Annotated in this window: 75 protein-coding genes, 1 tRNA gene and 1 pseudogene (2 of these 77 cut by a window edge); 51 read left to right on the forward strand and 26 right to left on the reverse strand. The window is 60.8% G+C overall.

All coding sequences use genetic code 11. The features are described 5' to 3' along the window. From M5G11_RS02195 to M5G11_RS02225, 7 genes and pseudogenes are all read left to right on the forward strand, one after another. On the forward strand, window positions 1-719 hold the 3' portion of the coding sequence (locus tag M5G11_RS02195; protein WP_273911364.1) for a class I SAM-dependent methyltransferase. It extends 64 nt beyond the left edge of the window; the window shows 719 of its 783 coding nt (coding positions 65-783); the start codon falls outside the window, past its left edge; its stop codon occupies window positions 717-719. Between the two features lie 9 nt (window positions 720-728). Continuing rightward, window positions 729-1,175 (forward strand): ribonuclease HI, encoded by a 447-nt coding sequence (gene rnhA, locus M5G11_RS02200; RefSeq protein WP_273911365.1) that lies wholly within the window; start codon window positions 729-731, stop codon window positions 1,173-1,175. A 99-nt stretch (window positions 1,176-1,274) separates the two neighbouring features. After that, window positions 1,275-2,018, forward strand: coding sequence for a DNA polymerase III subunit epsilon (gene dnaQ / locus M5G11_RS02205; RefSeq protein WP_273911441.1), 744 nt, complete (start codon window positions 1,275-1,277; stop codon window positions 2,016-2,018). 85 nt (window positions 2,019-2,103) lie between these two features. Continuing rightward, window positions 2,104-4,347 carry an Orn/Lys/Arg family decarboxylase gene (locus M5G11_RS02210; protein ID WP_273911366.1) on the forward strand — a complete coding sequence of 748 codons (2,244 nt, stop codon included), beginning with the start codon at window positions 2,104-2,106 and terminating at the stop codon, window positions 4,345-4,347. A gap of 179 nt (window positions 4,348-4,526) precedes the next feature. Continuing rightward, complete coding sequence (locus tag M5G11_RS02215) at window positions 4,527-5,099, forward strand: SPOR domain-containing protein (RefSeq protein WP_273911367.1); 573 nt, start codon at window positions 4,527-4,529, stop codon at window positions 5,097-5,099. A gap of 56 nt (window positions 5,100-5,155) precedes the next feature. Beyond that, window positions 5,156-5,435, forward strand: a pseudogene (locus tag M5G11_RS02220) (hypothetical protein). A gap of 13 nt (window positions 5,436-5,448) precedes the next feature. Next, window positions 5,449-5,874: a GTP pyrophosphokinase gene (locus tag M5G11_RS02225; RefSeq protein ID WP_273911368.1), complete on the forward strand. Its 426-nt coding sequence runs from the start codon at window positions 5,449-5,451 to the stop codon at window positions 5,872-5,874. Between the two features lie 3 nt (window positions 5,875-5,877). Here M5G11_RS02225 and M5G11_RS02230 read toward each other — a convergent pair whose 3' ends face one another. From M5G11_RS02230 to M5G11_RS02240, 3 genes are all read right to left on the reverse strand, one after another. Continuing rightward, the gene (locus M5G11_RS02230) at window positions 5,878-6,573 is read right to left on the reverse strand and encodes an endonuclease I family protein (protein ID WP_273911369.1); all 696 of its coding nucleotides are present in this window, start codon (window positions 6,571-6,573) and stop codon (window positions 5,878-5,880) included. A gap of 5 nt (window positions 6,574-6,578) precedes the next feature. Continuing rightward, window positions 6,579-6,824 (reverse strand): DUF1654 domain-containing protein, encoded by a 246-nt coding sequence (locus tag M5G11_RS02235; RefSeq protein WP_273911370.1) that lies wholly within the window; start codon window positions 6,822-6,824, stop codon window positions 6,579-6,581. 191 nt (window positions 6,825-7,015) lie between these two features. Next, window positions 7,016-8,104 carry an asparaginase gene (locus M5G11_RS02240; RefSeq protein WP_273911371.1) on the reverse strand — a complete coding sequence of 363 codons (1,089 nt, stop codon included), beginning with the start codon at window positions 8,102-8,104 and terminating at the stop codon, window positions 7,016-7,018. Between the two features lie 332 nt (window positions 8,105-8,436). Here M5G11_RS02240 and M5G11_RS02245 point away from each other — a divergent pair, with 332 nt between their 5' ends. The 7 genes from M5G11_RS02245 to M5G11_RS02275 are packed head-to-tail and all read left to right on the forward strand — an operon-like array spanning window position 8,437 to window position 15,399. Continuing rightward, entirely contained in the window at window positions 8,437-9,393 is a 957-nt protein-coding gene (locus tag M5G11_RS02245; protein WP_273911372.1) for a sugar ABC transporter substrate-binding protein, read from the forward strand. Between the two features lie 50 nt (window positions 9,394-9,443). Continuing rightward, window positions 9,444-10,994: a sugar ABC transporter ATP-binding protein gene (locus tag M5G11_RS02250; RefSeq protein ID WP_273911373.1), complete on the forward strand. Its 1,551-nt coding sequence runs from the start codon at window positions 9,444-9,446 to the stop codon at window positions 10,992-10,994. Further along, complete coding sequence (locus M5G11_RS02255; RefSeq protein WP_273911374.1) at window positions 10,991-11,983, forward strand: ABC transporter permease; 993 nt, start codon at window positions 10,991-10,993, stop codon at window positions 11,981-11,983. Before M5G11_RS02250 ends, M5G11_RS02255 begins: the two co-directional genes overlap by 4 nt. A gap of 2 nt (window positions 11,984-11,985) precedes the next feature. Beyond that, window positions 11,986-13,008: a LacI family DNA-binding transcriptional regulator gene (locus tag M5G11_RS02260; protein ID WP_273911375.1), complete on the forward strand. Its 1,023-nt coding sequence runs from the start codon at window positions 11,986-11,988 to the stop codon at window positions 13,006-13,008. Between the two features lie 12 nt (window positions 13,009-13,020). Further along, complete coding sequence (gene rbsK, locus M5G11_RS02265; protein WP_273911376.1) at window positions 13,021-13,941, forward strand: ribokinase; 921 nt, start codon at window positions 13,021-13,023, stop codon at window positions 13,939-13,941. After that, complete coding sequence (gene rbsD, locus M5G11_RS02270; RefSeq protein ID WP_273911377.1) at window positions 13,938-14,342, forward strand: D-ribose pyranase; 405 nt, start codon at window positions 13,938-13,940, stop codon at window positions 14,340-14,342. The genes rbsK and rbsD overlap by 4 nt, the downstream gene beginning before the upstream one ends. A gap of 31 nt (window positions 14,343-14,373) precedes the next feature. Beyond that, window positions 14,374-15,399, forward strand: a complete 1,026-nt coding sequence (locus M5G11_RS02275; RefSeq protein ID WP_273911378.1) for a nucleoside hydrolase — start codon at window positions 14,374-14,376, stop codon at window positions 15,397-15,399. A gap of 6 nt (window positions 15,400-15,405) precedes the next feature. Here M5G11_RS02275 and M5G11_RS02280 read toward each other — a convergent pair whose 3' ends face one another. After that, window positions 15,406-15,603, reverse strand: a complete 198-nt coding sequence (locus M5G11_RS02280) for a hypothetical protein (protein WP_273911379.1) — start codon at window positions 15,601-15,603, stop codon at window positions 15,406-15,408. A 137-nt stretch (window positions 15,604-15,740) separates the two neighbouring features. Here M5G11_RS02280 and M5G11_RS02285 point away from each other — a divergent pair, with 137 nt between their 5' ends. Both M5G11_RS02285 and M5G11_RS02290 read left to right on the forward strand, forming a co-directional pair. Next, window positions 15,741-16,043, forward strand: a complete 303-nt coding sequence (locus M5G11_RS02285) for a hypothetical protein (protein ID WP_273911380.1) — start codon at window positions 15,741-15,743, stop codon at window positions 16,041-16,043. Between the two features lie 130 nt (window positions 16,044-16,173). Beyond that, a complete protein-coding gene (locus M5G11_RS02290) occupies window positions 16,174-16,494 on the forward strand; it encodes an I78 family peptidase inhibitor (RefSeq protein WP_273911381.1) in 321 nt (106 codons plus the stop codon). A gap of 164 nt (window positions 16,495-16,658) precedes the next feature. On the opposite strand, the gene M5G11_RS02295 is transcribed toward M5G11_RS02290, so the two are convergent. After that, window positions 16,659-16,871: a cold-shock protein gene (locus M5G11_RS02295; protein ID WP_003179963.1), complete on the reverse strand. Its 213-nt coding sequence runs from the start codon at window positions 16,869-16,871 to the stop codon at window positions 16,659-16,661. Window positions 16,872-17,021: 150 nt separating this feature from the next. Beyond that, on the reverse strand, window positions 17,022-17,333 hold the full coding sequence (locus tag M5G11_RS02300) for a hypothetical protein (protein WP_273911382.1): 312 nt from the start codon (window positions 17,331-17,333) through the stop codon (window positions 17,022-17,024). Between the two features lie 367 nt (window positions 17,334-17,700). Here M5G11_RS02300 and thrS point away from each other — a divergent pair, with 367 nt between their 5' ends. From thrS to M5G11_RS02345, 9 genes are all read left to right on the forward strand, one after another. After that, window positions 17,701-19,623 carry a threonine--tRNA ligase gene (gene thrS / locus M5G11_RS02305; RefSeq protein ID WP_273911383.1) on the forward strand — a complete coding sequence of 641 codons (1,923 nt, stop codon included), beginning with the start codon at window positions 17,701-17,703 and terminating at the stop codon, window positions 19,621-19,623. After that, entirely contained in the window at window positions 19,623-20,174 is a 552-nt protein-coding gene (gene infC / locus M5G11_RS02310) for a translation initiation factor IF-3 (RefSeq protein WP_273911442.1), read from the forward strand. The genes thrS and infC overlap by 1 nt, the downstream gene beginning before the upstream one ends. A gap of 60 nt (window positions 20,175-20,234) precedes the next feature. Further along, complete coding sequence (gene rpmI / locus M5G11_RS02315; RefSeq protein ID WP_002553160.1) at window positions 20,235-20,429, forward strand: 50S ribosomal protein L35; 195 nt, start codon at window positions 20,235-20,237, stop codon at window positions 20,427-20,429. A 29-nt stretch (window positions 20,430-20,458) separates the two neighbouring features. After that, a complete protein-coding gene (gene rplT / locus M5G11_RS02320) occupies window positions 20,459-20,815 on the forward strand; it encodes a 50S ribosomal protein L20 (RefSeq protein ID WP_095159233.1) in 357 nt (118 codons plus the stop codon). A gap of 107 nt (window positions 20,816-20,922) precedes the next feature. After that, window positions 20,923-21,939 (forward strand): phenylalanine--tRNA ligase subunit alpha, encoded by a 1,017-nt coding sequence (pheS, locus tag M5G11_RS02325; protein ID WP_273911384.1) that lies wholly within the window; start codon window positions 20,923-20,925, stop codon window positions 21,937-21,939. Window positions 21,940-21,975: 36 nt separating this feature from the next. Continuing rightward, window positions 21,976-24,351: a phenylalanine--tRNA ligase subunit beta gene (pheT, locus tag M5G11_RS02330; RefSeq protein ID WP_273911385.1), complete on the forward strand. Its 2,376-nt coding sequence runs from the start codon at window positions 21,976-21,978 to the stop codon at window positions 24,349-24,351. A 3-nt stretch (window positions 24,352-24,354) separates the two neighbouring features. Continuing rightward, window positions 24,355-24,657 (forward strand): integration host factor subunit alpha, encoded by a 303-nt coding sequence (gene ihfA, locus M5G11_RS02335; protein WP_002553164.1) that lies wholly within the window; start codon window positions 24,355-24,357, stop codon window positions 24,655-24,657. Further along, a complete protein-coding gene (locus M5G11_RS02340) occupies window positions 24,638-24,994 on the forward strand; it encodes a MerR family transcriptional regulator (protein ID WP_009394050.1) in 357 nt (118 codons plus the stop codon). The genes ihfA and M5G11_RS02340 overlap by 20 nt, the downstream gene beginning before the upstream one ends. A gap of 105 nt (window positions 24,995-25,099) precedes the next feature. After that, window positions 25,100-25,176, forward strand: a tRNA-Pro gene (locus M5G11_RS02345). Between the two features lie 89 nt (window positions 25,177-25,265). On the opposite strand, the gene M5G11_RS02350 is transcribed toward M5G11_RS02345, so the two are convergent. The 10 genes from M5G11_RS02350 to M5G11_RS02395 all read right to left on the reverse strand — a co-directional run bounded on the left by M5G11_RS02350 (window position 25,266) and on the right by M5G11_RS02395 (window position 31,673). Further along, the gene (locus M5G11_RS02350) at window positions 25,266-26,372 is read right to left on the reverse strand and encodes a phage integrase Arm DNA-binding domain-containing protein (protein WP_273911386.1); all 1,107 of its coding nucleotides are present in this window, start codon (window positions 26,370-26,372) and stop codon (window positions 25,266-25,268) included. Then, window positions 26,372-26,584: a hypothetical protein gene (locus M5G11_RS02355; RefSeq protein ID WP_273911387.1), complete on the reverse strand. Its 213-nt coding sequence runs from the start codon at window positions 26,582-26,584 to the stop codon at window positions 26,372-26,374. Before M5G11_RS02355 ends, M5G11_RS02350 begins: the two co-directional genes overlap by 1 nt. 42 nt (window positions 26,585-26,626) lie before the next feature. Continuing rightward, window positions 26,627-27,121, reverse strand: coding sequence for a hypothetical protein (locus tag M5G11_RS02360; protein ID WP_273911388.1), 495 nt, complete (start codon window positions 27,119-27,121; stop codon window positions 26,627-26,629). 52 nt (window positions 27,122-27,173) lie between these two features. Further along, window positions 27,174-27,422: a hypothetical protein gene (locus tag M5G11_RS02365; protein WP_273911389.1), complete on the reverse strand. Its 249-nt coding sequence runs from the start codon at window positions 27,420-27,422 to the stop codon at window positions 27,174-27,176. A 61-nt stretch (window positions 27,423-27,483) separates the two neighbouring features. Further along, complete coding sequence (locus M5G11_RS02370) at window positions 27,484-27,819, reverse strand: hypothetical protein (RefSeq protein WP_273911390.1); 336 nt, start codon at window positions 27,817-27,819, stop codon at window positions 27,484-27,486. Further along, window positions 27,816-28,088, reverse strand: a complete 273-nt coding sequence (locus M5G11_RS02375; protein ID WP_273911391.1) for a hypothetical protein — start codon at window positions 28,086-28,088, stop codon at window positions 27,816-27,818. The genes M5G11_RS02370 and M5G11_RS02375 overlap by 4 nt, the downstream gene beginning before the upstream one ends. Then, complete coding sequence (locus tag M5G11_RS02380; protein ID WP_273911392.1) at window positions 28,085-28,672, reverse strand: hypothetical protein; 588 nt, start codon at window positions 28,670-28,672, stop codon at window positions 28,085-28,087. The genes M5G11_RS02375 and M5G11_RS02380 overlap by 4 nt, the downstream gene beginning before the upstream one ends. Window positions 28,673-28,735: 63 nt before the next feature. Then, window positions 28,736-28,942, reverse strand: coding sequence for a hypothetical protein (locus tag M5G11_RS02385; protein ID WP_273911393.1), 207 nt, complete (start codon window positions 28,940-28,942; stop codon window positions 28,736-28,738). Window positions 28,943-29,096: 154 nt separating this feature from the next. After that, on the reverse strand, window positions 29,097-31,040 hold the full coding sequence (locus M5G11_RS02390; RefSeq protein ID WP_273911394.1) for a DNA cytosine methyltransferase: 1,944 nt from the start codon (window positions 31,038-31,040) through the stop codon (window positions 29,097-29,099). Window positions 31,041-31,109: 69 nt separating this feature from the next. After that, window positions 31,110-31,673 carry a hypothetical protein gene (locus M5G11_RS02395; RefSeq protein WP_273911395.1) on the reverse strand — a complete coding sequence of 188 codons (564 nt, stop codon included), beginning with the start codon at window positions 31,671-31,673 and terminating at the stop codon, window positions 31,110-31,112. A gap of 91 nt (window positions 31,674-31,764) precedes the next feature. Between M5G11_RS02395 and M5G11_RS02400 the strand changes: the two genes are divergently transcribed. Beyond that, the gene (locus M5G11_RS02400; protein WP_273911396.1) at window positions 31,765-32,334 is read left to right on the forward strand and encodes a hypothetical protein; all 570 of its coding nucleotides are present in this window, start codon (window positions 31,765-31,767) and stop codon (window positions 32,332-32,334) included. Between the two features lie 72 nt (window positions 32,335-32,406). On the opposite strand, the gene M5G11_RS02405 is transcribed toward M5G11_RS02400, so the two are convergent. From M5G11_RS02405 to M5G11_RS02450, 10 genes are all read right to left on the reverse strand, one after another. Further along, a complete protein-coding gene (locus tag M5G11_RS02405; protein ID WP_273911397.1) occupies window positions 32,407-32,955 on the reverse strand; it encodes a hypothetical protein in 549 nt (182 codons plus the stop codon). After that, complete coding sequence (locus M5G11_RS02410; RefSeq protein WP_273911398.1) at window positions 32,952-33,212, reverse strand: hypothetical protein; 261 nt, start codon at window positions 33,210-33,212, stop codon at window positions 32,952-32,954. The genes M5G11_RS02405 and M5G11_RS02410 overlap by 4 nt, the downstream gene beginning before the upstream one ends. 17 nt (window positions 33,213-33,229) lie before the next feature. Then, window positions 33,230-33,613, reverse strand: a complete 384-nt coding sequence (locus tag M5G11_RS02415; protein WP_273911399.1) for a response regulator transcription factor — start codon at window positions 33,611-33,613, stop codon at window positions 33,230-33,232. Window positions 33,614-33,800: 187 nt separating this feature from the next. Then, window positions 33,801-33,986 carry a carbon storage regulator CsrA gene (gene csrA / locus M5G11_RS02420; RefSeq protein ID WP_273911400.1) on the reverse strand — a complete coding sequence of 62 codons (186 nt, stop codon included), beginning with the start codon at window positions 33,984-33,986 and terminating at the stop codon, window positions 33,801-33,803. A gap of 59 nt (window positions 33,987-34,045) precedes the next feature. Beyond that, window positions 34,046-34,267 (reverse strand): hypothetical protein, encoded by a 222-nt coding sequence (locus M5G11_RS02425; RefSeq protein ID WP_273911401.1) that lies wholly within the window; start codon window positions 34,265-34,267, stop codon window positions 34,046-34,048. After that, window positions 34,264-34,542 carry a TerB family tellurite resistance protein gene (locus M5G11_RS02430; protein ID WP_273911402.1) on the reverse strand — a complete coding sequence of 93 codons (279 nt, stop codon included), beginning with the start codon at window positions 34,540-34,542 and terminating at the stop codon, window positions 34,264-34,266. The genes M5G11_RS02425 and M5G11_RS02430 overlap by 4 nt, the downstream gene beginning before the upstream one ends. Window positions 34,543-35,227: 685 nt before the next feature. Next, window positions 35,228-35,479, reverse strand: coding sequence for a DUF1654 domain-containing protein (locus tag M5G11_RS02435; protein WP_273911403.1), 252 nt, complete (start codon window positions 35,477-35,479; stop codon window positions 35,228-35,230). Between the two features lie 146 nt (window positions 35,480-35,625). Then, entirely contained in the window at window positions 35,626-35,868 is a 243-nt protein-coding gene (locus tag M5G11_RS02440; protein WP_273911404.1) for a hypothetical protein, read from the reverse strand. Window positions 35,869-35,870: 2 nt separating this feature from the next. Then, the gene (locus tag M5G11_RS02445) at window positions 35,871-36,371 is read right to left on the reverse strand and encodes a BRCT domain-containing protein (RefSeq protein WP_273911405.1); all 501 of its coding nucleotides are present in this window, start codon (window positions 36,369-36,371) and stop codon (window positions 35,871-35,873) included. Between the two features lie 64 nt (window positions 36,372-36,435). Continuing rightward, window positions 36,436-37,086, reverse strand: a complete 651-nt coding sequence (locus M5G11_RS02450) for a helix-turn-helix domain-containing protein (protein ID WP_273911443.1) — start codon at window positions 37,084-37,086, stop codon at window positions 36,436-36,438. 90 nt (window positions 37,087-37,176) lie between these two features. Here M5G11_RS02450 and M5G11_RS02455 point away from each other — a divergent pair, with 90 nt between their 5' ends. From M5G11_RS02455 to M5G11_RS02575, 25 genes are all read left to right on the forward strand, one after another. Then, window positions 37,177-37,389 (forward strand): transcriptional regulator, encoded by a 213-nt coding sequence (locus M5G11_RS02455; RefSeq protein ID WP_273911406.1) that lies wholly within the window; start codon window positions 37,177-37,179, stop codon window positions 37,387-37,389. A 225-nt stretch (window positions 37,390-37,614) separates the two neighbouring features. Continuing rightward, complete coding sequence (locus M5G11_RS02460) at window positions 37,615-38,277, forward strand: Rha family transcriptional regulator (RefSeq protein ID WP_273911444.1); 663 nt, start codon at window positions 37,615-37,617, stop codon at window positions 38,275-38,277. Further along, window positions 38,277-39,029, forward strand: coding sequence for a DnaT-like ssDNA-binding domain-containing protein (locus M5G11_RS02465; RefSeq protein WP_273911407.1), 753 nt, complete (start codon window positions 38,277-38,279; stop codon window positions 39,027-39,029). The genes M5G11_RS02460 and M5G11_RS02465 overlap by 1 nt, the downstream gene beginning before the upstream one ends. Next, window positions 39,026-39,712: a replication protein P gene (locus M5G11_RS02470; protein WP_273911408.1), complete on the forward strand. Its 687-nt coding sequence runs from the start codon at window positions 39,026-39,028 to the stop codon at window positions 39,710-39,712. Before M5G11_RS02465 ends, M5G11_RS02470 begins: the two co-directional genes overlap by 4 nt. Continuing rightward, on the forward strand, window positions 39,709-39,912 hold the full coding sequence (locus tag M5G11_RS02475; protein WP_273911409.1) for a hypothetical protein: 204 nt from the start codon (window positions 39,709-39,711) through the stop codon (window positions 39,910-39,912). Before M5G11_RS02470 ends, M5G11_RS02475 begins: the two co-directional genes overlap by 4 nt. Further along, a complete protein-coding gene (locus M5G11_RS02480) occupies window positions 39,909-40,205 on the forward strand; it encodes a DUF1364 domain-containing protein (RefSeq protein ID WP_273911410.1) in 297 nt (98 codons plus the stop codon). The genes M5G11_RS02475 and M5G11_RS02480 overlap by 4 nt, the downstream gene beginning before the upstream one ends. After that, on the forward strand, window positions 40,202-40,369 hold the full coding sequence (locus tag M5G11_RS02485; protein ID WP_273911411.1) for a hypothetical protein: 168 nt from the start codon (window positions 40,202-40,204) through the stop codon (window positions 40,367-40,369). The genes M5G11_RS02480 and M5G11_RS02485 overlap by 4 nt, the downstream gene beginning before the upstream one ends. Then, complete coding sequence (locus M5G11_RS02490; RefSeq protein ID WP_273911412.1) at window positions 40,366-40,797, forward strand: VRR-NUC domain-containing protein; 432 nt, start codon at window positions 40,366-40,368, stop codon at window positions 40,795-40,797. Before M5G11_RS02485 ends, M5G11_RS02490 begins: the two co-directional genes overlap by 4 nt. After that, window positions 40,794-42,092, forward strand: coding sequence for a tyrosine-type recombinase/integrase (locus M5G11_RS02495; RefSeq protein WP_273911413.1), 1,299 nt, complete (start codon window positions 40,794-40,796; stop codon window positions 42,090-42,092). The genes M5G11_RS02490 and M5G11_RS02495 overlap by 4 nt, the downstream gene beginning before the upstream one ends. Next, window positions 42,089-42,370: a phiTE_015 family protein gene (locus M5G11_RS02500; RefSeq protein WP_273911414.1), complete on the forward strand. Its 282-nt coding sequence runs from the start codon at window positions 42,089-42,091 to the stop codon at window positions 42,368-42,370. The genes M5G11_RS02495 and M5G11_RS02500 overlap by 4 nt, the downstream gene beginning before the upstream one ends. Further along, window positions 42,367-42,684: a hypothetical protein gene (locus M5G11_RS02505; protein WP_273911445.1), complete on the forward strand. Its 318-nt coding sequence runs from the start codon at window positions 42,367-42,369 to the stop codon at window positions 42,682-42,684. Before M5G11_RS02500 ends, M5G11_RS02505 begins: the two co-directional genes overlap by 4 nt. Window positions 42,685-42,694: 10 nt before the next feature. Continuing rightward, window positions 42,695-43,036 (forward strand): antiterminator Q family protein, encoded by a 342-nt coding sequence (locus tag M5G11_RS02510; protein WP_273911415.1) that lies wholly within the window; start codon window positions 42,695-42,697, stop codon window positions 43,034-43,036. Window positions 43,037-43,166: 130 nt separating this feature from the next. Beyond that, complete coding sequence (locus M5G11_RS02515) at window positions 43,167-43,541, forward strand: putative holin (RefSeq protein ID WP_273911416.1); 375 nt, start codon at window positions 43,167-43,169, stop codon at window positions 43,539-43,541. After that, window positions 43,542-43,823 (forward strand): phage holin family protein, encoded by a 282-nt coding sequence (locus M5G11_RS02520; protein WP_098090904.1) that lies wholly within the window; start codon window positions 43,542-43,544, stop codon window positions 43,821-43,823. Then, window positions 43,823-44,068 (forward strand): hypothetical protein, encoded by a 246-nt coding sequence (locus M5G11_RS02525; RefSeq protein ID WP_273911417.1) that lies wholly within the window; start codon window positions 43,823-43,825, stop codon window positions 44,066-44,068. The genes M5G11_RS02520 and M5G11_RS02525 overlap by 1 nt, the downstream gene beginning before the upstream one ends. A 131-nt stretch (window positions 44,069-44,199) precedes the next feature. Beyond that, window positions 44,200-44,412: a hypothetical protein gene (locus M5G11_RS02530; RefSeq protein ID WP_273911418.1), complete on the forward strand. Its 213-nt coding sequence runs from the start codon at window positions 44,200-44,202 to the stop codon at window positions 44,410-44,412. Further along, complete coding sequence (locus M5G11_RS02535; protein ID WP_273911419.1) at window positions 44,409-44,597, forward strand: hypothetical protein; 189 nt, start codon at window positions 44,409-44,411, stop codon at window positions 44,595-44,597. The genes M5G11_RS02530 and M5G11_RS02535 overlap by 4 nt, the downstream gene beginning before the upstream one ends. Further along, window positions 44,597-44,935: an HNH endonuclease gene (locus tag M5G11_RS02540; RefSeq protein WP_273911420.1), complete on the forward strand. Its 339-nt coding sequence runs from the start codon at window positions 44,597-44,599 to the stop codon at window positions 44,933-44,935. Before M5G11_RS02535 ends, M5G11_RS02540 begins: the two co-directional genes overlap by 1 nt. Window positions 44,936-45,084: 149 nt before the next feature. Next, window positions 45,085-45,558 (forward strand): terminase small subunit, encoded by a 474-nt coding sequence (locus M5G11_RS02545; RefSeq protein ID WP_273911421.1) that lies wholly within the window; start codon window positions 45,085-45,087, stop codon window positions 45,556-45,558. Beyond that, complete coding sequence (locus tag M5G11_RS02550) at window positions 45,555-47,252, forward strand: terminase large subunit (RefSeq protein ID WP_273911422.1); 1,698 nt, start codon at window positions 45,555-45,557, stop codon at window positions 47,250-47,252. The genes M5G11_RS02545 and M5G11_RS02550 overlap by 4 nt, the downstream gene beginning before the upstream one ends. After that, a complete protein-coding gene (locus M5G11_RS02555; RefSeq protein WP_273911423.1) occupies window positions 47,252-48,649 on the forward strand; it encodes a phage portal protein in 1,398 nt (465 codons plus the stop codon). The genes M5G11_RS02550 and M5G11_RS02555 overlap by 1 nt, the downstream gene beginning before the upstream one ends. Window positions 48,650-48,662: 13 nt before the next feature. Next, window positions 48,663-49,538, forward strand: a complete 876-nt coding sequence (locus M5G11_RS02560; RefSeq protein ID WP_273911424.1) for a head maturation protease, ClpP-related — start codon at window positions 48,663-48,665, stop codon at window positions 49,536-49,538. A gap of 15 nt (window positions 49,539-49,553) precedes the next feature. Continuing rightward, the gene (locus tag M5G11_RS02565; RefSeq protein ID WP_273911425.1) at window positions 49,554-50,768 is read left to right on the forward strand and encodes a phage major capsid protein; all 1,215 of its coding nucleotides are present in this window, start codon (window positions 49,554-49,556) and stop codon (window positions 50,766-50,768) included. A gap of 43 nt (window positions 50,769-50,811) precedes the next feature. Further along, a complete protein-coding gene (locus M5G11_RS02570) occupies window positions 50,812-51,075 on the forward strand; it encodes a DUF7210 family protein (RefSeq protein ID WP_273911426.1) in 264 nt (87 codons plus the stop codon). Between the two features lie 3 nt (window positions 51,076-51,078). Further along, window positions 51,079-51,481, forward strand: the 5' portion of a protein-coding gene (locus M5G11_RS02575; protein ID WP_273911427.1) for a phage gp6-like head-tail connector protein. It continues 56 nt past the right edge of the window; the window shows 403 of its 459 coding nt (coding positions 1-403); it begins with the start codon at window positions 51,079-51,081; the stop codon falls past the right edge of the window.

A 51,481-nucleotide genomic window follows, 5' to 3' on the forward strand; every position in this document is an offset into this window, starting at 1 on the left:
ACTGGTTCGCCGGGCCCTTGGGCCAATTGCTGCTCAAGGAAGAACAGCGTCTGCTGGAAGAAGAGTTGGGCCGTTATTTTGGTGGCTACCTGGTGCATTACGGCCCGTGCGCCGAAGCACCGCCCACTGCCCCGCAGGTACAGCGCAACGTGCGCCTGGGGGCACCGTTGCCGGGGGTCGAGATCGTCTGTGAAGAACAGGCCTGGCCATTGAGCGAGCATGCCGCCGACGTGGTGGTGTTGCAGCATGGCCTGGACTTCAGCCTGTCGCCCCATGGCCTGCTGCGCGAAGCCGCCAGTAGCGTGCGGCCGGGCGGGCACCTGTTGATTGTCGGCATCAACCCCTGGAGCAGTTGGGGCGTGCGCCGCCTGTTCAGCCCCGGCGCCTTGCGCAAGGCCCGCTGCATCTCGCCGTCGCGGGTCGGTGACTGGCTCAACCTGCTGGGCTTCGCGCTGGAGAAACGCCGCTTCGGGTGCTATCGTCCGCCGCTCGCTTCCCCGGCCTGGCAGTCTCGCCTGGAAGGTTGGGAGCGACTCGCCGGTCGCTGGCAGGGCGCCGGTGGTGGGGTCTATCTGCTGGTGGCGCGCAAAATGGTGGTGGGCCTGCGGCCCTTGCGCCTGGCGCGCCGCGAACCGATGGGCAAACTCCTGCCGCTGCCGATGGCCAAGGTCAACCGGCGCGACCCTCACCCCGAGGGCAGTACCTTCACTGAAGAATAAAGGCTGTACATGAGCGATAGCGTCGAGCTTTACACCGATGGCGCCTGCAAGGGCAACCCTGGCCTGGGCGGCTGGGGTGCCCTGCTGGTTTGCAAGGGCGTGGAAAAGGAACTGTGGGGCGGCGAACGCGACACCACCAACAACCGCATGGAACTGATGGCCGCGATCAAGGGCCTCGAAGCGCTCAAGCGTGAATGTGAGGTACTGCTGGTCACTGACTCGCAGTACGTCATGAAAGGCATCACCGAGTGGATGGTCAACTGGAAGAAGCGCGGTTGGAAAACCGCCGCCAAGGAGCCGGTGAAAAACGCCGACCTGTGGCAGCAACTCGACGAGCAGGTCAACCGCCACAAGGTGTCCTGGAAGTGGGTGCGCGGGCACATCGGCCACCCTGGCAACGAGCGTGCCGACCAGTTGGCCAACCGCGGCGTCGACGACCTGCGCAAGCAGCGCTGAAGCCCTTGCGGCGAATTCGCCCCATCCCCGGCGGGTTGAGGTAAAATTCGCCGCTTTCAATGTTCAAGCTGTACGCGGCAGGAGATCACCGGCGTGGAGATGCAAAACAACCGAACGGTGGTGCTGGATACCGAGACCACCGGTATGCCGGTCACCGACGGCCACCGGATTGTCGAGATCGGCTGTGTCGAGCTGATGGGTCGGCGCTTTACCGGGCGTAACTTTCACGTCTACCTGCAACCGGACCGCGAGAGTGACGAGGGCGCCATCGGCGTTCACGGCATCACCAACCAGTTCCTGGTCGACAAGCCGCGCTTTGCCGAAGTGGCCGATGAATTCTTCGAGTTCATCCAAGGCGCGCGGCTGATCATCCACAACGCGGCGTTCGACGTTGGCTTCATCAACAACGAATTCGCCCTGATCGGCCAGGGCGACCGCTCTGACATCTCCCAGCACTGCGAGATTCTTGACACCCTGTTGATGGCCCGTGAGCGTCACCCTGGCCAGCGCAACAGCCTCGATGCCTTGTGCAAACGCTACGGTGTCGACAACTCCGGCCGTGAACTGCACGGCGCCTTGCTCGACTCCGAGTTGCTGGCGGATGTCTTCCTGGCCATGACCGGTGGCCAGACCAGCCTGTCGCTGGCCGGGCACGGCGAAGGCGACGGTGATGGCAAGTCTGGCAACGGCAGCGAGATCCGTCGTTTGCCCGCCAGTCGTCAGCCGGGGCGGATCATCATGGCCAATGCCCTGGAGCTGGAAGCCCATGTCTCGCGCCTGGAAGCCATCGCCAAATCTGCCGGTGGCCCGTCCTTGTGGCAAACCCTTGGCGAGGCCAACTGAGGCAATTCGCCCTGCGTAGTGGCAGCAACCTTCTACCCTGAACACAAAGGCCCCAGAGCCTGACGTTCGCAAGGTGCTGCCACTTATGTACAAGGACCTCAAGTTTCCCATCCTCATCGTTCACCGCGATATCAAGGCCGATAGCGTGGCGGGCGAGCGCGTGCGCGGGATTGCCCAGGAGCTGACGCAGGACGGCTTCACCATCCTGCCTGCCGTGGACTATGCCGAAGGCCGCCTGGTCGCCGCGACCCACCATGGGCTGGCGTGCATGCTGATCGCCGCCGAGGGGGCTGGTGAAAACACCCACCTGTTGCAGAACATGGTCGAGCTGATCCGCCTGGCGCGGGTGCGTGCCCCGCATTTGCCGATCTTTGCCCTGGGCGAGCAGGTGACCCTGGAGAACGCCCCGGCCGATGCCATGAGCGAGCTGAACCAGCTGCGCGGCATCCTTTACCTGTTTGAAGACACCGTGCCGTTTCTGGCCCGGCAGGTGGCGCGGGCGGCGCACAACTACCTTGACGGGCTGCTGCCACCGTTCTTCAAGGCGCTGGTGCAGCACACGGCGCAATCCAATTACTCCTGGCACACTCCGGGCCATGGCGGTGGCGTGGCTTACCGCAAGAGCCCTGTGGGGCAGGCCTTTCACCAGTTTTTTGGCGAGAACACCTTGCGTTCGGACCTCTCGGTCTCGGTGCCGGAACTCGGCTCGCTGCTTGACCATACCGGCCCGCTGGCCGCTGCCGAGGCGCGCGCAGCCAAAAACTTCGGGGCGGACCATACCTTCTTCGTGATCAACGGCACGTCCACGGCGAACAAGATCGTCTGGCACTCGATGGTCGGGCGCGATGACCTGGTGCTGGTCGACCGCAACTGCCACAAGTCGGTGTTGCACGCGATCATCATGACCGGCGCCATCCCCATCTACCTGTGCCCTGAGCGCAACGAGCTGGGCATCATCGGGCCGATTCCGCTGAGCGAGTTCAGCCGCGAATCAATCCAGGCCAAGCTGCAAGCCAACCCCTTGGCGAAAGGCCGTGAGCCGAAAGTGAAGATGGCCGTGGTCACCAACTCCACCTATGACGGGCTGTGCTACAACGCCGAGCTGATCAAGCAAATGCTCGGCAACAGCGTCGAAGTGCTGCACTTCGACGAGGCCTGGTACGCCTATGCAGCCTTCCATGAGTTCTTTGCCGGGCGCTATGCCATGGGCACCTCGCGCAGTGATGACAGCCCGCTGGTGTTCAGCACCCATTCCACGCACAAGTTGCTGGCGGCGTTCAGCCAGGCATCGATGATCCATGTGCAGGATGGTGGTGCGCGCCAGCTGGACCGTGACCGCTTCAACGAAGCGTTCATGATGCATATCTCCACCTCGCCGCAGTACAGCATCCTGGCCTCGCTGGATGTGTCCTCGGCAATGATGGAGGGGCCGGCTGGGCGTTCGCTGTTGCAGGAGATGTTCGACGAAGCGTTGAGCTTTCGCCGTGCCTTGGCGAACCTGCGCGAGCATATTGCTGCGCATGACTGGTGGTTCAGCATCTGGCAGCCGCCGCTGGTCGAGGGGACTCACCGGATCGCTACCGAGGACTGGCTGTTGCAGCCCTCGGCGGACTGGCATGGCTTTGGTGACCTGGCCGACGACTATGTGTTGCTTGACCCGATCAAGGTCACGCTGGTGATGCCGGGGCTGACGGCAACCGGCAGCCTGGACGAGCATGGCATCCCGGCGGCGGTGGTTAGCAAGTTCCTCTGGGAACGCGGGTTGGTGGTGGAGAAGACCGGGTTGTATTCGTTTCTGGTGTTGTTCTCCATGGGCATCACCAAGGGCAAGTGGAGCACCTTGCTCACCGAGTTGCTGGAGTTCAAGCGCAGTTATGACGCCAACACCGGGCTGGCGCAGTGCCTGCCGTGCGTGGCGCAGGTTGACCCGCTGCGCTACCAGGGGCTGGGCTTGCGTGACCTGTGCGACCAGTTGCATGCCTGCTACCGCAGCAATGCCACGGCCAAGCAGCTCAAGCGTTTGTACACGCGTCTGCCAGAGGTGGTGATGAAGCCGGGGGATGCCTACGACAAGCTGGTGCGTGGCGAGGTCGAGGCGGTGCCGATCGAGCAGTTGCTGGGCCGGGTCGCGGCGGTGATGCTGGTGCCTTACCCACCGGGTATTCCGTTGATCATGCCGGGTGAGCGCTTTACCGAAGCAACGCGCTCGATCATCGACTACCTGGCCTTTGCCCGGGCGTTTGACCAAGGCTTCCCGGGGTTTGTCGCCGATGTGCATGGGTTGCAGGAGGAGGGTGGGGTGTACACGGTGGATTGTGTGGTGGAGTAGGGCCCCATCGCCGGCAAGGCCGGCTCCCACAGAAGTTGTGGCAACACAGGGACATTGTGGGAGCCGGCCTTGCCGGCGATGGCGCCTGAAAGCTCGCCACTTCGTTACAACATGTTTGAAATGAACCAGCACCCTGCACTGATGCTAAAATCCGCCGCTTGAATTCAGGAGATAGGCGCGTGCGCAGAATTGCGGTAATGATGGCGGTGTTGGCCCTGGCGGGCTGCGAGAACGATGTCGAGCGGGCCCACAAGCAGGTCGCCGAGCATCTGCAGAACCCCAAGACAGCCAAGTTCGCCAACGTGCGAATCAGTGAGCAAGGCACCATCTGCGGCCAATTCCGTGGCAAGGATGACACCGGCACCTTCGTCGCCTACCGCAGCTACGTCGCCGTCAAAAAAGGCACCGACTACGACATCATCATCGACCAGCAGCCGGGCGACCTGCTGCGCATCCGTGAAATCTGCGGTGGCGCCGACCTGCAGCGACGTGCTGACGCCCTTGCCGATCAACCCGCTCCAGAAGGCTGGGATGTCGAGATCGTTCAGGGCGCCAACATGGGCGCCGTCAGCGACACCACCGCCCGCCTGATCGAAAAGCAGATCCCTTCCAGCGTGATCAAGCGTGACGGCAAGCCGGTGGTGCTGCTCGGCCCGTTCCCGGACAAAGCCGCTGCCGATGCGCAGAAGGCCGACGTTATGTCGCGCCTGGGCATGGACTCGATCGTCATCCAGCACGACGCGCCTCGCTAGTCAGCCTCGCTTGCCGCCCCTTACACTCACGGCTCAACCCTCAAGGAAGAGCCGGCATGAGTGACTCAAATCACGCGATTACCCTCCAGCGTTGTACCGATGCGCATGTGGGCGGGCTGACTGCCTTGTACAACCATCCTGGAGTCGCCCGTCAGGTACTGCAGATGCCGTGGCAGCCGACTGTTGCTCACCGTTTACGCCGACAACCCGTCAGCGCTGGCGCTCTATCACAAGCACGGCTTCGCGGTGGAAGGTCATTTGCGCGACTATGCTTTACGTGACGGCGTTCTCATGGATGCGGTCAGCATGGCGCGTCTGCGACGACGCGAGCGTTGAGGGGAGGTGATCTATGTCCACGCTGGAGCGCGCCATTGCGGTGGCCGCCAAAGCCCACGAGGGCCAACAGGACAAAGGCGGCAGCGCCTATATCCTGCACCCTTTGCGGGTAATGATGCGGGTCTGCACACCTGAACAACGGATTGTCGCGGTGCTGCATGACGTACTTGAAGATTCCAACACCAGCCTCGCCGACCTGGTTCGCGCAGGCTTCAACCTGAAAGTCCTGGCGGCGGTGCAAACGCTCAGCCGGCGCGGCGACGAAACCTACGAGGCCTTCGTCTTCCGCATCGGCAGCGACCCGCTCGCACGGGTGGTGAAACTGGCCGACCTGGCCGACAACAGCGACCTTACGCGGATCGCCCTGCCAGGGCCGGAAGACATGGCGCGACTGCGACGCTACCAACAGGCCAGCGCCTACTTGCAGGCGCTGGCCTGAACCTCAGCCACAGGCGCTGAGGTTCACCGGGCCGACGAACTCGTTGCCGTGACCCATCACGCAGGCGACACGTTGGTTGCGTTGACGCTCCCAGGGTTGCGGCGGGTAGGTCTTGTTCCAGGCTTCGTAGAGTTGGCGGTCCTGCTTGGACAGGCGCAGGTCGTAGCGTTTGCTCATATAGAAGTAGGTGCGCGCGATCATCCCGCGGATCGACGGGCGCGGCATGACCTTCTTCGCCTTGAAGTCTACCTGGGTCAGGCATGAGCCGTATTGCCCGCGCTGCTCGGGCAGCCAGCCGAAGCTGAAGTTGCTGCGGTCCCCATTCACCTCGCCGATGCTCGGCACCAGGTTGTGCAGGTCGGCTTCGGCGCGCTGGTAGGCCTTGTCGTTGCGTGAGCAATTCTTGCGCCCGCCACTCTGCCAGCACTGGCGCTGGTGGCCGATCTGCCAGGCCGGGACGATGTGCTCCCACTCGATGCGCGCGGCACGGTTGGCGTTCTTGCGCGGCTTGTAGCCACAAGCCTGCAGGTCGATGCGGTTACCGTTGTACTTGCAGCCACAATAGAACTCGGTGGACTGCGGCGCATACAGGCCCCAGGCGACCTTCTTGGCTTCGCTGAACGTGCGCGGGGCATCGGCCTGGGCGGTAACGGTGACACTGAACAACAGGCAGGTAACTGCCAATACAGTAAATCTCATCCGGCTCAATCTTCCTTCGGCACTACCCAGAAAATCTGTACGCCACCGTCATCGCGGTAGGCGAGGGTGACGTTGTCGTTTTCAGCGATCTCTTCAAGCAGGGTTTCCCAGTCGCTTGGGGACTCATGCTCGAGGCGGAAGATCAGCGCGGCACGGGCTTTTTGTGCGGTCGGGCTGTTGATGATCTTCTGGATGCGGATGCCCAACTGCTCATAGCGGCTGGCAGGCGTCGAAGCGGCGGCGTTGGTCACGACTGTGTTTCCTTGTTTTGCTGTATGCGCATACAGTATTTTACCGTAGGACTTTTCGCAACAGCTCGTCGGTGAAAGAACGCATGTGACCGCTCAGCGCAGGCTTTGCTGCACTGATGGGAAAATAAATTTGCTGGGATTTTAAGAGGTTAGGTCACCCTCAAGAGGTGAGGGCGACCTGGAGGGCGGGATCAGTATTCCCAGAAGATACGCTGAAGCTCCTTGCTGTCCTGGGTCTTGGTCAGGGCGACCATGGCCAGGATGCGGGCTTTTTGCGGGTTCAGGTCGTGGGCCACGACCCAGTCGTTCTTGTCGTCAGGCTGCTCGGCGTTGCGCAGTACGAAGCCGCCGGCGTTGACGTGGGAGGAACGAATGATCTGCACGCCGTTCTTGCGCAGTTCCTGCAGGGCAGGCACTACACGCGAAGACACCGAGCCATTGCCGGTGCCGGCGTGGATGATGGCTTTGGCGCCCGCTTGGCCGAGGGCCTTGTAGGCGGTGTCGCTGACGTTGCCATAGCCGTAGGCGATATCCACCGCTGGCAGGCTGCTGATTTTCTTGATGTCGAATTCCGAATCCATGGTGTGGCGCTTGGCGGGCAGGCGGAACCAGTAGGACTTGCCTTCCACGACCATGCCCATTGGGCCCCAGGCGCTCTTGAAGGCTTCGGTCTTGATGTTCACCGACTTGCTCACGTCACGACCGGACTGGATCTCGTCGTTCATGGTGACCAGCACGCCTTTGCCGCGCGACTGCTTGTCGCTGGCTACGGCCACGGCGTTGTACAGGTTGAGCATGCCGTCGGCGGACATCGCGGTGCCTGGGCGCATCGAGCCGACCACGACGATTGGCTTGCCGGTTTTCTCGACCAGGTTGAGGAAGTAGGCGGTCTCTTCCAGGGTGTCGGTGCCGTGGGTGATCACGATGCCATCGACGTTCTTGTCATCAGCCAGTTCCGCGACGCGCTTGCCCAGTTGCAGCAGGTTGTCGTTGGTGATGCTCTCGGAGGCGATCTGCATGACCTGTTCGCCACGCACGTTGGCCAGGCTGGCCAGTTCCGGAACACCGGCGATCAGTTTGTCGATGCCAAGCTTGGCGGCTTGGTAAGTGGCGCTGTTGGCAGCGCTGGCGCCGGCGCCGGCAATGGTGCCGCCGGTGGCGAGGATGACTACGTTGGCCAGTTTCTGTTGGGTTTCGACTTCCTTGGCGTTGACGCTGGCCGGCAGGAGCATGAACAGGGCGAGGGCGCCGGGTACAAAGGAGTGAAGCGCAGCTTTCATCGTTATTTTTCCCTAATGAGTGAAATCGCTGTGGTGCCCAGGGAGTTCAGCACGATGCATACCACTTCGGCAGATGGTTACATTTATGCTGCAAATTACTGATTTCATTAGACTTAATGGGTGTTTGCGATGACCCGCTGCAATGCGCATGATTCGGAATTCCGAATATTTCGTAACTTCTTGTTCGGTTTTCCGATGGTTTTGAGGATAATTCCCACTCACGCCGTTGACGATGTCCTATTGCTGATTTGACAAACCCATGCGTCGTTTCCATAGTGGTGTAACGCAAACGTTTGCGACCCGACAAAAATCATAAGATTCGGAGTAAACCCATGACGCTGCCCTTCGCTGGACGCCTGCTGGCTGTTGCCATGCTCGCCTCGCTGTCTACCGCCTTGTCGTTCTCCCTTGCCCATGCCGACACCGAAAAGCCCAAAGTGGGCCTGGTGATGAAGTCCCTGGCCAATGAGTTCTTCCTGACCATGGAAGATGGCGCCAAGGCCTATCAGAAAGCACACGCTGCCGATTTCGACCTGGTTTCCAACGGCATCAAGAACGAGTCCGATACCAGCGCACAGATCCAGATCGTCGAGCAGATGCTGGTGTCCGGGGTCAAGGCGCTGGTCATTGCCCCGGCAGACTCCAAGGCCTTGGTCCCGGTGATCAAGAAGGCCATGGACGCGGGTGTCACGGTGATCAACATCGACAACCGCCTCGATCCCGCCGTGCTCAAGAGCAAAAACCTCAGCGTACCGTTTGTAGGCCCGGACAACCGCAAGGGCGCTCGCCTGGTGGGTGAGTACCTGGCTGGCAAGCTGAGCGCAGGCGATCAGGTCGGCATCATCGAAGGGGTTTCGACCACCACCAACGCCCAGCAGCGCACGGCAGGCTTCAAGGATGCGATGGACGCTGCGCAGATGAAAATCGTCTCGGTGCAGTCGGGCAACTGGGAAATCGACAAGGGCAACGCAGTGGCCTCGGCGATGCTCAATGCGCACCCGGACCTCAAGGCCCTGCTTGCCGGCAACGACAGCATGGCGCTTGGCGCAGTGTCGGCGGTACGTGCGGCAGGCAAGACCGGCAAGGTCCAGGTAGTGGGCTACGACAACATCAATGCGATCAAGCCGATGCTCAAGGACGGTCGCGTGCTCGCCACCGCCGACCAGTACGCCGCCAAGCAGGCGGTGTTCGGCATCGAGGCGGCGTTGAAGATGCTCAAGGGCGAGAAGCCTGAAGTGGATGCCGACAACGTCATCCAGACCCCGGTCGAACTGGTCACCCAACCGTAGTCAGTCGTCGGTTGCCTGCCCCTTGCGGGCAGGCGCCAGGAGAATGCGTTATGTCAGCGACTGCAGAGGTCGTGCTGTCGGTCAGCGGGATTGGCAAGACCTACGCCCAGCCCGTGCTCGGCGACATCGACCTGACCTTGTTGCGCGGTGAAGTGCTGGCACTTACCGGCGAGAACGGCGCCGGCAAGAGCACCTTGTCGAAGATCATTGGCGGCCTGGAAGTGCCGACCACTGGCCAGATGCATTTCCATGGGCAGGCCTACCAGCCCGGCAGCCGCACCGGCGCCGAACGTCTCGGTGTGCGCATGGTGATGCAGGAGCTGAACCTGCTGCCCACCCTGACCGTGGCCGAGAACCTGTTTTTCGACAACCTGCCCAGCCGTGGCGGCTGGATCAGCCGCAAGCGTCTGCGCCAACTGGCCGAAGCAGCCATGGCGCAAGTTGGGCTGGAAGCCATCGACCCGGACACCCCGGTAGGGGAGTTGGGTATCGGTCATCAGCAGATGGTCGAGATTGCCCGCAACCTGATCGGCGACTGCCATGTGCTGATCCTCGACGAGCCCACCGCGATGCTCACGGCGCGTGAGGTCGAGTTGCTGTTCACCCAGATCGAGCGCTTGCAACAGCGTGGCGTGTCGATCGTGTACATCTCCCATCGCCTGGAAGAGCTCAAGCGCATCGCCCAGCGCATTGCCGTGCTGCGCGACGGCAAGCTGGTGTGCGTGGAGCCGATGGCGCGCTACAGCAGCGATCAGTTGGTCAACCTGATGGTCGGGCGCGAGCTGGGCGAGCATATCGACCTGGGTCGTCGGGTGATCGGTGAGCCGATTCTCAAGGTCACCGGCCTGGGCCGCTCGGACAAAGTCTGCGATGTGTCCTTTGCGGTACGCAGTGGTGAGATTTTCGGCATTTCCGGGCTGATCGGCGCCGGCCGGACCGAGCTGCTGCGGTTGATCTACGGGGCCGACCAGGCGGACACCGGCACCATTGAACTGGGCAACCCCCTGCGCGTAATCAAGGTGTCTTCGCCGGTCGCGGCCGTGGGCCACGGTATCGCCCTGATTACCGAAGACCGCAAGGGCGAGGGCCTGCTGCTGACGCAGTCGATCAGCGCCAATATTGCCCTGGGCAACATGCCGGCGGTCAGCCGCGCCGGCGTGGTCGATGCGGGTGCCGAGCGCGCCCTGGCCAACCGGCAGATCGAGGCGATGCGTATCCGCAGTTCCAGCCCCGAGCAATTGGTGGGCGAGCTCTCCGGCGGCAACCAGCAGAAAGTGGTGATCGGCCGCTGGCTGGAGCGTGATTGCGAGGTGCTGCTGTTCGATGAGCCAACCCGCGGCATCGACGTCGGTGCCAAGTTCGACATCTATGGGCTGCTCGCCGAGCTGGCTCGCCAGGGCAAGGCGCTGGTGGTGGTGTCCAGCGACCTGCGCGAACTCATGCTGATCTGCGATCGGATTGGCGTGCTGTCGGCCGGGCGCCTGATCGACACCTTCGAGCGTGAGCACTGGACCCAGGACCAACTCTTGGCCGCAGCATTTGCCGGCTACCAGAAACGTGACGCGCTGCTGCACGAAGCGGCGCCCAGGAACCCTGCATGAAGACTTCCCCAATGGACACCCCGGCACCTGCCGGCAAGCGCAGCGGTACTTACCTCGGCCTGGGCACCTACCTTGGCCTGGCTGGCGCGTTGCTGGCGATGGTGGTGTTGTTCTCGCTGCTCAGCGACCACTTCCTGTCGTATGCGACCTTCAGCACCCTGGCCAACCAGATCCCCGACCTGATGGTGCTGGCGGTGGGCATGACCTTCGTGCTGATCATCGGCGGTATCGATCTGTCGGTCGGCTCGGTGCTGGCCTTGGCGGCCTCGGCAGTCAGCGTGGCGATCCTCGGCTGGGGCTGGAGCGTGTTGCCGGCCGCCTTGCTCGGCATGGGCTGTGCTGCGCTGGCCGGGACCATCACCGGTTCGATCACCGTGGCCTGGCGGATCCCCTCGTTCATCGTTTCCCTCGGTGTGCTGGAGATGGCCCGAGGCGTGGCCTACCAGATGACCGATTCGCGCACCGCGTACATCGGTGACGCCTTTGCCTGGCTGTCCAACCCATTGGCGTTCGGGGTGTCGCCGTCGTTCATCATCGCCCTGCTGGTGATCATCGTCGCGCAACTGGTGCTGACCCGCAGCGTGTTCGGCCGCTACCTGATCGGCATCGGCACCAACGAAGAGGCCGTGCGCCTGGCCGGCATCGACCCGCGCCCGTACAAGATTCTGGTGTTCTCGCTGATGGGCCTGCTCGCCGGGCTGGCGGCACTGTTCCAGATTTCTCGCCTGGAGGCCGCCGACCCGAATGCCGGCTCCGGGCTCGAGCTGCAGGTCATCGCCGCCGTGGTGATTGGCGGCACCAGCCTGATGGGCGGGCGCGGCTCGGTCATCAGCACGTTCTTTGGCGTACTGATCATTTCGGTCCTGGCTGCAGGGTTGGCGCAAATCGGCGCCTCCGAGCCGACCAAACGCATTATCACCGGGGCGGTCATCGTGATTGCCGTGGTTCTTGACACTTATCGTAGCCGGCGCGCCCGTCGGCGGAATTAACTATGGCAACCATCAAAGATGTCGCGGCGCTGGCGGGTATTTCCTATACCACCGTGTCGCATGTGTTGAACAAGACCCGGCCGGTGAGCGAGCCGGTGCGGCTGAAGGTCGAGGCCGCGATTGCCCAGCTGGACTATGTACCCAGCGCCGTCGCCCGTTCGTTGAAGGCGCGCAGCACCGCTACCATCGGCCTGCTGGTGCCCAACAGCGTCAACCCGTACTTCGCCGAGCTGGCGCGGGGGATCGAGGACAGCTGCGAGCGTAATGGCTACTGCGTGATCCTGTGCAACTCCGACGACAACCCGCAAAAGCAGCGCAGCTACCTGCGCGTGCTGCTGGAAAAACGCATCGACGGCCTGATCGTGGCCTCGGTGGGGGAGGATGGCGACCTGCTCGACAGTTTGGCCACCGTGCGCACGCCCATGGTCATTGTCGATCGGGCGCTGGAAGGGGTCGAGGCGGACCTGGTGCGTATCGATCACGAACAAGGTGCTTACCTGGCAACCCGGCATCTGCTGGAGTTGGGCCATCAGGACATCGCCTGCATCAACGGCCCGGCGCAAACCAGCGTGGCGAAGATGCGCCTGGCCGGTTTCCAGCGCGCCCTGGCCGAGGCGGGCGTGAGCTTGCGCGAAGGGCGTGTGGTCGATAGCGACTTCACCAGCCTGGGTGGCTACGGCGCGGCGGCGCAGTTGCTGGAGCACGAGCGGCCGACGGCAATCTTTGCCGCCAACGACATGATCGGCATCGGCGTGCTGCGTGCGGCGGCCGAGCGCAATATCTGCGTGCCGGGCGAGCTGTCGGTGATCGGCTTTGACGATATCCAGATCAGCCAGTACGTCTTCCCGGCGCTGACGACGGTCGGCCAGTCGATTCGCGACCTGGGCGAACGTGCCGCCGAGTTGTTGTTGCGGCGTATCGCCGAGCCGCTGCGCAGCGCGGCGGAACACTGCATCGTTGCGCCGAGCATCGTATTGCGCGAGTCCACCGGGCCACGCCCGGACCTCTTCAATGATTACCGCTGAGACGGGGCAAGCATGCAAGCGAACGTAGTGGTGGTAGGCAGCCTGAACATGGACCTGGTGACCCGGGCGCAGCGCCTGCCCCAGGCTGGGGAAACGCTGGCCGGCGAGTCGTTCTTCACCGTGCCGGGTGGCAAGGGCGCCAACCAGGCGGTGGCGGCGGCGCGGCTGGGCGCGCAGGTGGCGATGGTCGGTTGCGTGGGGGCCGATGCCTATGGCCAGCAACTGCGCGACGCGCTGCTGGGTGAGGGCATCGATTGCCAGGCGGTGGCGATTGCCGAGGGCGTGTCCAGCGGTGTCGCACTGATCGTGGTGGACGCCAGCAGCCAGAACGCCATCGTGATAGTCGCGGGTGGCAACGGGCAGTTGTCGCCGGCTTCGGTGATGCGCTTCGATGCCTTGCTGCAGAGCGCCGAAGTGATCATCTGCCAGTTGGAAGTGCCCGCAGAAACGGTTGAATACACCCTGGCGCGCGGCCACGCGCTGGGCAAGACGGTCATCCTCAACCCGGCACCGGCGACCGGGCCTTTGCCTGCGCACTGGTTTGGCCATATCGATTACCTGATCCCCAACGAAAGCGAGGCGGCCGCGCTGACCGGGCTGCCGGTCAATGACCTGGCGTCTGCCAAGGTGGCGGCGACCCACCTCCTGGCCCTGGGTGTTGGCAAGGTCATCGTCACCCTGGGTGCCCAGGGCGCGGTGTTTGCCGATGGCACAGGTTTCGAACATTTCGCCGCACCCGTGGTGCAGCCGCTGGATACCACGGCGGCGGGGGATACCTTCGTCGGCGGGTTTGCCGCGATGCTGGCACGTGGCGAAGGGGTGCGCGAGGCGATTGCCTTTGGTCAGCAAGCTGCTGCCATTTCGGTCACCCGCGCAGGTGCCCAGCCATCGATTCCGTATTTGCTTGAAGTCCAGACTGTGGTGACCGCATGAAGAAAACCCCCTTGCTCAATATCGCCTTGTCGCGGCTGATTGCCTCGCTGGGGCACGGCGATATCCTGCTGATCGGTGATGCCGGGCTCCCGGTGCCTACCGGCGTTGAGTTGATCGATCTGGCGTTGACGCCGGGTATTCCAGATTTCGCCAGCACCCTGCAAACGGTGCTCGCCGAGATGCAGGTCGAAAGCCATGTGCTGGCCGACGAAACGCTGCTGCACCAACCGCCTGCACTGCCACTGATCGAGCAGTTGAATGCCCAGGGTGAACTGGGTGCGCGACGGCTGATGAGTCACGAGGAGTTCAAGCAACTCAGCCGCTGGGCCAAGGCGATCGTCCGCACGGGTGAATGCCAGCCGTACAGCAATATTGCCCTGGTTGCCGGGGTCACTTTCTGAAATCCTTCTCTGCTTGCACAAGGAGTGCCTGATGTCTGTTGTTGCCAAAAAAGCCAAACGTTTGCTACGAGGTGTTTTGTTGATGTCCGCCCTGACTGCTGCTGTTGCCCAGGCTGCGCCGCGTGACCTGATCATCGACACCGACCCGGGTGCGGATGATGTGGTGGCCTTGCTGTTCGCCCTGGCGTCGCCGGAAGAACTGAAGGTTCGCGCGATTACCACGGTCGCCGGCAACGTGCGTCTCGACAAGACCTCGCGCAATGCCCGCCTGGCCCGTGAGTGGGCCGGGCGCGAAGACGTGCCGGTGTACGCCGGTGCGCCGAAGCCGCTGCTGCGCACGCCGATCTACGCAGCGAATATCCATGGGGAGGAGGGCTTGCCGGGCATTCCGGTGCATGAGCCGAAGAAGGGGCTGGCGCAAGGTAATGCGGTGCAGTACCTGATCGATACGCTGAGCAAGGCCGAGCCGCACAGCATCACTATTGCCATGCTTGGCCCGCAGACCAACCTGGCGTTGGCGCTGATCCAGGCGCCGGAGATCGTCAACGGCATCAAGGAAGTGGTGGTGATGGGCGGCGCGCACTTCAATGGCGGCAATATCACGCCGGTGGCCGAGTTCAACCTGTTCGCCGACCCGCAGGCGGCAGAAGTGGTGCTCAAGAGCGGTGTGAAACTGACCTACCTGCCGCTGGATGTGACGCACAAAGTGCTGACCAGCGAGGCGCGCCTCAAGCAGATCGCCGCGTTGAACAACAATGCCGGCAAGCTGGTGGTCGATATCCTCAATGCCTATGTCAAAGCCGACATGGAGCACTACGGTTTGCCGGGTGGGCCGGTGCATGACGCCAGCGTGATCGCCTACCTGCTCAAGCCGGAACTGTTCAGCGGCCGCCAGGTAAATATGGTGGTCGACAGCCGCGAAGGGCCGACCTTCGGGCAGACGGTGGCAGATTGGTACAACACGCTGGAGCAGCCGGCCAATGTCACGTGGATCGACAGCGGCGATGCCCAGGGCTTCTTCGATTTGCTCAGCAGCCGCCTGGCGCGCTTGAAGTAAGGCGTTTCAAGCGGGCGTCGAATGCTCGTGGCTAAAACGCTCAAAGACCTGGTCGATGAAGCTGCGTGCAGCGTCGCTGCCCAGGTCCTTGACCAGCAGGTCGACGGCGATGAGGATCAGTTCTTCCGGGGTGCCGGGGCTGTAGGCGCTCTGGCCTTCGGGCCATTTGACCTTGATATCGGCATCGATGTGATGGGTTGTCATGGGAGTTCTCGAGTCGGAAATGCGCGTGCGCCGCTAGCTGCAAGTTAACCATGCCGGCCCGCAAAGGGCACTGCTACTTAGGCATAAGCGCGGGGTCGTGGCAAACTAACGGTGTTTTGAACTGCCAGGATGCCGACGTGCGCATTGATCTGAACGACCCCCAGCAACTCACCCTCGACAATGTTCGCCTGCTGTTGGCCAGTGCCAGTGGTGGTGTGCACAACCAACTGCGCGTCAATCGGGCCGGAGAGGCATGGTTGTCCCAGGTGGTCGGCGGGCGGGAAATCGACGGCTTGCTGTTTCGTCTGGAAACCTGGGCGGCGGGTTCCGGCTGCGTGGGTGAAGTGGCGGCCGCGGATGAGCGCTGGGTGCTTCAGGTGTTCAATGTGCTGAAGAACAATTGGCCCACGCCAGCCAGTGATTACATCGACATGTACTGAGTTGTGCAAAATCCGGTCACGATTGCGGGTTCCCCTTCGAATGGGGGCTCAGGCAGACTGGGTCGTTTTGCAACGAATTGCGTTAGAGGCTGTCGCATAAGGCAGCATTCCAGTCTTTGAAGGAGGATTCATGTTCCGCACGCGTGCATCATTGGTAAGCCTGTTGGCTGTCGCTGTTCTGGCGGGTTGCAGTACGGGCGGCGGTAGTGCCTCGAAGGCGCCGGAGGCTGCGGCGAGCAGTTCGGATGGTCGTTGTGATGCGGCCGGTGCGGCCTTTGCGGTTGGCAAGCCGGCATCGCCAGCAGTGCTTGAGCAGGCGCGCAAGGCGAGCGGGGCGCAAATCGCCCGTGTGCTCAAGCCGCACGACGTGATGACCCTGGAGTACCGCTCGGAACGCTTGAACCTGAATGCGGATGACAAAGGTGTGGTAACCCGTGTGAACTGCGGTTAACGCTTCTCTGTGGGAGTCGGCCTTGCCGGCGATTGGGTCAGCCTGTGATTAGGGGTGGGCCATCGCTGGCAAGGCCAGCTCCCACAGGAATCACAGGTACAGGGCCCGGCAAGCGCCCACAAAAAAACCCGTCACATGGACGGGTTTTTTTATTCGACTAGAGCTTACTCTGGACGAACTTGTGCAGCCTGCATGCCCTTCTGGCCTTTCTCGGCAACGAAGGAAACAGTCTGGCCTTCTTTCAGACTCTTGAAGCCGTCGGATTCGATGGCCTTGAAGTGTACGAACAGGTCGTCGCCGCCACCTTGTGGAGTGATGAAGCCGAAGCCTTTTTCATCGTTGAACCATTTGACGGTGCCGGTTTGGCGATTGGACATGGGTGTATCTCCAGGAAACATGATTTTTTCGGTAGTGCGGTGTCGCCGAGGCCAACAAGGTGCACTCGGACATCATAGTCTAATTCTGCGCCCTGGGTAGGTTTTACCTTGGCTGAATGCTGATCTGGGGCAAATTAGATGCATTTCTGGCTATTTTTTAGGCGCACAGGCTGCTGTAACTGCTTGTTGTGCCTTCATAATCAGCTCATCTGAAGGCTTTGGGCCATCAAGTTGCTGAATCTGCTCAGTGGTAAAGTTTTTCTCAAGCGCATCGGCGCCGCACTTGCAGTGGGTATTGGCTATCGATGAGGTGACACCTTTTTGCTGGCTGGCAGCCGCAATGCACTTGTCCATATAGGCACCTTTGGCGGCACTGCCGCCTGGCCATGCGCCTGCGTTGGCAGTTAAAGGCAGCAGCAGGGCGCTGGTGGCAGCCAGGGCCAGAAGAGACTGAAGTCGCATAACCACACACTCCTTGGGTTTGACGGTCCTCATCAAGAGTAGGACGCTTCAGAAACTCTGAGAGGGAAAATTCCCTGTGAGTTCATTTCCTCGGGCGATTTCCAACTATTTATAGCTGCCATGCGTCTGCGCGGCCGTTTGTCCGAATGCTTTGTGCTAGCATGCTGCGCTCTGGGTGTAGACGTGCTTGTTGCCGCTACGCCTTTGTTTTTTCTATCCAGTCACTCTGGTTCGTTCCCTGGCAGGCCCTTGGGCTTCTGCCACTGTGAGGCAGGCTTTCCGTCGGAAAGACAGGGGCGAATCTTGTACTGGCTCATCCCAACCCACGTGACCTTTGGTAGGGGTCACCACTAGGAGAGGAGGCGCCATGCCCGTAATTACTCTTCCCGATGGCAGTCAACGTACCTTTGACAAGGCCGTATCCGTAGCTGAAGTCGCCGCATCCATTGGTGCCGGCCTGGCCAAGGCCACCGTTGCCGGTAAAGTCGACGGCAAGCTCGTTGATGCCAGCGACCTGATTGACCACGACGCCAGCCTGCAAATCATCACGCCTAAAGATGAAGCGGGGCTGGAGATCATCCGTCACTCCTGCGCTCACCTGGTCGGTCACGCCGTCAAGCAACTGTACCCAACCGCCAAAATGGTGATCGGGCCGGTCATTGACGAAGGCTTCTATTACGACATCGCCTACGAGCGTCCTTTCACGCCGGACGACATGGCTGCCATCGAGCAGCGCATGCACCAGCTGATCGAGACCGAGTACGACGTCATCAAGAAGGTCACCCCGCGCGCCGAGGTGATCGAAGTGTTCAAGGCCCGTGGCGAAGACTACAAGCTGCGCCTGGTCGAAGACATGCCGGATGAACAGGCCATGGGCCTGTACTACCACGAAGAATACGTCGACATGTGCCGTGGCCCGCACGTGCCGAACACGCGCTTCCTCAAGTCGTTCAAGCTGACCAAGCTGTCCGGTGCCTACTGGCGCGGCGACGCTAAAAACGAGCAGCTGCAACGTGTGTACGGTACTGCCTGGGCTGACAAGAAGCAGCTGGCGGCCTACATCCAGCGCATCGAAGAAGCGGAAAAACGCGACCATCGCAAGATCGGCAAGCGCCTGGGCCTGTTCCACCTCCAGGAAGAAGCGCCGGGCATGGTGTTCTGGCACCCGAACGGCTGGACCCTGTACCAGGTGCTCGAGCAGTACATGCGTCAGATCCAGCGTGAAAACGGCTACCTCGAGATCAAGACCCCGCAAGTGGTCGACCGTTCTCTGTGGGAAAAGTCCGGCCACTGGGCCAACTACGCCGACAACATGTTCACCACCCAGTCGGAAAACCGCGACTACGCCATCAAGCCGATGAACTGCCCGTGCCACGTGCAGGTGTTCAATCAGGGCCTGAAGAGCTACCGCGAGCTGCCGCTGCGTCTGGCCGAGTTCGGTGCTTGCCACCGCAACGAGCCGTCGGGTGCACTGCACGGCATCATGCGGGTACGTGGCTTCACCCAGGACGACGCGCACATCTTCTGTACTGAAGAGCAGATGCAGTCCGAGTCGGCCGCGTTCATCAAGCTGACCATGGCCGTTTACGCCGACTTCGGCTTCAAGGACATCGAGCTGAAACTCTCGACCCGTCCAGAGAAGCGCGTAGGTTCCGACGAGCTGTGGGATCGCGCTGAAGCCGCACTGGCTGCCGCCCTGGACAACGCCGGTCTGCCTTACGACCTGCAGCCGGGTGAGGGCGCCTTCTATGGTCCGAAGATCGAGTTCTCGCTGAAGGATTGCCTCGGCCGCGTCTGGCAGTGTGGTACCCTGCAGCTCGACTTCAACCTGCCGGTCCGTCTGGGCGCCGAATACGTGTCCGAAGACAACGGCCGCAAACAGCCGGTCATGCTGCACCGCGCGATCCTCGGTTCGTTCGAGCGTTTCGTCGGAATTCTGATCGAGCACTATGAAGGTGCATTCCCGGCTTGGCTCGCGCCAACCCAGGCGGTGATCATGAATATCACCGACAAACAGGCTGATTTTGCTCAACAAGTCGAAAAAACTCTGGCCGAAAGCGGGTTCCGTGCCAAGTCCGACTTGAGAAATGAGAAAATTGGCTTTAAGATCCGCGAGCATACCTTGCTCAAGGTTCCTTATCTCTTGGTTATCGGGGATCGGGAAGTCGAAACGCAAACTGTCGCTGTGCGTACCCGTGAAGGTGCAGACCTGGGCTCCATGCCCGTCGCCCAATTCGCGGACTTGCTCGCGCAAGCGGTTTCCCGGCGTGGTCGCCAAGATTCGGAGTAATTACTATTAAGCGTGAAATGAGAAACGATAAACGTGCTGTACCGAAGGCCCCGATCAACGAGAATATCTCGGCACGCGAGGTTCGGTTAATTGGCGCTGACGGCGAGCAGTTGGGCATCGTCTCGATTGAAGAAGCGCTTCGTATCGCTGAAGAAGCGAAGCTGGATCTGGTAGAAATTTCTGCTGATGCCGTACCTCCTGTCTGCAAGGTCATGGACTACGGCAAAAGCCTGTTCGAAAAGAAGAAGCAACAGGCTGCAGCCAAGAAAAACCAGAAGATCATCCAGATCAAAGAAATCAAGTTTCGTCCAGGGACGGAGGAAGGGGATTACCAGGTAAAACTACGCAACCTGGTACGTTTCCTAAGTGATGGGGACAAGACCAAAATCTCTCTGAGATTCCGTGGTCGTGAGATGGCCCACCAGGAGCTGGGCATGGAACTGTTGAAGCGGATCGAAGCTGATCTCGTCGAATACGGGACCGTTGAACAGCATCCTAAGATGGAAGGACGCCAGCTTTTGATGGTCATCGCCCCCAAGAAAAAGAAATAACCACCAGGGCACGGCAGGCCTTGCGGTTATGTTTATCAACTGAATGCGGAGTATCCGAACATGCCAAAAATGAAAACCAAAAGCGGTGCAGCCAAGCGTTTCTTGAAAACGGCTAACGGCATCAAGCACAAACACGCTTTCAAGAGCCACATCCTGACCAAAATGTCGACCAAGCGTAAGCGTCAACTTCGTGGTAGCAGCCTGCTGCACCCGTCGGACGTTGCAAAAGTCGAGCGCATGCTGCGCCTTCGTTAATTTTTGGTTATAGATAGAGGAAGTTACTCATGGCTCGTGTAAAGCGTGGCGTCATCGCTCGTAAGCGTCACAAGAAAATTCTGAAACTGGCTAAAGGTTACTACGGCGCTCGCTCGCGCGTGTTCCGTGTTGCCAAGCAAGCGGTCATCAAGGCAGGCCAATACGCCTACCGCGACCGTCGCCAGAAAAAACGTCAGTTCCGCGCTCTGTGGATCGCTCGTATCAACGCTGGTGCACGCATCAACGGCTTGTCGTACAGCCGCCTGATCGCTGGCCTGAAAAAAGCGTCGATCGAAATCGACCGCAAAGTTCTGGCTGATCTGGCAGTGAACGAAAAAGCGGCGTTTGCTGCGATTGTCGAAAAGGCTAAAGCCGTTCTGGCTTAAGTACCCACGACAATCATTCGCCGCTGGTAACGGCGGCGAATGCTAAACGTCATCAATAGGGGAAGAGCCTGCAAGCTCTTCCCCTATTTCGTATCTGGAGTCTGTACATGGAAAACCTGGATGCGCTGGTCTCCCAAGCCCTGGAGGCCGTGGAACGCGCTGAAGACATCAATGCCCTGGAACAGATCCGGGTTCAATACCTTGGCAAGAAAGGCGAACTGACTCAGGTGATGAAAACCCTGGGCAACCTGCCTGCCGAGGAGCGGCCGAAAGTCGGCGCGCTGATCAACGACGCCAAAGAACGCGTCACCGACGTGCTCAACGCACGCAAGGCAGCCTTTGAAGAGGCCGAGCTCAGCGCTCGCCTGGCCGCCGAATGCATCGACGTTACCCTGCCGGGCCGTGGCCAGACCTCCGGTGGTCTGCACCCGATTACCCGTACCCTGGAACGCATCGAGCAGTTCTTCACGCACATTGGCTACGGTATCGCCGAAGGCCCGGAAGTCGAAGACGACTACCACAACTTTGAAGCGCTCAACATTCCTGGCCACCACCCGGCCCGGGCAATGCATGACACCTTCTACTTCAATGCCAACATGCTGCTGCGTACCCACACCTCGCCGGTGCAGGTGCGGACCATGGAGTCGACCCAGCCGCCAATCCGCATTGTTTGCCCAGGTCGCGTGTACCGTTGCGACTCGGACTTGACCCACTCGCCGATGTTTCACCAGGTCGAAGGCCTGCTGATCGATCGCGACATCAATTTTGCCGACCTCAAAGGCACCATCGAAGAGTTCCTGCGGGTGTTCTTCGAGAAAGAGCTGGCGGTCCGTTTCCGCCCGTCGTTCTTCCCCTTCACCGAGCCTTCGGCTGAAGTCGATATCCAGTGCGTAATCTGCAGTGGCAACGGTTGCCGCGTCTGCAAGCAGACCGGTTGGCTGGAAGTCATGGGTTGCGGCATGGTTCACCCGAACGTGCTGCGCATGTCCGGTATCGACCCCGAAGAGTTCCAGGGCTTTGCCTTCGGCATGGGTGCCGAGCGTATGGCCATGCTGCGTTACGGCGTCAACGATTTGCGCCTGTTCTTCGACAACGACTTGCGGTTCCTTGCGCAATTTCGCTAGGTCGCGCACCCGTAACGAATCTTTCAGGAGAGCAGGATGAAATTCAGTGAAAAGTGGCTGCGCGGTTGGGTCAACCCGCAGGTATCCCGTGACGAGCTGGTAGCCCGTCTGTCGATGGCCGGTCTTGAGGTCGACAGCGTAACGCCGGCCGCCGGTCAATTCAGCGGCATCATCGTCGGCGAAGTGCTGAGCACCGAGCAGCACCCGGATGCCGACAAGCTGCGCGTGTGCCAGGTCAGCAGTGGCAGCGAGACTTTCCAGGTAGTGTGTGGCGCGCCCAACGTGCGCCCTGGCCTGAAAATCCCGTTCGCCATGATTGGCGCCGAGCTGCCGGGCGACTTCAAGATCAAGAAGGCCAAGCTGCGCGGTGTCGAGTCCAACGGCATGCTGTGCTCGGCAGCTGAACTGCAGATCAGCGAAGAAAACGACGGCCTGCTGGAACTGGCGGCTGACGCCCCGGTTGGCCAGGACATCCGTGTCTACCTGGACCTGGACGACGCCAGCATCGAGATCGGCCTGACCCCGAACCGTGGCGACTGCCTGTCGGTAGCGGGCTTGGCCCGTGACGTCGGTGCCTTGTACGCCGCGCCGGTCACCCGTGTGACGGTGCCGGCGGTTGCGCCTGCCCATGACGAAACCCGTCCGGTGGAAGTGCTGGCCCCTGCGGCTTGCCCGCGTTACCTGGGCCGGGTTATCCGCAATGTCGACCTGTCGCGCCCAACCCCGCTGTGGATGGTCGAGCGCCTGCGTCGTTCCGACGTGCGCAGCATCGACGCCGCTGTCGACATCACCAACTACGTGATGCTCGAGCTGGGCCAGCCGATGCACGCCTTCGATCTCGCCGAGATCAACGGTGGCATTCGCGTGCGCATGGCTGAAGACGGCGAGAAGCTGGTGCTGCTGGACGGCCAGGAAGTGACCCTGCGTTCCGACACTTTGGTCATTGCTGACCACAGCCGCGCCCTGGCGATTGCCGGCGTGATGGGTGGCGAGCACAGCGGCGTTGCTGCTGGCACCCGTGACCTGTTCCTGGAAAGTGCCTTCTTCGAGCCGATTTCGGTTGCTGGCAAGGCCCGTTCCTACGGCCTGCACACCGACGCCTCGCACCGCTACGAGCGTGGTGTGGACTCGCAACTGGCCCGCGAAGCCATGGAGCGCGCCACTGGTCTGCTGCTGGAAATCGTCGGCGGCGAAGCTGGCCCGATCGTTGATGTCACCAGCGCAGCCGACCTGCCGAATGTGGCCCCGGTGACCCTGCGTGCCGAGCGCGTGACCCAGATGCTGGGCATGGAAATGGCCAGCGCCGAAGTCGAGCAACTGCTCAACGGCCTGGGCCTGAAAACCACCGCTGGTGAAGGGCAGTGGCAGGTCGAAGTACCTAGCCATCGCTTCGATATCAGCCTGGAAGTCGACCTGATCGAAGAGCTGGCCCGCCTGTACGGTTACAACCGCCTGCCGGTCCGTTACCCGCAAGCGCGCCTGGCGCCTCAAGCCAAGGCTGAAGCCCGTGGCGACCTGCCAGCACTGCGTCGCCTGCTGGTGGCCCGTGGTTTCCAGGAAGCGATCACCTACAGCTTCATCGAGCCGAAACTGTTCGAGCTGTTCACCCCGGGTGTTGAACCGCTGCTGTTGGCCAATCCGATCTCCAGCGACATGGCGGCCATGCGTGCCTCCCTGTGGCCGGGCCTGGTCAAGGCGCTGCAGCACAACCTCAACCGCCAGCAAGACCGCGTACGCATGTTCGAAAGCGGCCTGCGTTTCGTTGGCCAACTGGGCAACCTGAAGCAAGAGCCGATGTTGGCCGGTGTAGTGTGCGGCAGCCGTCTGCCGGAAGGCTGGGCGAACAGCCGTGACAGCATCGACTTCTTCGATGTGAAGGCCGATGTCGAGGCGGTACTGGGCTTCTCCGGTTCGCTGACCGACTTCACCTTCGTTGCGGGCAAGCACCCGGCGCTGCATCCGGGGCAAACCGCGCGCATCGAGCGTGATGGTCGCGAAGTGGGCTATGTGGGTGCATTGCATCCGGAGCTGGCCAAGACCCTGGGCCTGGACCGTACCGTGTACGTGTTCGAGCTGGTATTGGCGGATGTGGTGGAAGGGCGCTTGCCGAAATTCCATGAACTGTCCAAGTTCCCGGAAGTGCGTCGTGACCTGGCGTTGATCGCCGGAGGTGATGTAGCTTCTAGCTCGGTAATGGCAGTAATCCGTGAAAATGCAGGCGAGTGGCTGACAGACCTCAGGCTGTTTGATGTGTATGAGGGTAAAGGCATTGATCCTGATAGAAAAAGCCTTGCCGTTGGCTTGACCTGGCAGCATCCATCGCGCACTCTTAATGATGAAGAGGTGAATGCGACGATGCAAAACATTCTCACCTCGCTCGAACAAAGGTTGAACACCACGTTAAGGAAATAGCGTATGGGTGCTCTGACGAAAGCTGAGATGGCAGAACGGCTGTACGAGGAGCTGGGTCTGAACAAGCGTGAGGCCAAGGAATTGGTCGAACTGTTTTTTGAAGAAATCAGGCACGCGTTGGAAGACAACGAGCAGGTGAAATTGTCCGGTTTCGGCAATTTCGACCTGCGGGACAAGCGTCAGCGTCCGGGTCGCAACCCGAAAACGGGTGAAGAGATCCCGATCACGGCGCGTCGAGTCGTCACCTTTCGTCCAGGGCAGAAGTTGAAGGCCCGAGTTGAGGCTTATGCTGGAACCAAGTCATAACGACGAGCTTCCGCCGATCCCAGGCAAGCGCTACTTCACCATTGGTGAAGTGAGTGAGCTTTGTGCGGTCAAGCCACATGTGCTGCGTTATTGGGAGCAGGAGTTCCCGCAGCTCAACCCGGTTAAACGCCGCGGCAATCGCCGGTATTATCAGCGCCAGGATGTGCTGATGATCCGGCAGATCCGCGCGTTGCTTTACGATCAGGGTTTCACCATTGGCGGTGCACGCTTGCGCTTGTCCAGTGATGAGGCCAAGGATGACACTACCCAGTACAAGCAACTGATTCGGCAGATGATTGTCGAGTTGGAAGATGTATTGGTGGTGCTGAAGAAGTAGTTAAGCTGGAAGGATTCACTGGAAAATAATACTTCCATAATTCAAAAGCTTAAGGTACATTCTTCAACGTTCTCAGCAACATTGAGAGCATGCTTCAAGCCCAGTCGGGGCGTAGCGCAGCCCGGTAGCGCACTTGCATGGGGTGCAAGGGGTCGAGTGTTCGAATCACTCCGTCCCGACCAATATTCCTGAGTAAAATCAGACGCTTAAGCCGATCAGCTAGATCGGCTTTTTTGTGCCTGCGCAAAACATGCGCAAAACTGGCGCAAAACTATCTGGCGATTTCTCCGATGTCGAGGTCCGCTTCAACCACGGACCACACCACATCTGCATGACCCTTCTGGTAGTTTCTGGTCATCCCTTCGGTGGTGTGGCCAGCGATCTTCTGGCCGTCTTTCCCTGCCCGCTTGTACAGGTGCAGGGACAGGGCGCGCACCTCATGAAACCCCGGCATCTCCTCCTCTTTGAGGTCGCTGTAGCAGCCGGCGGTATCCCTCGCATCCTTGAAGGCCCGAGTGAGAAACCTCTCGTCGACCTTCGTCCAGTGATCTTTCCCTTCGCGCTTCTTCTTCCGCTCGGGCCGGCGGTGTACCAGGTATGGCGACAGCAAGTCGTCTCTGCACCTGGCCAGCACGTCGCTCAACTGCTCGGTTATTTTAATCTTTAGCCAGCCAGCGTCGGATGCCTTTTCGGTCTTGTTTTGGATTACGTATAGGTAGCCCTCGCGAGCATCTTCGAACTTCATATCGAGAATGTCGCCACGCCGTTGTGCAGTGATCAACGCCAAATCGATAGCGTTTTGCAGCCATCGTGGTGACTTCTCGCGAATCGCCCTCAAGCCTTCGACCGTATGGCGCTTGCGCTGCTTCTTCTCAATCCTCGGTATGGTGCTGGCGGCCGGATTGTCGGGGCAAAGGCCCTTCGCCGCCGCGTGATTGAGCACATCGATAAGGATCGCTCGCGCCTGATTGCTGGCGCGGGCTGTCAGCGGTTCCAGAAATTCTGCGACCATCCGTATCGTAATTTCGTCGATTGGCCTCTGGCCCAGCCCGGCACGTATCTGTTTGAACCGGACGGCGTACAGCTCCAGGGTGGCCTTGGCCAGCTCGCGCGGCGGCAGCACATGCCGCTCGTACGTGTCCAGGAATTCGGCCAGGGTCACTTTCTTCTCGCCCAGAACGGCGGCAACCAAGTCGCCGCCACGCAGGAAGGTAGTGTTCAGCTGGCTCGCTGCGTCGATGGCGTTGCCGCGATCGGTGCCGAACTGGAACCATTTGCCATCTGTGGGCCGCCGGTAGCGGTACGTGCCACGGCGCGCGTCGAAGTAGAGGTTTTGGGGGAGGCCCTTGTTGGCCTTGTTCCTTGGGCGAGGAACCATCACGCGACTCCTTTCAGCACCATGTCGACCAGGTTGTTGCCGGTAGTACGCTGGTAAGCGGCCCAGTCAACGTACCAGATATTCCCGACGCGCTCGCCGGGTAGCTTGCGATTGCGCAGGTAGTTGCGTATCGCCTGGGAGCACAGCGGCGTTCCGTTCTCGCCCCATTTGCGGCGCTGAAACTCGCTGATCTTGATCAGTTCTTTCTTCATTGTAGGCTCCACGCCGCGCATGGCGGCAGAGGTGGGGAGGGCTTAGGCGCTGACCTTGGCGAGCGCAGCATCAGCGACTTTCATCGCGGCTTGAGCATCTGTGACATAGGCGGGATCAAAGCCACCGCAAAGGTGGATGGTTGCCTGGCAGGCACGCAGGTTCTCCCGGGTGAGCTTCAGCGCTGCGGTCAACTCTTCCGCCAGCGCTCTCTCTTCCCGACCGATATCCCAGAAGCGCTGCCTCCAGTGGCCGGAAGGCGGTTGGTTTTGGTTCTGCACACCGAAGGCCATCGCACCTACGACCGAGTCGAGCAAGTCACGCTTGTAGGCGTTGTCGCCGTCGATGCTTAGGCCTCCACGGCGAAGGGTGCTGATCACTTCATCGAGGACAATGCCTTGATCCTTTAGAACGATGTCCTTTCCGGGCTCGCCAGGCGTGTAGATGACCAGGGCGAGCTTCGCCTCGGGCCACAGGTTGTTGCTGATCTTCACCAGGGCATCGTTGGCGACTTCGTGGAATCGTGATGTTGCGGACATAGCTCATCCTCGCCCACCTACCGGCAGGCTTGAGTTGTTGTAGGGGGAGGGGTTACTTGATGCTGCTTTGCTGAGCCGCGAACTGCTCTTTCGTGCTGGAGCAGGCACGACCTTGGCAGCCGTGTTCATGGCAGTCGGTTCGGTTGCAGATGGAGCGGTAGCCGGTTCCGCCGCAGGCACTGCAGTTGCTGCCGGTGTGTGCGTGGCATGGATAGATCTCGCCCCAGCGCCCCCATTTCTGGGCGCGCAGCGGGAGCATCCCGGTACCGGCGTCCGGCACTGCATCGTTGCATGTGCTCATGGCCTCGGCCCCTTCCAGATCAACCAGGCCATGTAGAGCGGGGCAGCGATGGGTAGAAGGATCATGGCATTGCCTCTCCAAGCTGAGCCGCGACGCTGACGATGGCAGTGCGCGCAGCCTTCCTCCGATCCCCCTGCGCGTAATCGCAGCTCACCCAGATCATGGTGTCGTCAGCCAATACGGCTTCATCCTCGCCTGATCCTTGCACGCTGATCGGTATTCCCAGATCGATGGCCAGCTTGAATGCGTCGCCGTCGTTGATGTTGGGATTCCAGTGTGCCCGGGTTCCGGACCTGCCCTTGATACGCAGCGGCCACTTCGGATCGCTGCAGGTGCACGGCTCTACTTCAATCCCGGCAGCCTTGGCAGCCAACAGCAGTTCTTCGAGTTCAGTCACAGCTGATACCTCTCATCAATCCAGCGCCCAGGCGCCAGTGCGGGTGTAGGTTCGGGTTGTGTTTCGTGCGGGGAGAGCTGGCGCTCGTTGCCGGCCTGGTGCTTGTAGCGGCCCTTGAGCTGGCTGTCGGGAATGCAGCTGAGGCCCGTAGCGGTGTACCAACAGGTGGCAGCGCGCTCGTCGTCGTGGAAGGTATTGACGCCCCACGGAAGAGGCGACGCGCTGGCGCCGGTGGCCAGCAGCAAGAGGCAGAGGGCGAGGCGGGTCATGCTGCCTCCTCGCGTTCGTGCTTGATCATGTCGAGGAACGACTGGGACAGCTCGACGGCCTCATTGCCGGGAGACCAGGACAGAGGCGGGCTCTTGCGGATCATCTCGTTGAGCAGTTCGAATGCCGCGAGGATCTGCTCGTCGTGCAGTTCGCCGTCCTCTGGCAGGTCGTCACAGAAGTGGTCGTTGGGATCGATCTGTCCGGGGTAGTTCGGCGTGCAGAAGACCAGCTTCAGGTCGCCCAAGTCGATCTCATAATCGACAAGATAGTCACACAGGTCCTCTTCATCGAAGAAGTACCGGTCCCCATCGTAGTCAGTGATCGGCTCGCCAGCCCATACGCGCTTCGGCATGGCTTCGAACTTGGTCGCGCGACTTTCTGAATGGCAGGTCTCGCACCGTCCACTGGTAGCGCGGATCGGGTGCTCCGGGTTCTTCTCGCAATGTCGATGTGTCGAGCCGCAGTAGCGGGCCATGTGCTCATCATTGCCCCAGAACCGGCCAGAAGGATCGACCCAGCCCGTCACGGTCTGGAAGCTGGCGGCTTCGGGGGATTCGTACATCACGACTTTTTCTTCGTGCACGGGGATTCCTTGGCCGCCATATCGCGGCAGTGAATAGAGGGGAGAGGGGTTAAAGTTGGGAGGTCAGGCTTTGCGGTCGAGGGCGGCGTCGATTCGGTTCAGGCATGAAGCGCTCATGGGCTCCATGCGAGTTGCATGGCAAGCGGCCTCGCGCAGTAGCGCATCCCTCTCGGCCAGCTGGGCGTGCAGATCGTCGCGCTCTCGTTCAAGGCGCGCGACACTGGCGTAGGCCATACGCTCCCGCTCGTTCAGTTTTCGGTGCAGGCTCATGCTCGATTCTCCGTTTGATACCTTGCCTGTCGCTTCTTCGAGCAGGCCTTGTGGTTGCCGTGGGCGCGATGCTGCCCGCACTCGTCGCATACGTTGGATAAAGTGAACTGCGGCATGCCGACTCGGGGCTGGGAGTAGGAGCGGGGGATGGGCTTCATGCGGCCTCCGATTGGCGTTGCGTGATTCTCCATGGGTCATTGGCCCTGGCCAGCGCAGCCATCGGCGGAGGGCTTACGCTGTTGCCGCACATGTGTACCTGCTGGGTCTTGGTAAACGGCTTGCCGTCGGCGCCCTGGTCGATGATGTAGCTGGCCGGGAAGCCTTGGGCGCGGTAAAGCTCGTGCGGCTGCAGCATCCGGAGGCATATGTCGACGATCACGTACGGGGTGCCTTTCACGAATACGGTCACCAGGGCGAGTCGATCCTTGGTGGTGATCGTGGGCGCTGGGGCATCGCAAGCGCTGACGTTCTCTGTGCCGTAGTAGCTGACCAGGAACGCCGCAACTCGCAAAGCGCCGGCCTCGTGCTCTGGCGACAGCTTGTACTCGATCAGCGCGTGGTGCTCGGCGGCGGCGGTCATCGTCGGCACCGGCTCATCGACACCTCTGCCCACGCAGTTTTTACGCAGCGTGGCCAGATTTGCAGTCACCAGGCGCTGCTGACTGCCGGTGTTGGTGACCGTGGTGAGCGGCTCATCTGCGCCCTTGGCTGGTGTCGTATTGAAACCGCCGTTTGCCTGCTCAATGAATGCCGTGCAAACGCCCATGGCATGCGCCGCTCCGGCTGGGCGCTTGTAGTTGCCGCCACTGGTGATGGTTGGTACCGGATCTGTTATGGCAGAGCCCTCGCTGTTGAACCGGAACTTCACCAGGTGCGCTGATGCGAGTGCGCGATGACTACGGGTCATCAGGGTACCCATGGGTTGGTCGGCTGTTACTGGGTGGCCCGCATAAATCGGCCCGCCAGCACCAACCATAATCGGGCTCGCTATCATCAGCTCCCCGCGGTTAGCGCAGGTAATGGTCGGCACCGGATCCGCTGGGTCGTTGACGCGATCGCTGCCCTGATGGGTCGCGGGGGCGATGATTGGGCTGGCCATGGCGAATGACCCGCCGCGAGGCCAGGACGTTACGGTGCGCAGCGGCTCCTGCGCTGACTGGGCCAGCTCGCCAGACCAGTTTGCAATCGGGACGATGAATGGTTGCGGGTTGTCCAACACGAACTTCTTCATGCCTTTGGCTACCCTGCGCAGCGTGGCGCCGGCCAAGTCCTTCTTGCGCCCGAAGATGCTCTTGCTCGGCACGGTCCAATCTATGCAGTCAGCGGCGGTGCGCCACTTCTGCTGTCCCTTCGCAGGGTGCTTGGCGTGTGTTGGCTCGGGCCAAACAATCTGCTGACCGTCGCAGCGGGCGATCATGAAAAGGCGCTCGCGGCTGGTCGGTGCGCCGAAGTCGCAGGCTTTGATCACGCGCCATTCGACCTGATAGCCCATGCCTTCCAGCAGCTGCACGAACCGGCGCCAGGTGGTGCCGCGACGTTTCGGGTCAGGCACGAGGAACTGCTGGTGCACCGGTACGCGCTCGCCGACTGCGGCCACTGTGCCGTCCAGCTTCATCACCCGGCCGGTGGCCTTGTCGCGTTTGGCTATCAGCGGGCCCCACTGCAAAATCTGCTTCACATTCTCCAGGCTGATCACTCGGGGCTTCTTCTTGCCGCCCCACTTGAGGCCGATCCACGACAGGTTGCGGATCTCGCGCTTGCGCGGCTGGCCGCCGGCGGCCTGGCTGTGGTGCGTGCAATCGGGGCTCATGTGGAACCAGCCAACTGGACGGCCCTGGCACTCTTCGTCCGGGTCGCCATCGAACACGTCTGTGGTGAAGTGCCGCGCCGCAGGATGGTTGGCGGTGTGCATGCTTATGGCTGCCGGGCTGTGGTTCTTGGCGACCGTCACCGGCCGGCCCAGGCCCATCTCCAAGCCGGTACCGGCGCCGCCTCCACCGCAGAAGAAGTCCACCACGATCTCATCGTCTTGAGGGTCGAAGCCGAGGCCGTACTGGGTTTTGAAGTCGAGAGCGTTCTTTTTCTGAAATGCAGACATGGGCGGTCCTCGCCAGTGCGGCGTGATCGTTATCGTTGAATAGGGGAAGGCGCTGGCGGGCAGCGCGGGTCAGGCGGCTTTGCGTTGCTGAAGTATTTGCTGGCGCGCAGCTTCAAGCTCGCTTGCCATGATCTCCGTGGCGCCTTCGACCTGGTCGCCGTCATCGCTGAGCTTGAATCCGAGATGCAGGTACACGGTGCCCTCCAGCTCGAAGAACACCCCCCCACTGAGCCAGATCGCTCCCCAGTCCAGGCCGATAGCCTTCCAGGTGTCATCTGCGCTGATTCGTGCCGGGCAGTGCTCGAGCCAAAGAGCCTTGAGTTGTTCGTGCTCAGCCTTGATAGCAGGCCTTGCCTCCTTGGGGGTGCCCTTGGGGATTTTCGCGGCGGTGCGAAGCGATCTGTAGCCATGATCATCCGGCCGGCACCAGTGCACATCTAGGTCCCGGCTGGCGCTGATCTTCACGCCGCCGACGTACTTGTCGTTTCCGCTGTACATCGGGGAGCCTGGCCCGCCGAAGATCTTGGTCATCGCCTCGCGCTGGCCGTGGAATGCCTTGAGCTTTTCGTCCCACGCGCGAACTGCTTCGAGCACGGCCGGGGAAGTGGTCTTGTAGTGGTAGCTGGTGCTCATGGCTTTCTCCAGGCATGCGCCGCCCTCCGTGGCCGGATGCGGACGCGATAAGACGGTTCTGATAAATTGCTCCATCAAGATAGGAGGGAGCATGGACGACACACTGGTTATCCCACTCGTGGGCGCGATAGCTGTGGCGCTAATAGGCGGCGGAATATCTCTCGCTCTTGCGATCCTGACCAAGGACCAAAAAACATCAGAGTTCCGTCAGGCTTGGATTGATGCGCTTAGGGATGATGTTTCAAAACTTGTTGCCCATATGTCTGTTGTTAAGACGATATCCACTATCGTTAAAGAGATGCGAGAGGATGAAAAGCAAAAATTCATTTTGTCGAAACAAGAGCACTTTCTTGAAACCGTTGTGGTAGTTACTCGAATTAGGCTTCGACTGAATCGAGAGAAGGATAAGAAGCTCATCGACTTAGTAGCTAGAACCGATGGGCTTGGCAAGGACCCAGACGCATACGTCCGTAGAGTAGAAGATATTGTTGTGGAGGCTCAGTCTGTTTTAAAAACTGAGTGGAAGCGCGTCAAAAGAGGAGAGTGGTCCTTTAGACTGCTCAAGTATTTTTCTCTACTGGTGCTGTTGTGTGGAGTGTGGTTAAGCTACATCGCTTGGAATGACGGTTTGTCAGGATTGAAGTTTCTAACTGGCCAGTAGTACTCAGCCCGCTGGGCGGCAGATTGATGTGCTGCTGGCGCCGGCCGTGCCGAACGCGCGCGGTGATGCGTTTCATAGCTTTCGCTTCGCCTTCTTCTCGGCGGTCGTTGGGAAAGTGAGGTTGAATTCCCGCAGGATTCGGGACAGCTGTTTGTAGGAAATTCCCAGCAGCTCGACGGCATCTTTCCTCTTCAGGCCCGCGTCGCGGTAGGAAACGAGCTTCTCGGCCTTTCTCCGATCCTCAATGGGGTCACTGAGCTTTCTGCCAAGGTTGCCCTTTCCCCGCCGGGGGTCAGGCTGGAATTTGAAACCTCCGTCAGCGGCATAACGCACCAGAACGCCCTGGCATATTCCGGTGTGAGCCATTGCCTGGGCATAGGTCATCGTTTTGGCCAGCTCGCGAATCTCTGCAATCCGCTTAAGGCGCGCCGCCGTCTTCTTGTTGACTGGCTTACGGGTCGCATCGCCGGGCTGACTAGGTTCGCGGCGGGCGGGCAGCGGCACATTCCCGGCCCCAGGCAGCACCTCGATGGTTCCGCCATGAACGATGAAGCCATCAACGCACGAGCTCAGCCAGTCGCGGGCGATCTGGCGCTGATCCGGAATGTTTTGGCCAATCACTGCAGGCCTCTCTTGCTGGCGGCGCCGGCCTCCATCGCCAAGGCGAAACGCAGAGCGGCCTGATAGCTGAATGCGAAGCCCAGCACCGAGTCGGTGGCCATGTCGACCACATCCCAAGCCGGTCCTTTGCTGACCACCTGGTAGCGCGGCGCACCGACCTTTGCACGGGTCGCAGCCCGCAACGTGCGGCTGTACTCGAGCAGTGCCGCGAGCACAGCCAGCTTTTCCTGAAACGCAGGATGCATGATGGTTTGCATGGGTGATCCTCGGTGGGTCAGGCGTGAAGTTCGAAGGCCTCAGCCCTGCGAACGATTCGAACTTGGGCGGTGCGCCGCTCGGGCGCTCGGCGATCGCGCCTGATGGGGTCGCCGTCGTTAACTGCTGAGTGCATGGCCATGATCCCGACCAGCAGGATGCATAGCGGGCTGATGATCTGGCGCTTCATGGCCTCGGCGACCAAGGCGGCGCGGCGATGAACGCCGAGCTTGAACATGGCTGCCTCAAGGCGCTTCTTCACGGTGCCGGGTGCGATGTTGATCAGCTGGGCAATCTCTTTCCCAGTCATGCCCTGGGCTGTTGCCAGGACGCATTCCAGTTCGCGTGGAGCAAGGCCACAACCGAGGTGGCCCTTCCATGTGCCGCTTATGATCGTTTCCATAATGTGTCCTCGGTGGGCTGCATTGGGGTGTGATCGTGAAGGCTGGGCAATCGACCGCGTACGCGCGTCGAGGTGGCCACCCCGCTGTTTGCTTGCAGCTCATCCGATCACACTCCGATGCAGCCTGGTGATGGGGAACCAGGTGATCGGGCAGTTAACGTCAGGGCTGACGTGGCGCTGGTTGTTCTTAGGCTGCGTCAGCCGCCTGCTTTTCATCCTGAATCCGTTGATAAATCTCTGCGCGATGCACGACGACCTGTTCCGGCGCGGCAACTCCCAGTCTGATCTGTCGGCCGGATACGCTCAGCACGGTCACGCTGATGTCGTCATTGATGCGGATGGTTTCGCCGGGGCGGCGGGTGAGTATCAACATTTGCCTTCTCCTTGGTTGTCATCCCGCTGCCCACTCTGTGAATGGGCAGAAGTGATGCTCTATTGTTCGGTGCGTAGCTCGCGCTGCGGTGTCCAGCCGGTTGGCATCTTCACCATGCAACCAACGCCGAGCGCGTAGCGGGTAGTTCGATCTGTCTGGTAGCCGTACCAGGCGCAGGACCCACGACTGATCAGGCTTGAAGCGATCATCAGGAAAGCCAAAAAGGCGAGCATGATCAGCAGAACACCTTGCAATGGGTTGGCCCGCAGGTAAGCCTTCACAGATAGTCCTTCAGCCGGACATTTAGCTTCGCGGCGGCGCGTTCCAGCACCTCGATTTCCGCTGGCTCGATCTCGCCATCCGATTCGGCGATGGTCAGCATGAAATTGATCACCGTCTCGGCGTCGCCCGGGGTGTGGGCCAGGTCGCCCAGCTCGCGCTCGGCGTTCATGCGGATGATGCGCGGGCCGCCTTCGTTGAAGTCAGCCTTGGCCTTGTCGATCAGATTGCCGAGTTCGGCGCCGAAGCCCTGCAGCTTGGGTTCGTTGCGCAGCAACGATGGCCTGGAGCAGGTCGCGGTTTTCCAGTTTGCCCAGTGCAGCGCGAGCCTCGCGGCCTTTACCGAACAGCTTTTTCAATCCAAGCATGGTGAATCCTCGTCGTGGGGTGGTTGATGCAGGGGGCCGCCTTCGCGGTGTGTTCTCGTCCGCATCCCAAAGCACCCGGTAGGCCAGGTGCTTCAGTGATGCTTTCTGTAATGCTCCCGGCCTCGCTACTGGCGACAGACCGGGGATGCTGCATCGGCGGTGATTCGTCATTACGGGCGGGCTACCGGGAGTCCGGCCAATGCGCGGTGACATCGACGCCACAACTTGCCGCTGCCTGTTAGGGGGATGGGCGAAGCCTTCAGGCTTGCTGCGCCTCGCTGGTGAAGCGGTGCCTACTTCATGGCCAGGGTTCTCCTCTGTCCGTGGTTGATGGTTTGCCACCAAGATCCGAGGTCGATACGGCTTCGCTCAGGGAGGCTCCTGCCTATGAGCGTGCTAGCTACCTTTCCCACTTGGTGGTGTGTTGCGCCTGGTTGTGTAAAGAGCGGTGGCGGCTTTCGCTGCCTGGCCGGTGTGATCCGGCGACGAAGCGAAATATAGGGCAGCCTTTATTATGAGTCAACAGGAATACCTTTATTTTTATCAGGCGCACAAAAAAGCCCGCACAAGGCGGGCAAAGAGGGATCGCTGAAATCAGTCTTCTTTGGGCACAACCCACGACACCAGGACACCGCCATCGTCACGGTGAGCCAGGGTCACGTTGTCGGCCTCATCTATATCCATCAGGAGCTGGTCCCAGTCTTCAGGCAGCTCGTCCGAGGCCTTATAGATAACGGCGCGCTTGGCGGTTTGCGCTGCGGTTGCGTTAATAGTCCGCTGAATCCGCATGGCTAGAAGCTCGTACGACGTGGGTTCGGGTTTTTCCTGGGGCTTGGCTTTGGCCATGAGCACTACTCCTTAGCTGTTTATCCATACAGTATTTTACCGTTAGATAAATGGCAATACTGGATAGAGCACATTTGTACTCTTTTGGCGGGCAGACAAGAAAAAGCCCGCTTACTGCGGGTCTATTTGAGTCTTGCGGGGGGGGGCTACTTGTCAGTCCGAGCGCGCACGATCCTCGAGCTTTTCACTTCGTCCGCATAGCCCACCAGCTTGTCTTCGGCATCTTGGAGCGCCAGCGCGATCTTCATCAGGTCATTGGCGCCTTCTTCATCTCCAGCCGCAAGTAGGCGCTTGGCAATGACGAATAGATCCACGCCAGACCATTTGAGGAGGGCGGCCGCATCCTTCAGGTCGCGGCGTAGCTCTTGGTTCGGTTTGGTCAGAGACATGCTTAAGGTAGCTCGCCTGTTTGGACTAGATGCAAAAACTGGTCAGAGTCGATGATAAACGCACCTGCCTCTTGTGCCTTTGACACTTTTGTCGGGCCCGCGTTGTCGCCGTAGCAGAGAAACGTCAGAGACTTGCTTGGCGTCTTGATGACATTCATCCCAAATCCCTCGGCGAGCTGTTCCAGCTCGACTCTGTAAGCCGCAGAGAAACCAGTGAAGAGAATTTTGTTTTGTCCGTCAAAGGCTGTCTTTTGGGGGTTGGACAGGGCTGCGGCAGCTGCTATTTCTGACGGCCTTGGCTTTGGCGCTGGGGGTGCTGCGCCGTTCAGCAATAACTCTTCGCCCAGCGAGAACTCAACAATCCGGTCCTTGCGGAATGTTTTGGGGAATGTATCCCCTTGCGCCCTGCCTTGAATGTAGCTGGTGTTCTCTGTCCATTGAATGAGCTCGCGCTCAGTGATGTCGCCCTTTGCATCTCGATAGCTGAATCTAATGACAGTCATTTTCACCACTCCATAGTGAGGACGCTAGGCCCTAATTACTTGGCCTGCCGGACTACTGCATTACTCAAAAGCGGCCAAGCACCTTGCTTGGGGCCAGGATGTTCCCGACGTAGTGGATTTTGTCGATGTCTGCCCAAGCGATCACTCGGCGCTCGCCGTATGCCGAGTTCACCGACGCAAGATTCACGCCTTCCTCGTTCTCGAAAAGCAGTTCTTTGACCATGCTCTGGCCGTCAGTGGTCGTGACCATGACGTATTCGCCCGGCACAAGGCGGTGATTCGGTTCACAAACGGCGATCCAGCCACTACGAATCGCGGGAGCCATTGAGTCACCCTTCAGACGTAGCGCGTAGGCGTCTTCGTCCCGCGACCAGGTATCAACCCACCCCTCAGCAACATCAAGGCCAACCCAATAGCCATCGTTTCCTAGCTGGGCGGTGCCCACGATTTCGATCCTTCGAGTTGGGGAGATGATTGGCGGGCCTTGCTCGACGTTCGACTCATCGACGCCCTGCATATCGCCAGTGCCCTCGGAAAGCCAAACAGGGTCAACACCACAAATAGTGGCGAGCTTAACGAGGTGCCCACTCGTTCGAGTTAGACCTCGCTCGATTTCAGATACCGATGCCTGTTTGATTCCTGCGCGCTCAGCCAGCTCGACCTGCGTCAGCTGTGCATGTTTTCGTGCCTGTTTTAAGCGGTCTTTGAGTTCCATGCGACCGAAGATAAAGGCCAGCCTTTGATCTTGCAAAAAGGTGTTCCTTTCCTCTAGCATACAGGCATCCCTTTATTTAGGCAGAGCTCCATGAAGAGCCCCATCGAAAAATTGATTGAACATTTTGGCTCCCAGCAAGCAACTGCGGCGGCCCTTGGAGTCAAGCAGGGCACTGTTAGCGGCTGGGTTCGCGGCGTCCACGGCATGAGCGCAGAAGTCGCGCTTCAGGCAGAGATCGTAACTAAGGGGGCGGTAAGGGCGCTTGAACTACGACCATCCATTCCAAGAGGCGCCGCGCAATAGCCGCGATGACGTGAATTATCCATCCACTGGCACACCGCCAGTAGTCGCTCCACGGATCTGTTGATCCATCCAGTACCCAAATCGCAGGCACAAAAAAGCCGGTGGCTAGACCGGCTTCTTCACAACTCAAAACGAGGTGCGATTATGCACACCGCATTCGATACAGGCAACACCCACCCTCCCGCGTCAGGTTTCGCAGTAGCGCCAAATCTGTCGCGTCAGGTCATGTCGTCCCGAGAGATCGCTGAGCTCACCGGCAAGGCCCACGACAATGTGCTGCGGGATGCCCGCACCTTGGTCAAGCAGGGTGTCCTCAAATCTGAGGAGACCCCATACACCCACCCGCAGAACGGTCAGGCCTACCCGGAGTTCTTGCTCAGTCAGCGCGACACCCTGGTGCTGGTCTCCGGCTACAACGCTCAGCTGCGCGCCAAGATCATCGATCGCTGGCAGGAGCTGGAGGGCAGGGTGGTTGGCCAGTTCCAAATCCCGACCACCTTCGCTGAGGCACTTCGCGTTGCTGCTGACCAGGCCGAGCAGAATTTGCAATTGCAAAAAGTGGTCGAGCAGCAGGCGCCGAAGGTCGCGGCCATCAAGCGCCTGGCTGCTGCTGGTGGCGCGATCTGTATCACCGACGCCGCCAAGCACCTGCAGTTGTCGCCATCCAAGCTGTTCGACTGGCTGGAGCAGCATCGCTGGATCTTCCGTCGCAAGGGTTCTCGCCGCTGGATCGCTTACCAGCCGCGCATCACAGCCGGCCTGATGAAGCACAAGGTGACCGGGCTGAAGCCTGATGCCGAAACCGGCGCAGAGCGCGCCGCCTTTGATGTGCTTGTGACGCCGAAGGGCATTGCCCGCCTGGCTGAGCTTCTGCTGGAGGGCGTGTAATGGCTGGCGATTGGATCAAGTTTGAGCTGACCACCCTGGACAAGCCCGAGGTCTGCCAGATTGCAGACTTGGCCGACATCGATCTCGACGCGGTGATTGGCAAGCTGATGCGCGTATGGGGCTGGTTCGATCAGCAAACCGAAAAAGGTAACGCTCCAAGCGTTAGTAAAAAGTTACTGGATCGCTTAGTCGGCGTTATCGGCTTCTGCGAACACATGAAGTCGGTCGGCTGGATGGTTGAAGCCGAGGGCGTTATCACCCTGCCTCACTTCGAGCGTCACAACGGCAAGACCGCCAAAAACAGGCTTCTTACGGCAAAACGTGTGGCAAGCCACAAGGCCGCTAACGCAAAAGGTAACGCTGCCATCGTTAGCGATGCGTTACCTAAAGAAGATGTAGAGAAGAATAAAGACCCTCTCTCTGCGCACGAGCCTGTCGACCCTCGCATGCCCAGCGAAATGACCCTTACCTGGGTGCCGGATGCCAAGCTGCTGAAGACCTATTCCGTGCACAGCGGTGTCGCGCTGGCCCTGTTCACCGAGGAAGTGCGCCGCGCTTTCACTGCCCACTACGAGGCTCGTGGGCAAGTGAACACCCAGGCCGAGTGGGTGCAGATGCTGGTCAAGTGGGTGATCACCGATAAGGCCCGGGCTGCCGCTGCCTCCAATGTCACGCAGTTCAGGCCCAAGAGCGCCCTCGTCGACGACTTCGATGCCGATGATGATCAGTGGGTGCCGGAGGTGAAATTGTGAAGAGCGTATCCGTGATTGCTCAGGGACTGTGGTCCGATACCAGGTCTGGCGAATTTATCCCGGCTGCCACCCGAGAGCAGCAGCCTCGCGACAGTGAAGACCGCAGCACGTTGGTCGTGGCGATCAATGATCTGTTCAAGGAGCTTCGCTCGATTCGGTCTGCATGGCGTCAGGCCTGGCCGGACAAGGAGACCTACCGGGCGGCGAAGCGGCAGTGGTACCAGGCGTTTCTCGAAGAGGGTATTTGCAGTCAGGGCCAAGTGGCGTTCGGCATGGCGCAGGCCCGCAAGCAGCCCGGCGACTTCATCCCCAGCCCAGGCCAGTTTATCGAGTGGTGCAAGCCGTCACCTGAAATGCTCGGACTTCCTCCTCTGGCCAAGGCTTACCGCGAGGCCTGCCGGAATGCTCACCCGGGCATGGCGGGGCAAGGCAATTGGTCGCATGACGCCGTCTGGCATGCCGCCAAGGAGTGCGGCTTTGAGAGTCTGAACCGCCTGGCCGCCGATCTGAGCTTGAAGCTGTTCGAGCGGAACTATGCCATTGCGATCCGCCGCATTCTTACCGGCCAGCCCCTGCAGGCTATGCCTTTGGCGCTCACGCAGCAGGTTCCATTGCGCTCCACTCCTGAAGTTGCACGCGAAGCCTTGGCCGCGCTGCGAGCATCGCGAGGCGCCCGGCCATGACCGACCCGAAAATGATTAAGCCTGAGCTCACCGAGTACCACTGGGCGCTGTATGCCTGCGGCCACCTGCTTGACCTCACCTCCGAAGCACATCCACCCGTAGGCCTGTATCGCGACGAGGAGTCGGCGAATCTGCATGGCCTGCGGATGTGGCCCACCACCTTCACCGTTGTTGACCTCCACAAGGACGACCGCTCATGAAGCAATCCAAGTTGACCAAAGCCGCGCGCGGCCGGGAATGCCAGGTGCGCATTCCAGGTGTTTGCAACGGCGACCCTGAAACCACCGTGCTGGCTCATTACCGCATGGCCGGCACCTGTGGCGTCGGCATGAAACCCAACGACCTGCAGGGCGCCCATGCCTGCAGCGCCTGCCACGACGCCTGCGACGGTCGCAGCAACATCGTTGATCGCGAGACCGCGCGCCAGTGCCACGCCGAGGGTGTCATGCGCACCCAGGCCCTGCTGATCCGCGAGGGGGTGATTGCCGCATGAGCATTGAAAACGGCATCTGGCTGATCGTGCTCGGTCTCCTGTTGATCGGCGCGGTGGTAGCTCATGCGCTCGAGCAGCGCCGACGCCGCCACTACGAAGAGTTCCGCCGGCAGCATCGAGATCGAAAGGCTGAAGTTGAGCGGCAGGCGAGGAAGGCGTTATGAAGACCGTCAAGCCTGCTCTGTTCGGCACGAAGAAGCCCCGGGCCAAACCTGTTGATCGTGAAGGCCTGGAGCAGGCCTCGCTGATGCGCGAAGTAGCGTTGCGCTACCCGGCCGCCGCCAAGCTGATCTACCACGTCCCCAATGGCGGGCACCGGGTGAAAGCGGTTGCTGCCAAGCTCAAGGCCCAGGGCGTGAAGGCCGGCGTTCCTGATCTGGTGCTGCCGATGGCGCGTGGCGGGCACTTCGGCCTGTACATCGAGTTCAAGGCCAAGCCGCCATTCGATGCCGCCGTGTCCCCGAGCCAGGACGCCTACATCCAGGCGCTGCTCGATCAAGGCTACCTGGCCATCGTCTGCCGGGGCTCCATTGATGCGATGGAAGCGATCCGCGCCTACCTGCTGCAGCCGCAGACAAGGGCGGCGGCATGAGCAAGACCCGCGCTGTGAAGCTCACCGACGCCGAGATTCGCCGGCAGGCCGCTGACCCTGCCGTGCACGACCTGCGCGACCCGCGTCACCCCGGCCTGTACCTGCGTTTCGGCCAGGACCGTCAGCGCGGGTCGTGGTACCTGGTCAAGGGCAAGGCCTGGAACCAGATCGCCCGTTATCCCGAGCTGGGTGCCGCTGCGGTGCTGGCCGAACTGCCTGCGCTGCGGCAGCGCCTGCTCCGTGATCCGGACGCCGCCGTTGCCTTGGGCGGCCTCTCCTCCGTGGGCCAGTTGCTCGACTGGTACAGCGACCGTATGAGCCGCGACCGCTCGCTATCGGCCAAGCGCAAGACCGGCGCCAAGTCGGCCATTGCGTGCCACCTGAAGCCCCGGCTGGCCGATGTGCCGATTCGGGCCGTGTCGGCACCTGAGTTGGACAAGCTGCTGATGTGGCCCGCGCAGGAAGTGCTCTCTCTGTCCTACGTGCGCCAACTGTTCGGCCTGCTGGTGGTCGCGTTTCGCCAGGCCCATAAGCTGGGGCTGATCGATACCAACCCCATGGCCGCGCTGAAGTTCGTCGACTTCACCAAGGCCCGGATCATGCCCAAGCCGGCCCGACTGCGCGGCGTGCATCTGGTCGAGCTGGTACCCATGCTGGCCGGCCTGTTCGCCACCGAGCCCGGCGAGGCCATGCTTGCACTGATGATGCTGTGCCACGGCACCCGGGTGGGCGAGACCCGACTAGCGCGCTGGCCCGACATCTCGATGGCCGACAGCGAGTGGTTCATTCCGGCCGAGCACACCAAGACCCGCACTGAGCACCGGCTGCCGCTGACGAACCAGGCCAAGGCCATGCTGAGCCGGTACCGCGCTGCCCAGACCGCCCAGGGCTACGAGGGCATCTACCTGTTCCCGTCGCGGCGTGGCCGAGCACTGAGCGAGGGCCAAGCCAGCGCCGTGTTCACCCGTCTGGGCCAGAGTGAGTGGACCAGCCATGACCTGCGCAAGGTCGCCCGCACGGCCTGGACTGACCTGGGCATCGACGGCCACATCGGCGAGATGCTGCTGAATCACTCGCTGGGCAAGATCGCCTCGACCTACATCAACACCCAGGCCCGGGAGCAGCGTCTGGCCGCACTGGAGAAGTGGCACGCCTGGTTAGATGAACGCGGTTTCAACGCGGTTCACAACCTGACAGGCGCCCAATATGAAGATTCGCAAAACCCTGTGCAGCCCTTTAACGACGTGGCCTGCAAGGCAATTCCGAAAATTGTTAATAGCGAGGATTCGAAATGAAGAACAGCGACAAGATGCGCGTCCAGTTTGAGGCGGCATATGAGGCCAAAAGCTTTGAGCGGAACGGCCGTTTCGACAGGGCTGTGCTCACCCGAGGCGGTGACGACGAGTACGTCATTCCGCAGGTTCAATCTGCGTGGTGGGGCTGGCAGACCTCACTCGAATGTCTGCGCGTCACCAACCCATTCCCCGTCCAGATGGGTGACCCGGATGCGGCTTGGGCGCGAGAGGTGGCCGAGAAGTCGCTGCGGGCCCAGGGCCTGAAGGTGGTCGGCTGATGAAGAAGCACGGCCCAGCACTCAAGAAGGAAAGGATCGTCCTGACGCAGTGCAACGACTGCCGGGGCAGGGCGGTAATCAAGGGCGTGTTCTATGAGCTGCCCTGTGGCCTGTGCAATGCGTCGGGGTGGGTCACTGCGGTGACGGGCCGACCGCTGCCGCTGGAAGAACTTGTAACGCAGCTGGGCCTGCGAGTGCGCGAACTGGAGCAGCAGGTTGATCGCCAGCGCCCACCACGCACCGAAGGCCCAGCTGCGCAGTACCAATCGAACAACCGCCGCGGCGCCGGCGGAACCAACTACACCGGGGATTGAGGGGAACGACATGAGCCATTTGGAACGAAGTGCCGAGGAGATGCTGGAGCATTGGGGCAGGTGGGTTGTGCTGGGATCGGGCGTGTCGTGCTGCGCATCGAGGGAGAACACTGTTCTGGACCCAATCATCACAGACGACGAGGCGCTGTTTGTTGATCGCCTGGTTGGTCGTTTGTTGAAGCGCTATGCCGAGTGCGGCGCAGTGATCATGAAGTACTACACCTCCCGCGATACATCGCTGAGGGATGTGGGCAAGAAGCTGGGGTTTGGTGAAGAGAAAACCCGCCAACTCTGGAAGGCTGGCGTTGCCTGGGTTGATGGAGCGCTTGATGTTCGTAGAGAGGCCGCTTGACAGCCCCGGTCCCGTTCCGTATCTTTCGTGTTACTTTGCGGTAGGTGCGCGAGAGCAAGTCCACCATCACCGACAACCACCTTAGAGCCCTGGCATACGCCGGGGCTTTTGCGTTTCTGGAGCAGTGCTTATGGCCGAGCCAAGTACCGGTGCCCTCGCAGTGACCGGCGTACTTGCCAGCGTCAGCCTCGGTGCTGCATTCCCCCAGCTGGATCTCGCGGCTTTGGTCGGCGCGTTCGGTGGGGCTTTCTTCTACGTCGTGTTCGCCAAGGACATGAGCACCTGGCGCCGCATTGGCTACCTGCTCACCGGTTGGATCGGCGGCTACTTCGGGGCAGCTGAGCTAATGGGCAGGGCATGGACCCAGACCGCTGGCTTCAGCGCCTTCGTATGCGGCGTGCTCTGCGTCGTCACATTCTCTGGCTTGCTGGAGTGGATGCAGACCGGCCGCATGCCGACATGGCTGCAGTGGGTCTTCCGCCTGCGAGCCAGGAAGGAGGGTTGAATGGTTGCTGTCATCCAGGCCGCGCTGTGCGCCGTCATCTTCGTGATGATCGGTCTGCGCTACCGGCCATATCCAGATGCTCGGTACAAGCTGAGCGTATCGCTGATGGCGTGGGCAGCCTGCGCTGTCACAGGCATGCAGTGCGTCAGCCTGATCGGCCGCATGGTGCTGCATGACGATTTCGCTGATGCGTCCTGGTTCAACACTGCGTTCTATTTGCTGGCCGCCATTCTGGTGTGCCGGGCCAAGGGGAATGTAGCCAAGATTGTGAGGGTGGACTGATGAAGCTGATCTTGAAGCGTGTAGCGCCTGAGATAGAAGTTACCTGCCTGAGCGATAGCTCCTCTCGCTTTGTCCTGGGCAAGCCTGGTGGATGCTCTCCATTCGCCTTGCACGCCGAAAGTGGTGAGGTTCTGCCATGCCAGGTCAGCACCACCATGATAAGTGAGCCTGGTGAGCCAGTCCGGCTCACGGTCGTGTTCACCGTGGATGGTGACAAGCTGGTGGTTCAGGGCGATGGCCTGTAGCGGATGCGCCGCCCGGCGCGAATGGATCAACAAATGGACAAAGGTGGCATATGAGCGAGCCAAGCAAATCATTGGCGGTGGCGACGATCGTACCGGCAGTAAAGAGCAATCCAGGCAGACCCCACCCAGTAATGGGGACCAAGGTTCTGCTGAGTGATGGTAGCGAGCTGGAAGGTGTGACGAGTGTGGAGCTCAAGGCTTCGGTCGAGAGCGGTGCGTGGCATGCAGTTATCACTGTGCTGCCGCGCGAGATCCCCACCATCAGTGCCAGCGCACAGTTCGTTGAGGTGGATATCTCTGACCTCAAGAGCACTGCCCGTGAACACGCTCGGGTGGCGCCATGAGCATGCGCCAGGTGTCGCTGCTGGAGCGGATGCTGGCCGAGCAGGTGAAGCAGACCGAGCTGCTCGAGCAGATCGCAAAGAACCAGGCGGTACTGATCCAGGCCTTGGCCGATGAGCAGGACGTGGATGTTGACGATATGCCCCAGGCTTATCTGAGCGGCGCGCCCGTTCATGGCGGACGCTGATGGCCAGACTCACCTCCCTCAAGCCTCCCATGCAGGCGCAGCCATCCCGGCTTGCCTCGGTGAACTCTGACTCATGGCGATCAACCAAGGGCACGGCAGCGCAACGTGGGTATGGCTACAAATGGCAGAAGGCCCGAGTCGGCTGGCTTGAAGCTCACCCGCTGTGCGTGTACTGCCAGCGCGAAGGGCGGGTAACTGAAGGCTCAGTCGTCGACCACATCATCCCGCACAGAGGTGACATGAAGCTGTTCTGGGACAGCGGCAACTGGCAGACCCTGTGTCGGCCCTGCCATGACGTGGTGAAGGCCGCCGAGGAGGCGTCAGGCCTGATCGGTTGATGCACGTCATTGGCGTGCTGCATATGGTTGAGGCACGTCAACTCCCCGATCTTAAGGGGGAGGGTGGGTCGAGAGTTTGTGGCTTTTCGCTTCTAGACCACCCCTTCCCGCACGCGTGAATTTTTTTCCCGTTTCAGAGGTTTTTGTTAATGGCGTTAACAAACAAAAAGCGCCGTTTTGTCGAGTCTAAGGCCGCTGGTGCCTCGAACCGAGAAGCGGCGGAGGCCGCAGGTTACGCGGCCGGCAGCGCATCGGCAGCCGGGTCTAGACTCGCCAAAGACCCTGAGATTGTCGCCGCGCTGGAAAAGTTAAAGACAGTCCGAAATGTTAAACCGGAAGCATCGAGCGAGCCCCCTGAGCCCAGCCCTCTGGGTGACGAATCCGATGACCTGGCTGAGCTGCCAAGCACTGACGACCCTCTCGTTTGGTTGTTGGCGCTGATGAACGAACCCAAGGCAAAGATTTTCGACAGGCGCAACGCTGCCCAGTCGGCGCTCCCTTACTTCCACGGGAAGAAATCCGGCATGGGCAAGAAAGAACAGAAGCTCGACGATGCAGCGAAGGTCGGAGCCAGCGGCAGCCGCTTCGGGCTGCGTGAACGTCACTTGAAGGCTGTCAAATGAGAGCATGGACTACCGCCTGCCCAGATTGGGAAGACAGAATCGTCCGTGGCCAGGCACTTGTGCCGCTGGAGCCAATCTTCCCCGAACAGGCGGAGGACGCTCTCGACGTGTTCGGCAACCTTCGAATGGTCGACGCCGACGGCAGCCCGCTAATGGGGGAGACCTGCCGTAGCTGGGTGTTTGACGTGGTGGCTGCACTCTTCGGTGCATACGACGCGGAAGCCGGGCGCAGACTGATCACCAACTACTTTCTGATGGTCAGCAAGAAGAACGGTAAGTCGACAATCGCCGCGGGCATCATGCTTACCGCACTGATTCTGAACACCAGGCCTTCGGGTGAGTTCCTCATCCTTGCGCCAACAAAGGAAGCGGCCGACAACGCGTTTAAGCCGATTCGGGACATGATCGACGCGGACGAAGATCTGCAGGCCAGGTTCCATGTGCAGGAATACAGCCGGATCGTCACCGATAACCTGAACAAGGCGAACCTGAAGGTGGTAGCGGCTGACTCGGCCACCGTCACCGGCAAGAAGGCCACCGGCGTCTTCATCGACGAACTCTGGGAGTTCGGCAAACAGGCCAAGTCGGCGAAGATGCTGGTTGAGGCCACTGGCGGTCTGGCATCGCGTCCCGAGGGTTTTGTTTTCTACTGCACCACACAGTCCGACGAGCCGCCGGCTGGCGTCTTCAAAGCCAAGCTGGAATACGCGCGCAAAGTTCGAGACGGGGAGATCGAAGACCGGCGCTTCCTGCCGGTGATCTACGAATTTCCGAAAGAGATGATCAAGCGGAATGAGCATCGCGACCTTGCAAACGCTCATGTGACGAACCCCAACTGGGGGCTTTCAGTCGACCAGCAGGTCATCGAGCAGAAGTATCAAGAGGCTCAGGCAGAAGGTGAAGGTGCAGTTCGTGGTTTCTTGGCGAAGCATCTGAACGTCGAGATCGGCCTGGATCTGCGCTCTGATCGTTGGGCTGGCGCTGACTATTGGGAGCTTGCTGCCGAGACCGGTTTAGCGCTGGAGAGCCTGCTGGAGCGCTCCGAAGTGGTGACGGTGGGAATTGATGGCGGCGGCCTCGATGACTTGCTCGGCCTGACCGTGCTTGGCCGGGAACCTCTCACGCGTCGATGGCTCCACTGGTCTCACGCCTGGGCGCACAACATCGTATTTGAACGGCGGAAGGATATTGCCAGCGCGCTACGAGACTTCGAGCGGGCCGGCGACCTAAGTGTCGTTGACCGACCTGGTGACGACGTCCAGCAGGTTGCCGACATTATCTGCGACATCAGGGATCGCGGCTTGCTGCCGGAGAAGCTGGCAATCGGCGTCGATGCGGCAGGCATCGGCGATATCGTCGACGAGCTGACTACCCAAGAGCGCGGGATCGTCATGGAGCAGATCGTGGCTATCTCCCAAGGCTGGAAACTCAACGGCGCGATCAAGATGACTGAGCGCAAGGTGGCCGGTGGCGAGCTGGTCCACTGCGGCAGCGCACTGATGAACTGGTGCGTCGGCAATGCCCGGGTCGTACCTCAAGGCAATGCCATCACGATTACCAAGCAGGCCAGCGGCTCGGCAAAGATCGACCCGCTGATGTCGACGTTTGACGCTGTTTCGCTGATGGCTCTCAACCCCGAAGGCGCTGGTGATATCCAGGGCTTCTTTGATAACCCGATCATGGTAGGAATCTGATGGCCGAGAAGAAACCGGGCCGGGTGAAGGCTGCTCTGCAAAACTGGCTCGGGGTGCCCATCGGCCTGAAAGACGGCGCATTTTGGCAAGAGTGGTTCGGCAGCTCTGCATCTGGAAAACATGTATCGGTCGATAAGGCCATGCAGCTGTCCACGGTGTGGGCGTGCGTGCGATTGCTGTCCGAATCCGTTTCCACGCTCCCACTTAAGCTTTACCGGCGCCTCCCGGATGGGTCGCGCGAGGTGGCCAAAGAGCACCCACTGTACCGCTTGCTGTGCCGCATACCGAACGCCGAGATGACGCCGCAGCGCTTCATGCTGCTGGTGGTGGCGAGCATTTGCCTTCGAGGCAATGCCTTCGTAGAGAAGAAGATGATCGGTAGCCGGGTGATCGCCCTGGTGCCGCTCTTGCCTCAGTGCATGAAGGTCAAACGGCAGGACAACGGACGCCTCAAGTACACGTATAACGAGAATGGCGTTGAGCGCGACATTCCCGAGAAGAACCTGATGCACATCCGGGGGTTTGGCCTGGACGGCGTGTGCGGGATGCTCCCTGTCACCACCGGCCGCGAGATCTTCGGCTCGGCCATGGCGATCGAGGAGGCTGCGGCGAAGGTGTTCGCACAGGGCATGCAGGCGTCCGGCATTTTGAGCAGTGACGCCAAGATCACGCCACAGCAGCGCGAGCAACTTCGGACCAGCATGCAGGCGTTCATGGGATCGAAGAACGCCGGCAAAATCATGGTGGCGGAAGCAGGCTTCAAGTACCAGGGCATCACGATGAACCCTGAGGCCGCGCAGATGCTGGAGTCTCGGGCGTTCGGAATCGAGGAAATGTGCCGCTGGTTTCGTGTGCCGCCCTTCATGGTCGGTCACATGGATAAGCAATCCAGCTGGGCTGCTTCAGTTGAGGCCCAGAACCTTCACTTCCTCACCAATAGCCTGCGGCCGCTGCTCGTAAACATCGAGCAGGAGATCACCCGCTGCCTTATCGGTGAGGCTGATGCTGAAGAGTTCTTCGCCGAGTTTTCGGTGGAAGGCCTATTGCGCGCGGATAGCGCCGGCCGCGGCGCCTGGTACAACACTGCGCTACAGAACGGCTGGATGTCTCGCAATGAGGTGCGCCGTCTGGAGAACCTGCCTCCTATCCCTGGTGGCGATACTTACACGGTGCAGTCCGCGCTTGTTCCCCTGGATCAGCTCGGAAGGCCGGCCACGGGCGTCTCGCCGGCGGCGTCGGCATTCATGCTTCGTTTGGTTTCGGCGCGCAACAACGACGACCGAGAGGCCATCAACAAGGCGGTCGAGCTGGCTTCCGAGGCCCTCGAAACCGGAAACCCCGATGGGCCAATGATGGCTCACGCGCTGATATCGATGCCGCTGCTCAAAGCGGCCTGACCCGGAGCACCCCATGACACTGAAGACCCTTCCGGCAGCGCCGGAGGCCCGCCCGCGCGCGCAGGTTCATTGCGACCTCATGCCGAAGGCTTTGGAGCGCTGGAACCCTGCTATCAGGGCGGCCGCCGATGACGACGCCACCACTATCACCATGTATGACCCGATCGGCATGGATTGGTGGACCGGTGAAGGCGTCACGGCCAAGCGCATCAGCGCTGCTTTGCGCTCCATCGGAGAGCGCGACGTGACGGTGAAGATCAACAGTCCAGGTGGCGACGTGTTCGAAGGCCTGGCTATCTACAACCTGCTGCGCGAGCACAAGGGGCGAGTCACCGTCCAGGTGCTCGGGCTGGCTGCCTCCGCGGCCTCTTTCATCGCCATGGCAGCCGATGAGATCCAGATTGCGCGCGCTGGCTTTCTGATGATCCACAACGCTTGGACCTGCGCCTGCGGTGATCGGAACGACATCCGCGAGACCGCTGACTTCTTGGAGAAGATCGATGGAACGTTGGCCGACATCTACGCGGCCAGGTCCGGCGGCAAGGTCGGCGACATCCGCTCCCTGATGGATGTGGAGACGTGGATGGGCGGTACCGCCGCGATTGACGCTGGTTTCGCTGATGAATTCCTCGCCTCCGACGCGGTAAAGGAAGATGCAAAAGCAGCAGCACCTCATCAGATCGCCGCCCGGCGCCTGGACCTGGTCCTGGCACAGCAGGGAATGCCCCGCTCCGAGCGCCGCGCTCTGATTCAGAACCTCAAGGAGGGCATGCCTGGCGCTGCCCCCGCCGGTACGCCTAGCGCTGCCGAAGCATCGGCCAATGTGGCCATTCACTTTGCCGGGCTACAGACCGCGATGTCGCGGTTCTCGGCAGCAGCCATTAAGTAACCGGAGAAGATCCCCATGGCAGACAACACCGCTGACCTGTTGAAACAGGTATCCGCCGAACTGGAAAAAGCTTCCAGCGACTTCAGCAAGAAAGCCGAAAACGCCTTGGACGAGGCGAAGAAAGCGGGCGCTCTGTCCGCTGAAACCAAGGCCGCAGTCGACGAGCTGGCGGTCAAGTTCAACTCCCTGACCGAAGCCGAAAAGCAGCTCAAGGCGAAGCTCGGCGAGGTAGAACAGGAATTCGCCCGCCTGCCTTCGGCCGGCTCTCCGCAAACCCGCGACACCCTCGGCGGCACGGTCATCAAGAGCGAGGCCCTGAAGCAGTTTGCGGCAAGCGTCGAAGGCAATAAGCGCGTAAGCATTCCTGTCAGCGCTGCCCTGCTTTCGAGCGACATTCCGGCCGGTATCGTCGAGCCGCAGCGCCTGCCAGGCATCGATGTCGCACCGAAGCAGCGCCTGTTCATCCGCGACCTGATTGCCCCAGGCCGCACCACTGCACCGGCCATCTTCTGGGTGCAGCAGACCGGCTTCACCAACGCCGCCAAGGTCGTGGCGGAGGGTACCGCCAAGCCGTACTCGAACATCTCCTTCGCGCCGAAGCTGACGGGCGTGTCGACCATCGCGCACATGTTCAAAGCCTCCAAGCAGATCCTGGATGACTTCGCGCAGCTCAGTTCCACCATCGATGTCGAAATGCGCTACGGCCTCAAGTACGTCGAAGAGCAAGAGATCCTGTTCGGTGACGGGACCGGCGTGCACCTGCATGGCATCGTGCCGCAGGCCTCGGCGTTCGCTGCGGCATTCGAAGTCGAGCACCAGTCGGGTATCGATGATCTGCGCCTGGCCATGCTGCAGGCTCAACTGGCACGCCTGCCTGCATCCGGCCACGTCCTGCACTTCATGGACTGGGCGAAGATCGAGCTGACCAAGGACACGCTCGGTCGCTACATCCTGGCCAACCCGCTCGGCCTGGCGGGCCCTGTCCTGTGGGGCCTGCCTGTGGTGGCCACCGAGGCAGCCGGCTTCCAGGGCAAGTTCCTGACCGGTGCATTCCAGACCGGTGCTCAGCTGTTCGATCGCGAAGACGCCAACGTGGTGATCTCCACCGAAAATGCCGACGACTTCGAGAAGAACATGATCTCGATCCGCTGCGAAGAGCGTGCTGCCCTGGCGGTTAAGCGCCCGGAGGCGTTCATCTACGGCTCCTTCACTGCGCCGACCACCCCTTAACCCTGTATGAGGGCCGCCCCAGTGGTGGCCCGTGGAGGAACTCATGAAGCTGAAAACCCTGAAGCCTCTGTACCTGGGCGGCCAAACGCTGGTGGAGGGCACGCCTTTCGAAACCATCGAGCAGCACGGCCGCGAACTGATCCAGAAGGGATACGCTGAACCGGACACTTCCGAGGATGATGCGGTAGTAACGCTGTCGGAAGATGACGCAGCTGGTGCCGGCGTGCTGACCAGTTCTACCATGGCTGCGCCGGCGGATGGCGGTAAGCCAAAGAAAGGCAGCGCTCCTGGCAAAAAGGGTGAGTGAGCCATGTCCGTGATCGCTATCGACTTGGCCATGCACCACCTGTTGGCCGAACCTGACGACCAGGTGTTGGTCCAGGCTCAGCTCGATGCAGCGGAAGAGGCCGCGATGCAGTACCTCAACCGTCGTTTCTATGTCGACCTGATCGCCTTGAGCACAGCCAAGGCCGGCGTTGCAGGGATGCTGCTGGCTGCCCGCGACTCCAATGTTGAGGCTGTGGCCGCCGCTGAGGCCGAGCAGGATCATCCAACGCGATGTCGCCTACTTGGGCACGCTCGGCAGGTACTGGCCGATGCCTATGAGCAGGCGGACGCCATTGCCTATGGTGTCGTGATCAATCCGGCGATCCAGGCAGCGTGCCTACTGAAGCTCGGGCGATTGTTCGCTGATCGTGAGGATGACGAAGAGC

Origin of the sequence: Pseudomonas fontis (assembly GCF_028656955.1) — a bacterium.
GTDB lineage: Bacteria > Pseudomonadota > Gammaproteobacteria > Pseudomonadales > Pseudomonadaceae > Aquipseudomonas > Aquipseudomonas fontis.

Excerpts from the sequence above, each read along its gene's own strand:
- rnhA (WP_273911365.1), top strand. The coding sequence starts at position 729 with ATGAGCGATAGCGTCGAGCTTTACACCGATGGCGCCTGCAAGGGCAAC.
- dnaQ (WP_273911441.1), top strand. The coding sequence starts at position 1,275 with ATGCAAAACAACCGAACGGTGGTGCTGGATACCGAGACCACCGGTATG.
- M5G11_RS02210 (WP_273911366.1), top strand. The coding sequence starts at position 2,104 with ATGTACAAGGACCTCAAGTTTCCCATCCTCATCGTTCACCGCGATATC.
- M5G11_RS02225 (WP_273911368.1), top strand. The coding sequence starts at position 5,449 with ATGTCCACGCTGGAGCGCGCCATTGCGGTGGCCGCCAAAGCCCACGAG.
- M5G11_RS02230 (WP_273911369.1), bottom strand. The coding sequence starts at position 6,573 with ATGAGATTTACTGTATTGGCAGTTACCTGCCTGTTGTTCAGTGTCACC.
- M5G11_RS02240 (WP_273911371.1), bottom strand. The coding sequence starts at position 8,104 with ATGAAAGCTGCGCTTCACTCCTTTGTACCCGGCGCCCTCGCCCTGTTC.
- M5G11_RS02245 (WP_273911372.1), top strand. The coding sequence starts at position 8,437 with ATGACGCTGCCCTTCGCTGGACGCCTGCTGGCTGTTGCCATGCTCGCC.
- M5G11_RS02250 (WP_273911373.1), top strand. The coding sequence starts at position 9,444 with ATGTCAGCGACTGCAGAGGTCGTGCTGTCGGTCAGCGGGATTGGCAAG.
- M5G11_RS02255 (WP_273911374.1), top strand. The coding sequence starts at position 10,991 with ATGAAGACTTCCCCAATGGACACCCCGGCACCTGCCGGCAAGCGCAGC.
- M5G11_RS02260 (WP_273911375.1), top strand. The coding sequence starts at position 11,986 with ATGGCAACCATCAAAGATGTCGCGGCGCTGGCGGGTATTTCCTATACC.
- rbsK (WP_273911376.1), top strand. The coding sequence starts at position 13,021 with ATGCAAGCGAACGTAGTGGTGGTAGGCAGCCTGAACATGGACCTGGTG.
- rbsD (WP_273911377.1), top strand. The coding sequence starts at position 13,938 with ATGAAGAAAACCCCCTTGCTCAATATCGCCTTGTCGCGGCTGATTGCC.
- M5G11_RS02275 (WP_273911378.1), top strand. The coding sequence starts at position 14,374 with ATGTCTGTTGTTGCCAAAAAAGCCAAACGTTTGCTACGAGGTGTTTTG.
- M5G11_RS02280 (WP_273911379.1), bottom strand. The coding sequence starts at position 15,603 with ATGACAACCCATCACATCGATGCCGATATCAAGGTCAAATGGCCCGAA.
- M5G11_RS02290 (WP_273911381.1), top strand. The coding sequence starts at position 16,174 with ATGTTCCGCACGCGTGCATCATTGGTAAGCCTGTTGGCTGTCGCTGTT.
- M5G11_RS02295 (WP_003179963.1), bottom strand. The coding sequence starts at position 16,871 with ATGTCCAATCGCCAAACCGGCACCGTCAAATGGTTCAACGATGAAAAA.
- M5G11_RS02300 (WP_273911382.1), bottom strand. The coding sequence starts at position 17,333 with ATGCGACTTCAGTCTCTTCTGGCCCTGGCTGCCACCAGCGCCCTGCTG.
- thrS (WP_273911383.1), top strand. The coding sequence starts at position 17,701 with ATGCCCGTAATTACTCTTCCCGATGGCAGTCAACGTACCTTTGACAAG.
- rpmI (WP_002553160.1), top strand. The coding sequence starts at position 20,235 with ATGCCAAAAATGAAAACCAAAAGCGGTGCAGCCAAGCGTTTCTTGAAA.
- rplT (WP_095159233.1), top strand. The coding sequence starts at position 20,459 with ATGGCTCGTGTAAAGCGTGGCGTCATCGCTCGTAAGCGTCACAAGAAA.
- pheS (WP_273911384.1), top strand. The coding sequence starts at position 20,923 with ATGGAAAACCTGGATGCGCTGGTCTCCCAAGCCCTGGAGGCCGTGGAA.
- pheT (WP_273911385.1), top strand. The coding sequence starts at position 21,976 with ATGAAATTCAGTGAAAAGTGGCTGCGCGGTTGGGTCAACCCGCAGGTA.
- ihfA (WP_002553164.1), top strand. The coding sequence starts at position 24,355 with ATGGGTGCTCTGACGAAAGCTGAGATGGCAGAACGGCTGTACGAGGAG.
- M5G11_RS02340 (WP_009394050.1), top strand. The coding sequence starts at position 24,638 with ATGCTGGAACCAAGTCATAACGACGAGCTTCCGCCGATCCCAGGCAAG.
- M5G11_RS02350 (WP_273911386.1), bottom strand. The coding sequence starts at position 26,372 with ATGGTTCCTCGCCCAAGGAACAAGGCCAACAAGGGCCTCCCCCAAAAC.
- M5G11_RS02355 (WP_273911387.1), bottom strand. The coding sequence starts at position 26,584 with ATGAAGAAAGAACTGATCAAGATCAGCGAGTTTCAGCGCCGCAAATGG.
- M5G11_RS02360 (WP_273911388.1), bottom strand. The coding sequence starts at position 27,121 with ATGTCCGCAACATCACGATTCCACGAAGTCGCCAACGATGCCCTGGTG.
- M5G11_RS02365 (WP_273911389.1), bottom strand. The coding sequence starts at position 27,422 with ATGAGCACATGCAACGATGCAGTGCCGGACGCCGGTACCGGGATGCTC.
- M5G11_RS02375 (WP_273911391.1), bottom strand. The coding sequence starts at position 28,088 with ATGACCCGCCTCGCCCTCTGCCTCTTGCTGCTGGCCACCGGCGCCAGC.
- M5G11_RS02385 (WP_273911393.1), bottom strand. The coding sequence starts at position 28,942 with ATGAGCCTGCACCGAAAACTGAACGAGCGGGAGCGTATGGCCTACGCC.
- M5G11_RS02390 (WP_273911394.1), bottom strand. The coding sequence starts at position 31,040 with ATGTCTGCATTTCAGAAAAAGAACGCTCTCGACTTCAAAACCCAGTAC.
- M5G11_RS02395 (WP_273911395.1), bottom strand. The coding sequence starts at position 31,673 with ATGAGCACCAGCTACCACTACAAGACCACTTCCCCGGCCGTGCTCGAA.
- M5G11_RS02400 (WP_273911396.1), top strand. The coding sequence starts at position 31,765 with ATGGACGACACACTGGTTATCCCACTCGTGGGCGCGATAGCTGTGGCG.
- M5G11_RS02410 (WP_273911398.1), bottom strand. The coding sequence starts at position 33,212 with ATGCAAACCATCATGCATCCTGCGTTTCAGGAAAAGCTGGCTGTGCTC.
- M5G11_RS02415 (WP_273911399.1), bottom strand. The coding sequence starts at position 33,613 with ATGGAAACGATCATAAGCGGCACATGGAAGGGCCACCTCGGTTGTGGC.
- csrA (WP_273911400.1), bottom strand. The coding sequence starts at position 33,986 with ATGTTGATACTCACCCGCCGCCCCGGCGAAACCATCCGCATCAATGAC.
- M5G11_RS02435 (WP_273911403.1), bottom strand. The coding sequence starts at position 35,479 with ATGGCCAAAGCCAAGCCCCAGGAAAAACCCGAACCCACGTCGTACGAG.
- M5G11_RS02440 (WP_273911404.1), bottom strand. The coding sequence starts at position 35,868 with ATGTCTCTGACCAAACCGAACCAAGAGCTACGCCGCGACCTGAAGGAT.
- M5G11_RS02445 (WP_273911405.1), bottom strand. The coding sequence starts at position 36,371 with ATGACTGTCATTAGATTCAGCTATCGAGATGCAAAGGGCGACATCACT.
- M5G11_RS02450 (WP_273911443.1), bottom strand. The coding sequence starts at position 37,086 with ATGGAACTCAAAGACCGCTTAAAACAGGCACGAAAACATGCACAGCTG.
- M5G11_RS02455 (WP_273911406.1), top strand. The coding sequence starts at position 37,177 with ATGAAGAGCCCCATCGAAAAATTGATTGAACATTTTGGCTCCCAGCAA.
- M5G11_RS02460 (WP_273911444.1), top strand. The coding sequence starts at position 37,615 with ATGTCGTCCCGAGAGATCGCTGAGCTCACCGGCAAGGCCCACGACAAT.
- M5G11_RS02465 (WP_273911407.1), top strand. The coding sequence starts at position 38,277 with ATGGCTGGCGATTGGATCAAGTTTGAGCTGACCACCCTGGACAAGCCC.
- M5G11_RS02475 (WP_273911409.1), top strand. The coding sequence starts at position 39,709 with ATGACCGACCCGAAAATGATTAAGCCTGAGCTCACCGAGTACCACTGG.
- M5G11_RS02480 (WP_273911410.1), top strand. The coding sequence starts at position 39,909 with ATGAAGCAATCCAAGTTGACCAAAGCCGCGCGCGGCCGGGAATGCCAG.
- M5G11_RS02485 (WP_273911411.1), top strand. The coding sequence starts at position 40,202 with ATGAGCATTGAAAACGGCATCTGGCTGATCGTGCTCGGTCTCCTGTTG.
- M5G11_RS02490 (WP_273911412.1), top strand. The coding sequence starts at position 40,366 with ATGAAGACCGTCAAGCCTGCTCTGTTCGGCACGAAGAAGCCCCGGGCC.
- M5G11_RS02495 (WP_273911413.1), top strand. The coding sequence starts at position 40,794 with ATGAGCAAGACCCGCGCTGTGAAGCTCACCGACGCCGAGATTCGCCGG.
- M5G11_RS02500 (WP_273911414.1), top strand. The coding sequence starts at position 42,089 with ATGAAGAACAGCGACAAGATGCGCGTCCAGTTTGAGGCGGCATATGAG.
- M5G11_RS02510 (WP_273911415.1), top strand. The coding sequence starts at position 42,695 with ATGAGCCATTTGGAACGAAGTGCCGAGGAGATGCTGGAGCATTGGGGC.
- M5G11_RS02515 (WP_273911416.1), top strand. The coding sequence starts at position 43,167 with ATGGCCGAGCCAAGTACCGGTGCCCTCGCAGTGACCGGCGTACTTGCC.
- M5G11_RS02520 (WP_098090904.1), top strand. The coding sequence starts at position 43,542 with ATGGTTGCTGTCATCCAGGCCGCGCTGTGCGCCGTCATCTTCGTGATG.
- M5G11_RS02525 (WP_273911417.1), top strand. The coding sequence starts at position 43,823 with ATGAAGCTGATCTTGAAGCGTGTAGCGCCTGAGATAGAAGTTACCTGC.
- M5G11_RS02530 (WP_273911418.1), top strand. The coding sequence starts at position 44,200 with ATGGGGACCAAGGTTCTGCTGAGTGATGGTAGCGAGCTGGAAGGTGTG.
- M5G11_RS02535 (WP_273911419.1), top strand. The coding sequence starts at position 44,409 with ATGAGCATGCGCCAGGTGTCGCTGCTGGAGCGGATGCTGGCCGAGCAG.
- M5G11_RS02540 (WP_273911420.1), top strand. The coding sequence starts at position 44,597 with ATGGCCAGACTCACCTCCCTCAAGCCTCCCATGCAGGCGCAGCCATCC.
- M5G11_RS02545 (WP_273911421.1), top strand. The coding sequence starts at position 45,085 with ATGGCGTTAACAAACAAAAAGCGCCGTTTTGTCGAGTCTAAGGCCGCT.
- M5G11_RS02550 (WP_273911422.1), top strand. The coding sequence starts at position 45,555 with ATGAGAGCATGGACTACCGCCTGCCCAGATTGGGAAGACAGAATCGTC.
- M5G11_RS02555 (WP_273911423.1), top strand. The coding sequence starts at position 47,252 with ATGGCCGAGAAGAAACCGGGCCGGGTGAAGGCTGCTCTGCAAAACTGG.
- M5G11_RS02560 (WP_273911424.1), top strand. The coding sequence starts at position 48,663 with ATGACACTGAAGACCCTTCCGGCAGCGCCGGAGGCCCGCCCGCGCGCG.
- M5G11_RS02565 (WP_273911425.1), top strand. The coding sequence starts at position 49,554 with ATGGCAGACAACACCGCTGACCTGTTGAAACAGGTATCCGCCGAACTG.
- M5G11_RS02570 (WP_273911426.1), top strand. The coding sequence starts at position 50,812 with ATGAAGCTGAAAACCCTGAAGCCTCTGTACCTGGGCGGCCAAACGCTG.